44 protein-coding genes, 1 tRNA gene, 1 pseudogene and 1 riboswitch are annotated in these 52,072 nt (G+C 59.1%); of the genes and pseudogenes, 19 read left to right on the top strand and 27 right to left on the bottom strand.

The window, feature by feature from the left end; all coding sequences use genetic code 11:
- Window positions 1–233, top strand: a pseudogene (locus tag C5L12_RS24090) (hypothetical protein); the annotation flags it as partial.
- A 1,311-nt stretch (window positions 234–1,544) separates the two neighbouring features.
- Here C5L12_RS24090 and C5L12_RS24095 read toward each other — a convergent pair.
- Both C5L12_RS24095 and C5L12_RS24100 read right to left on the bottom strand, forming a co-directional pair.
- Complete coding sequence (locus tag C5L12_RS24095) at window positions 1,545–2,408, bottom strand: DUF1236 domain-containing protein (protein ID WP_105374599.1); 864 nt, start codon at window positions 2,406–2,408, stop codon at window positions 1,545–1,547.
- A 72-nt stretch (window positions 2,409–2,480) separates the two neighbouring features.
- Window positions 2,481–2,786, bottom strand: a complete 306-nt coding sequence (locus C5L12_RS24100) for a DUF1236 domain-containing protein (RefSeq protein ID WP_105374600.1) — start codon at window positions 2,784–2,786, stop codon at window positions 2,481–2,483.
- Between the two features lie 249 nt (window positions 2,787–3,035).
- Between C5L12_RS24100 and C5L12_RS24105 the strand changes: the two genes are divergently transcribed.
- Window positions 3,036–3,431 (top strand): DUF1236 domain-containing protein, encoded by a 396-nt coding sequence (locus C5L12_RS24105; RefSeq protein ID WP_105374601.1) that lies wholly within the window; start codon window positions 3,036–3,038, stop codon window positions 3,429–3,431.
- Window positions 3,432–4,407: 976 nt separating this feature from the next.
- Complete coding sequence (locus tag C5L12_RS24110) at window positions 4,408–5,097, top strand: DUF899 domain-containing protein (RefSeq protein ID WP_105374602.1); 690 nt, start codon at window positions 4,408–4,410, stop codon at window positions 5,095–5,097.
- A gap of 924 nt (window positions 5,098–6,021) precedes the next feature.
- Here C5L12_RS24110 and ribB read toward each other — a convergent pair.
- The 6 genes from ribB to C5L12_RS24145 form a co-directional block, all read right to left on the bottom strand.
- The gene (gene ribB / locus C5L12_RS24120; protein ID WP_105374604.1) at window positions 6,022–6,657 is read right to left on the bottom strand and encodes a 3,4-dihydroxy-2-butanone-4-phosphate synthase; all 636 of its coding nucleotides are present in this window, start codon (window positions 6,655–6,657) and stop codon (window positions 6,022–6,024) included.
- Window positions 6,658–6,769: 112 nt separating this feature from the next.
- A riboswitch (FMN riboswitch) is annotated at window positions 6,770–6,916 on the bottom strand.
- Between the two features lie 85 nt (window positions 6,917–7,001).
- Window positions 7,002–7,784, bottom strand: a complete 783-nt coding sequence (locus C5L12_RS24125) for a glucose 1-dehydrogenase (protein ID WP_105374605.1) — start codon at window positions 7,782–7,784, stop codon at window positions 7,002–7,004.
- A 212-nt stretch (window positions 7,785–7,996) separates the two neighbouring features.
- Window positions 7,997–8,785 (bottom strand): SDR family oxidoreductase, encoded by a 789-nt coding sequence (locus C5L12_RS24130; RefSeq protein WP_105374606.1) that lies wholly within the window; start codon window positions 8,783–8,785, stop codon window positions 7,997–7,999.
- A 22-nt stretch (window positions 8,786–8,807) separates the two neighbouring features.
- A complete protein-coding gene (locus tag C5L12_RS24135) occupies window positions 8,808–10,286 on the bottom strand; it encodes a sugar ABC transporter ATP-binding protein (protein WP_105374641.1) in 1,479 nt (492 codons plus the stop codon).
- A 29-nt stretch (window positions 10,287–10,315) separates the two neighbouring features.
- Window positions 10,316–11,245: a sugar ABC transporter substrate-binding protein gene (locus C5L12_RS24140; RefSeq protein WP_105374607.1), complete on the bottom strand. Its 930-nt coding sequence runs from the start codon at window positions 11,243–11,245 to the stop codon at window positions 10,316–10,318.
- A 119-nt stretch (window positions 11,246–11,364) separates the two neighbouring features.
- Window positions 11,365–12,345, bottom strand: coding sequence for an ABC transporter permease (locus tag C5L12_RS24145; protein ID WP_105374608.1), 981 nt, complete (start codon window positions 12,343–12,345; stop codon window positions 11,365–11,367).
- Between the two features lie 202 nt (window positions 12,346–12,547).
- Here C5L12_RS24145 and C5L12_RS24150 point away from each other — a divergent pair, with 202 nt between their 5' ends.
- From C5L12_RS24150 to C5L12_RS24165, 4 genes are all read left to right on the top strand, one after another.
- The gene (locus C5L12_RS24150; protein ID WP_105374609.1) at window positions 12,548–13,357 is read left to right on the top strand and encodes a transketolase; all 810 of its coding nucleotides are present in this window, start codon (window positions 12,548–12,550) and stop codon (window positions 13,355–13,357) included.
- Window positions 13,357–14,313 carry a transketolase family protein gene (locus C5L12_RS24155; RefSeq protein WP_105374610.1) on the top strand — a complete coding sequence of 319 codons (957 nt, stop codon included), beginning with the start codon at window positions 13,357–13,359 and terminating at the stop codon, window positions 14,311–14,313. The genes C5L12_RS24150 and C5L12_RS24155 overlap by 1 nt, the downstream gene beginning before the upstream one ends.
- Before the next feature lie 63 nt (window positions 14,314–14,376).
- A complete protein-coding gene (locus C5L12_RS24160) occupies window positions 14,377–15,843 on the top strand; it encodes an FGGY family carbohydrate kinase (protein WP_105374611.1) in 1,467 nt (488 codons plus the stop codon).
- Between the two features lie 21 nt (window positions 15,844–15,864).
- Entirely contained in the window at window positions 15,865–16,818 is a 954-nt protein-coding gene (locus C5L12_RS24165) for a sugar-binding transcriptional regulator (protein ID WP_105374612.1), read from the top strand.
- Between the two features lie 47 nt (window positions 16,819–16,865).
- On the opposite strand, the gene C5L12_RS24170 is transcribed toward C5L12_RS24165, so the two are convergent.
- Window positions 16,866–17,723 (bottom strand): sigma-70 family RNA polymerase sigma factor, encoded by an 858-nt coding sequence (locus C5L12_RS24170; RefSeq protein WP_105374642.1) that lies wholly within the window; start codon window positions 17,721–17,723, stop codon window positions 16,866–16,868.
- Window positions 17,723–18,190, bottom strand: a complete 468-nt coding sequence (locus C5L12_RS24175; protein WP_105374613.1) for a carboxymuconolactone decarboxylase family protein — start codon at window positions 18,188–18,190, stop codon at window positions 17,723–17,725. The genes C5L12_RS24170 and C5L12_RS24175 overlap by 1 nt, the downstream gene beginning before the upstream one ends.
- A gap of 213 nt (window positions 18,191–18,403) precedes the next feature.
- On the opposite strand from C5L12_RS24175, the gene C5L12_RS24180 reads away from it, so the two are divergent.
- From C5L12_RS24180 to C5L12_RS24190, 3 genes are read left to right on the top strand one after another with little or no spacing between them, the layout of a single operon-like run.
- Window positions 18,404–19,651, top strand: coding sequence for an NAD(P)/FAD-dependent oxidoreductase (locus tag C5L12_RS24180; protein ID WP_105374614.1), 1,248 nt, complete (start codon window positions 18,404–18,406; stop codon window positions 19,649–19,651).
- A gap of 33 nt (window positions 19,652–19,684) precedes the next feature.
- Entirely contained in the window at window positions 19,685–21,043 is a 1,359-nt protein-coding gene (locus C5L12_RS24185) for a glutamine synthetase family protein (RefSeq protein WP_105374615.1), read from the top strand.
- Between the two features lies 1 nt (window position 21,044).
- Window positions 21,045–22,343, top strand: a complete 1,299-nt coding sequence (locus tag C5L12_RS24190; protein ID WP_165924094.1) for an NAD(P)/FAD-dependent oxidoreductase — start codon at window positions 21,045–21,047, stop codon at window positions 22,341–22,343.
- 10 nt (window positions 22,344–22,353) lie between these two features.
- Here C5L12_RS24190 and C5L12_RS24195 read toward each other — a convergent pair whose 3' ends face one another.
- From C5L12_RS24195 to rirA, 4 genes are all read right to left on the bottom strand, one after another.
- Entirely contained in the window at window positions 22,354–23,007 is a 654-nt protein-coding gene (locus C5L12_RS24195) for a TetR/AcrR family transcriptional regulator (protein ID WP_105374617.1), read from the bottom strand.
- Window positions 23,008–23,205: 198 nt separating this feature from the next.
- Window positions 23,206–23,730, bottom strand: coding sequence for a gluconokinase (locus tag C5L12_RS24200; protein ID WP_105374618.1), 525 nt, complete (start codon window positions 23,728–23,730; stop codon window positions 23,206–23,208).
- Between the two features lie 77 nt (window positions 23,731–23,807).
- Window positions 23,808–24,839, bottom strand: a complete 1,032-nt coding sequence (locus C5L12_RS24205; RefSeq protein ID WP_105374619.1) for an AbrB family transcriptional regulator — start codon at window positions 24,837–24,839, stop codon at window positions 23,808–23,810.
- 159 nt (window positions 24,840–24,998) lie between these two features.
- Entirely contained in the window at window positions 24,999–25,466 is a 468-nt protein-coding gene (gene rirA / locus C5L12_RS24210) for an iron-responsive transcriptional regulator RirA (protein WP_105374620.1), read from the bottom strand.
- A gap of 217 nt (window positions 25,467–25,683) precedes the next feature.
- On the opposite strand from rirA, the gene C5L12_RS24215 reads away from it, so the two are divergent.
- Both C5L12_RS24215 and C5L12_RS24220 read left to right on the top strand, forming a co-directional pair.
- A complete protein-coding gene (locus tag C5L12_RS24215) occupies window positions 25,684–26,682 on the top strand; it encodes a Fe(3+) ABC transporter substrate-binding protein (protein ID WP_245423013.1) in 999 nt (332 codons plus the stop codon).
- 116 nt (window positions 26,683–26,798) lie between these two features.
- Entirely contained in the window at window positions 26,799–27,092 is a 294-nt protein-coding gene (locus C5L12_RS24220) for a hypothetical protein (protein ID WP_105374622.1), read from the top strand.
- 213 nt (window positions 27,093–27,305) lie between these two features.
- Here C5L12_RS24220 and C5L12_RS24225 read toward each other — a convergent pair whose 3' ends face one another.
- From C5L12_RS24225 to C5L12_RS24235, 3 genes are all read right to left on the bottom strand, one after another.
- Entirely contained in the window at window positions 27,306–28,370 is a 1,065-nt protein-coding gene (locus C5L12_RS24225; RefSeq protein ID WP_105374623.1) for a M48 family metallopeptidase, read from the bottom strand.
- Window positions 28,360–29,445 carry a YjgN family protein gene (locus tag C5L12_RS24230; RefSeq protein ID WP_105374624.1) on the bottom strand — a complete coding sequence of 362 codons (1,086 nt, stop codon included), beginning with the start codon at window positions 29,443–29,445 and terminating at the stop codon, window positions 28,360–28,362. Before C5L12_RS24230 ends, C5L12_RS24225 begins: the two co-directional genes overlap by 11 nt.
- Window positions 29,446–29,607: 162 nt before the next feature.
- A complete protein-coding gene (locus C5L12_RS24235; RefSeq protein WP_105374625.1) occupies window positions 29,608–31,104 on the bottom strand; it encodes a CoA-acylating methylmalonate-semialdehyde dehydrogenase in 1,497 nt (498 codons plus the stop codon).
- A gap of 123 nt (window positions 31,105–31,227) precedes the next feature.
- Here C5L12_RS24235 and C5L12_RS24240 point away from each other — a divergent pair, with 123 nt between their 5' ends.
- On the top strand, window positions 31,228–32,109 hold the full coding sequence (locus C5L12_RS24240; protein WP_105374626.1) for a LysR family transcriptional regulator: 882 nt from the start codon (window positions 31,228–31,230) through the stop codon (window positions 32,107–32,109).
- Window positions 32,110–32,177: 68 nt separating this feature from the next.
- On the opposite strand, the gene C5L12_RS24245 is transcribed toward C5L12_RS24240, so the two are convergent.
- The 3 genes from C5L12_RS24245 to C5L12_RS24255 all read right to left on the bottom strand — a co-directional run bounded on the left by C5L12_RS24245 (window position 32,178) and on the right by C5L12_RS24255 (window position 33,390).
- Window positions 32,178–32,423, bottom strand: a complete 246-nt coding sequence (locus C5L12_RS24245) for a helix-turn-helix domain-containing protein (protein ID WP_105374627.1) — start codon at window positions 32,421–32,423, stop codon at window positions 32,178–32,180.
- A gap of 316 nt (window positions 32,424–32,739) precedes the next feature.
- Window positions 32,740–32,816: transfer RNA gene (locus C5L12_RS24250), tRNA-His, on the bottom strand.
- Between the two features lie 127 nt (window positions 32,817–32,943).
- On the bottom strand, window positions 32,944–33,390 hold the full coding sequence (locus tag C5L12_RS24255) for a phasin (protein WP_105374628.1): 447 nt from the start codon (window positions 33,388–33,390) through the stop codon (window positions 32,944–32,946).
- A gap of 232 nt (window positions 33,391–33,622) precedes the next feature.
- Here C5L12_RS24255 and C5L12_RS24260 point away from each other — a divergent pair, with 232 nt between their 5' ends.
- Together C5L12_RS24260 and C5L12_RS24265 are read left to right on the top strand one after the other, a co-directional pair.
- Entirely contained in the window at window positions 33,623–37,399 is a 3,777-nt protein-coding gene (locus C5L12_RS24260) for an ATP-binding protein (protein ID WP_105374629.1), read from the top strand.
- Between the two features lie 66 nt (window positions 37,400–37,465).
- Window positions 37,466–39,115, top strand: a complete 1,650-nt coding sequence (locus C5L12_RS24265) for an ABC transporter permease (RefSeq protein WP_105374630.1) — start codon at window positions 37,466–37,468, stop codon at window positions 39,113–39,115.
- 266 nt (window positions 39,116–39,381) lie between these two features.
- Here the strand turns inward: C5L12_RS24265 and C5L12_RS24270 are convergent, their stop codons facing one another.
- Window positions 39,382–41,334, bottom strand: a complete 1,953-nt coding sequence (locus C5L12_RS24270) for an acetoacetate--CoA ligase (RefSeq protein ID WP_105374631.1) — start codon at window positions 41,332–41,334, stop codon at window positions 39,382–39,384.
- A gap of 155 nt (window positions 41,335–41,489) precedes the next feature.
- On the opposite strand from C5L12_RS24270, the gene C5L12_RS24275 reads away from it, so the two are divergent.
- Window positions 41,490–43,367: an AsmA family protein gene (locus C5L12_RS24275; RefSeq protein ID WP_157949109.1), complete on the top strand. Its 1,878-nt coding sequence runs from the start codon at window positions 41,490–41,492 to the stop codon at window positions 43,365–43,367.
- A 28-nt stretch (window positions 43,368–43,395) separates the two neighbouring features.
- Here C5L12_RS24275 and C5L12_RS24280 read toward each other — a convergent pair whose 3' ends face one another.
- From C5L12_RS24280 to C5L12_RS24300, 5 genes are all read right to left on the bottom strand, one after another.
- Window positions 43,396–44,214, bottom strand: coding sequence for an ABC transporter permease (locus C5L12_RS24280; protein WP_105374633.1), 819 nt, complete (start codon window positions 44,212–44,214; stop codon window positions 43,396–43,398).
- Between the two features lies 1 nt (window position 44,215).
- Window positions 44,216–45,133, bottom strand: coding sequence for an ABC transporter permease subunit (locus tag C5L12_RS24285; protein ID WP_105374634.1), 918 nt, complete (start codon window positions 45,131–45,133; stop codon window positions 44,216–44,218).
- A gap of 17 nt (window positions 45,134–45,150) precedes the next feature.
- On the bottom strand, window positions 45,151–46,308 hold the full coding sequence (locus tag C5L12_RS24290; protein ID WP_105374635.1) for an ABC transporter ATP-binding protein: 1,158 nt from the start codon (window positions 46,306–46,308) through the stop codon (window positions 45,151–45,153).
- A 74-nt stretch (window positions 46,309–46,382) separates the two neighbouring features.
- Window positions 46,383–47,480, bottom strand: a complete 1,098-nt coding sequence (locus tag C5L12_RS24295) for a polyamine ABC transporter substrate-binding protein (protein WP_105374636.1) — start codon at window positions 47,478–47,480, stop codon at window positions 46,383–46,385.
- Between the two features lie 121 nt (window positions 47,481–47,601).
- Complete coding sequence (locus C5L12_RS24300; protein WP_105374637.1) at window positions 47,602–49,020, bottom strand: helix-turn-helix domain-containing protein; 1,419 nt, start codon at window positions 49,018–49,020, stop codon at window positions 47,602–47,604.
- A gap of 204 nt (window positions 49,021–49,224) precedes the next feature.
- Between C5L12_RS24300 and aceA the strand changes: the two genes are divergently transcribed.
- Window positions 49,225–50,514 carry an isocitrate lyase gene (gene aceA, locus C5L12_RS24305; RefSeq protein WP_105374638.1) on the top strand — a complete coding sequence of 430 codons (1,290 nt, stop codon included), beginning with the start codon at window positions 49,225–49,227 and terminating at the stop codon, window positions 50,512–50,514.
- Window positions 50,515–50,586: 72 nt separating this feature from the next.
- Entirely contained in the window at window positions 50,587–50,838 is a 252-nt protein-coding gene (locus tag C5L12_RS24310) for an SMc00767 family acetate metabolism repressor (protein ID WP_105374639.1), read from the top strand.
- Here C5L12_RS24310 and C5L12_RS24315 read toward each other — a convergent pair whose 3' ends face one another.
- Entirely contained in the window at window positions 50,839–51,702 is an 864-nt protein-coding gene (locus C5L12_RS24315) for a LysR family transcriptional regulator (protein WP_105374640.1), read from the bottom strand.
- A 90-nt stretch (window positions 51,703–51,792) separates the two neighbouring features.
- Between C5L12_RS24315 and C5L12_RS28225 the strand changes: the two genes are divergently transcribed.
- A complete protein-coding gene (locus C5L12_RS28225) occupies window positions 51,793–51,957 on the top strand; it encodes a hypothetical protein (protein WP_157949110.1) in 165 nt (54 codons plus the stop codon).
- Window positions 51,958–52,072: the final 115 nt, after the last annotated feature.

The following is a 52,072-nucleotide window of genomic DNA, read 5'->3' on the forward strand; positions in this document are numbered from 1 at the left end:
TGCCGCTGCAAGCCATCGCAATGATCGTCTTCGGCGGTTTGGCCACCGTCGCCCTCTTCATCAGTCCTTTTGTGGGAGCGCTGCTGGTAGCGGCGGGGCTGGTCGCACATGCCGGCTGGGATGTCTATCACCACGTCAAGAACAAGGTCGTGGTACGATCGATGGCCGAGTTCTGCTTCGTGCTGGACACAGCTCTCGCGATCGTCATCGTCTTGGCTACACTGAGAGGCTGAGAGGGCACCACCCCGTCGTACGTTGACGTCGAGGTTGATCTCGACGCGCTCGCCCTGCGCCCCCCTTGGACCAGCCCGCTCTGTTGGGTCTGCTATGACGCAACCTTGTCACGATGCTGACGGCGCTATGTCCGCTTCCGGAGGACTGTAAAGAATCGGCGGAATGACCGTGATAGGGCGTAAGGCAGCCGTATGCGATATCACCTTCCAGGCCGCTTAAGGCTTGAAAGCGGCTGAAAGGTTCAGCCGCCAGCCCCTGCGCCGCTGGCAGCTCTGCCAGACCAATGTCCGCTTGTTCATTCAACGTACAGGTTCATTGACGACAATCACTCCGGCCTTCGAAAAGGTTGGTGGCATTGATGGAGTGCAAAGTGCTAGAACGTCGCTGCGCTGAGGTCTTCAGTCAATACGTCAACAGAGAGTATGGCGGCCCATCGCTTGATCTTCAGGAAGGGCTCTTGATAGCTTTCGAGCAGGGAACCGAAGTGTCCCGGCACGGAGGTGATCTTTCCCTATGTCCCTATAATGCTGTTTCGGACCCGGAGCGTTTCCTTGCCTGGGTCGAAGGCTTCCAATGCTGTTCCGTTTCGCGCACACTATGACAGGGAGTGGAAGCAATGCTCCAGAACCACCACCCATCCGCCGCGGGTATGGACGCGGACGATCTACAAATGCTTCAACGCGTATTCGACACGGTCTGCGAGCGACGCGGTATTGCCAAGAATACGGCCCCCGCAACCGATGTCGCTGCAGACCTGATAGCAATGTTCCAACATGCGGCGTGAAGACCAGTTGCTGGCGATGCTATCGGGCACTAGGGATTTCCCGTGACCTCGTCCTCCCCACTTGACGATATAGTTCGGACGATAAGTGGACTCGCCGCCGATAGGGCGTATGATGGTCTTATGGTCACCAAACGACCGTAGGCGGTGACGGCCGAGAGTTTAACGTGCTCCCGCCTGCTAAATGCCGGGAGGTGCCGCCATGCTCGCTTTCCCCAAAACATCGACTTCAATCGATCAAGATCTAGACTGCCTTCGGCAGTGGGCTGCGCGTTTAATCCCGACGAACAGGACATCAAACGGCTCGTGGATCGGCCAATCGCCGTAGCAGGCGCCAACCCGGATCTAATCGAAAATCACAAAGAGCGCGGGCTGTTTCGGATCATATAAAGGCTCGCCTTGGAGGAACGTAAGGGACCAATGGCTAGCGATTTCAAACAGTCCAGTTGGCTAGATGGCGGCGCAACAAACGAGTGCGCGCCGCTGCCCTCCCCGGACAGCGGCGCGCACTCCAATCGTGGCCGAGGGATCAAACCACGAGAATGTAGACGATCTCGTAGGTATCCGGCTCGACGATCACAATGCGATTGTCGGCAAGTACGAAATATCGGTACGAACGATAGGCTGGGAGGATCTCTACGACCCTCGGCGGCAGCGGGTGCAGTTCCACGGTCTTCGGGATCGTCACCCCGAGCGAGACGCTGAAGCTCGGCTTGATCGGCTCCACCTTGTTATCGACAATGATGTTGCGGATTTCGGTCTTCTGCTCGGTCGAGATATTGATGCTGCCGGTCACTTCGTTTGACGGACGGTCGGCGGAGGCGGAGTCAGTATCGTTCGACTGGCGCTGCTGTGTTCCGCTGGCGGTGTCTTGATTGGTGTCCTGGCTCGATCTGGTTGTGCTGGTGGCAGCGTCGGTTTCCTTGGTGCTGCCCGAAGTGCCAGAACCCTGTGCCGACTGCTTCGTCTGGTCGGTATTTGAGCCGGCCGCAGCATCCTGGTTCATCTTCTTCTTGTTCTGGTCCTCGGTCTGAGCGGCATCAGTTCCAGTCTTTCTCTGGCTATCCTGGGTGGCTGCGCTCTTCCCGTCCTTCGACGTTGCACTGCCGGCGTCACCCGGCTTGCGTAGCTGTTCAGACTGGGCCTGGTCCTGGGCCGGCTGCTTTGCGTCGGAATTGGCAGCGCCTGCCGATCGGCCGGCCGACCCTGCGTCCGGCGATGCTGTCTGGTTGCCCTGGCTGCCGGATGAAGAACCCTGGTTCGTCGTACCGGCCTTCGGAAGTAGTTTTGGATCTGCAGAGCCACCGGACGAATCCTGTGCGAGTGCAGGCAGCGACAGCGTGGATCCTGCCAGAAGCGCAATGGCGAGTGCTTTCTTGTCAAAGAGTTTCATGTTGTTTCACCAATCTTGGTTTGTTTGGAGTGAACCAATCCTGCGGCCGCGAAGCCTGCGGCCTGGACCGAGTCAGTTGATCACGTGGACGACCTTGCGGGTGTCCGGTTCGACCAGAACGGTCTTGCCGCCGACGACGGCATATCGGTATTTCACGTCGGGGACATCGACGGTATGAAGCTCAACGGTCTCAGGGAGAGTGGCTCCGATGCTGACTGTCACGTTCGGTACGTCGACCGACTTCACCTTTTGCTTCGTGACATATTCCTTGATGACGGTTTCCTGTTCAGGCGCTATTACCACCGTCTGGGCGAAAGATGCCCCAGCGCTTGCTGCCAAAACCAGGCCGGAGACGGCCGAAATTATGAATTTCCTCATCGCGTTATCCTCCTGTCGTGATTGCTTTTTCTCGTCTGGCGAGATGGTGTCGGAACACATTCGACCTGCTCATGTTCCCGCTGCGGGACTTCCGTCCTAAGGGGCTCCGACCAAAGCCTAATGCTGAGTGGGGCCCTAAGGGACGAAAGGCTGATGTTCGCCGGACTGAAGTCCCAATCAGGGAACAGCGATCAAGGGCCCACGTTGCAGGCCGCACGGCATCACGCCGCAGCAAAACGGAGAATGACAATGAAGAAGCACCTTATCCTGATCGCGGGCATCCTTTCGCTGGCCGCCGGATCAGCTTTCGGCCAGTCCTCCACGGTCAACGGAGCGGCAGGTGGCGCAGTCACCGGCGCGATCGTCGGCGGCCCTGTCGGCGCTGCGGTTGGCGGCGTTGTCGGCGCGGTTGCGGGCACGGCGATCGATCCGCCGCCGCCACCGGTTGTGACCTATGTCCGCGATTTGCCTGAACCCGAGGAACGCGTCGTGGTGAAAGAAAAGGTGGTGGTCGGTCAGCCCCTGCCCTCAAGCGTCGTCGTCAAAGCGGTACCGGACAATCCGAAATACTCCTATGCGGTGGTGAACAAACAGCGCGTCATCGTCGAGCCGTCCTCCCGTAAAGTCATTCAGGTCGTCAACTAATGTTTGTGGGTCGGGCGTGGATTTTTCATGCCAGACCCACCGGAGGGGCAAATGGCACAAAATTCGAAAGAACATTCAGCCGGGATGGCTGGTCCGATCCTTACGATATTGATGTTGATGCTCGGGATGGTCTTCGCACTCGTCGTGGTAAACGGCACATCCAAGACCGCACCTGCACGAATCTATGTACCGGAGGACTTCGCGTTTGCGTCAAGCACAGAGCTATGACAGCAGTTTGCTTGTCGCGGTGACCAGTCGGAACACGGGGCTCCTCAGGCATCGCGCACAGGAGTGACGAGAGCGCCAATATAGGACAAGCGCATGCCCGGTTCATAAATTTCGCTGTCATTACTTCCTTTCCAGAGAGGCAAGGGCGCCGGCCTCACGATGCCAGTCTGGGGCCTTAGTCGTCCCTGCCTTCTCGACCTTGGGCTCAAACCAGCCGGACCTGGAACCCATCGCACTAGCAATTCTCACCCGATGGCGCGCCTACGCTTGCGAATAGCGGAAGCTGCCATAATCGAGGAGGAGAAGATATCCGATACCTTTCCAAAAGGCAGCGTGTGACCCATATCGATCCGGTTGTCCGCCATCTGCCTCAACTTTCGGGAGCTTCGCTCCGATCAGCAGCGAATTGCTCCGTATAGCAACGCCGATGACTGGTGAATGTGGAGTTCCATAGGGCACTGCAGGTCAGGAGTGAACTGCAACGACACTGGAGACAAGTTCATGGCTCCGACGCGTGGACTATGTATTGGCTGGACTGAGCTGGCGCGCCCGACCTTCACATTCATGGCTGGACTTTTTCCCGAAGGTTCTCCGGCATGGCTCTATACTCTGCCATGTCGGCATCGTGCCGATCGACGAAATGGGATGTGCCCGATGAGGAGCTGCTTCGCCTGCCGGCGTGTTGAGGCTCTTTCTGCCGGTCCGCAGCTTTCCGACAATTCGTGACGTAAACCGAAGGAGAGTGACAATGCAGCACGCTGTTGTTTCGAGGGATGAGTGGCTTTCGGCCCGAAGGGACCTCCTCGAAGCGGAAAAGGAGCTCACCCACCTTCGCGACAAGGTCGCGCGCGAGCGGCTCGCCTTGCCATGGGTTCGCATCGACAAGGAATACGTATTCGACACGCGCGACGGCCCGCGCATGCTCGCCGATCTCTTCGAGGACCAGTCGCAGCTCCTGGTGCAGCATTTCATGTTCGCGCCGGAATGGAAGGAAGGCTGTCCGAGCTGCTCGTTTATGGCCGACCACGCTGATGGCATGAACCTGCATCTGGCGCATCACGATGTCACCCTCGTTGCTGTCTCACGTGCGCCGCTGGCTGAGATCGAGCGCTACCGAGAGCGTATGGGCTGGCAGTTCAAATGGGTGTCGTCCTTAAAAAACGACTTTAATTATGATTTCAAGGTCAGTTTCACGCATGAGGAGATTGCCGGGGGCAAGATCGACTACAATTTCGGACAATGGCAGGAGACCGGCGAAGAGTGGCCCGGCATCAGCACGTTCTTCAAGGACGCCGACAATGTGTTCCACACCTATTCCACCTACGGGCGCGGCGTCGAGGTGATGATGGGCACCTACGCCATGCTCGACCTTATGCCGAAGGGCCGCAATGAGACCGAAGGTATGGACTGGTTGCGCCGCCACGATCAATACGAATAGGAGGCGTAGGAGAATGATACGGATCATAAGTGCTTTCCGACCTCCGATCGCCAATGCGTGACAAACCGCGAACCGGCACGAACGGCGGCGCCTGCCGAGCATCCCAGAGAAGAGCCTTCATCGGATTGCAAATCGAAGATGATCAAGTCGTCTGGAACCATTCCGCGGCCGGCCCATTCCAGGGGCGGTCACGGCTTACTGCTTTACGGCCGATCACGACGGATACCCGGGAGTAATAACTAGAGGGCACGTACTTGGCCGCCACCAGCGTGATGAGCCGGAAGTTGATCCACGCCACTTCACCCTCGGTGTCGGCCGACTCTATGGTTTTAGGCGCACCTTCGCCTCCTGATCGCTGTAAACTGGTTTCATTCTGCCTTGGACGCATCATCATGAGAAGAGGTTGCAAGAACGGCGGGACCGGCTTGTTTGCCTCATATGAAACCTTTGCGTCTGCTTATAGCAAGTTTCCGCGGCTTCCTGAAAGGCAGACTGGGACGCGCAAAGCTGCCGGGCGCTTTATGGCGCAAAGCTGCCGGACGCTTCCTCGCTGCGGCACCGCAACCGAAGGTCCGAAAGCGGAAATAATTGCCGCAATACCCCTCCTGTTGACTGAGGCCCAAAGCCAGGGCACAAAGGTGGCATCCACGGTCGCTCGCGATGGGAAAACAGAGGGAATTTCAACGCTTTTCCGCCCAAGCTATTTAAATCATGCGAAAATCCGGGTCCCCCAGCCAATTCTCCCTGATCTTTCATCCCCTCAGACCCGCCGAATCCGGTATGGCGTCATCGACTGCCTGATGGCCACCGTTTCGAGGGCGGGAATCATCGCCAGTCCAGCAGAGCCGCCATCACTCATGAGGCTAACTCCCCGCCTTCCAGAGAAGAGTGCGAGGAGAAAATGGTCGAGCATCGGTGAGATCGTCAGGCGGCGTAAGCGTCGCTTACACCTGCCAGGCCTTTCACATGAGAAATCAGATCCGCGATGGTGATCAACGGCATCTCGTGCCGTGTGGCAAATTCCAGGAGATCCGGCAGCCTCGCCATGGTGCCATCTTCCTTGGCCACTTCACAAATGGCACCGGAAGGCTCCAGGCCTGCAAGGCGGCAGAGATCGACAGCGGCTTCCGTGTGCCCCGGTCGGGCAACCACTCCGTTCGGATGCGCACGAAGCGGAAAGATGTGGCCCGGGCGCGCGAAGTCGTCGGGCTGCGCCTGCGGATCGACCAGGGCTCTTACCGTGGCGGCGCGATCCGATGCCGAGATGCCGGTCGTCGTGCCAGGGATATAGTCGACGGAAACCGTAAAGGCCGTCTTGTGGGATTCGGTGTTGCGGGGAACCATCAACGGGATGTCGAGTGCGTCCAGCCGGTCACCTTCCATCGCCACGCAGATGAGACCGCGGGCGTGATTCATCATGAAGGCGATCGTTTCCGCAGTCACGGATTGCGACGCCGCGATGATGTCCCCCTCATTCTCGCGATCCTCGTCATCGACGACAACGATCATCCGACCGAGAGCAAGCGCCTCAAGCGCATCTTCAATTTTCGAGATTTTCATTCCACTGCCTTTCAAGGGTTATCCGCATTAGCGGCCAAACCGCGGCCTTGCGAGCCGCTATTTATCCCTTGGGCGAACAAGCCAAGCACGTCCCCGAACCGGGGACGTTCCAGCGTGTCCTCTTCCATCCGGACTATGACCGTCGGCTCCGGCATCTCACCGGATCTGCTGACCTTCCACTTTCGCAGAAGCGCTCGCGGGCTCCGGGATCACTCCCGATACCGCCGGTGGGGAATTACACCCCGCCCTGAGAACGACGACAAGATAGTAAAACTGCTGCAGGAAATGCAAGAGGCTCGCGATGAACACGCTGTTCAAACTTTTTCATCCGGCCTCCGCAGATCTCAGGACATGATCAGGCCGCCGTCGACGTTGATCGTCTGCCCGGTGATGTAGGCAGCGTCGTCGCTGGCGAGGAAGGTTACGAGACCTGCTACGTCCTCTCCCGACCCTGCCCGCTTCATGGGAATGCCCTGGACCCATTCCTTCATCAGTTCGCCCGGTCCGTAATTGCCGAGCAGTTTGCCCCACACCTCGTCGTTATAGGCCCACATGTCGGTCTCGATGATACCGGGGCAGAAGGCGTTGACGGTGATGTTCTCGGTGGCGACTTCCTTGGCTAGACTCTGCGTGATGCCGACAACCCCCATCTTCGAAGCGGCATAGTGGGGCGTGTAGATGAACCCCTGCCGGGCCTGGCCCGACGCGGTGTTGATGATCCGGCCGCCGCGCTTGTGCTTGCGCATACGGGCGATCGCCTCCTGGGCGCAGAGGAAAACGCCCTTGGTATTCACCGCCATCACCCGATCCCACTCGGACTCCGTCATATCCTCGATCCGGGCAATGGTGATCACCCCCGCATTCTGGACGGAGACATCGACCGAGCCGAAAGCTTTTTCGGCTGTATCGAAAAGCTCCAGGACACTGCCTTTATCCGTGACATCTCCCACGAAAGAGATGGCCTTACCGCCCCCATCATTGATGTCGCGGGCAACCGCTTCCACGGACTCCTCATTGGCCGAAACAACTACTTTCGCGCCCTCTCGAGCGAAACGCCTTGCGATCACCGCTCCGATGCCCCGGCTTGCCCCGGTGACGACGACAGTCTTCTTTTCGAAACGCTTCATTGATGTCCTCCAAACAGCAAATATGGAACCGTCGCAGAGCGTCTGCGAAGATCAAATCGCGACGCCTTTACGGCTCGTTCGATCAGCGTGAAGGACGGGCGGACGACGATATCGACGCCGACCGCCCGCTGGCGCCTTCAACGCCACGGTCTCAGCCAGGGAGGCAGCCGGACCGATCACCTTCCAATTGCCTGCGGAACCTTCTCATGGGATCACCAGCAGCAGAAACCACCGTCTACGAGCAGATCGACACCCGTCACAAAACTTGCCGCGCCCGAGAGCAGAAAAACGGCAGGTCCAACCATCTCGTCGACACTCGCCATGCGCTGCATCGGGGTCTGCTCCTCAAACAACTTTGTCTGGTGGACCATTTCGGGGCGCGTGTTCATCGGGGTCGCGGTATATCCCGGAGAAATCGTGTTCACCCGGATGCCGCGACCGACCCACTCCATAGCCAATGATTTGGACATATGGATCACGCCGGCCTTCGAGGCATTGTAATGGCATTGGCTGAGGCCGCGATTGACGATGACGCCGGACATCGAGGCAATGTTGACGATCGATCCCCTGCCATGCTTCAGCATGGCGCGCGCCTCGGCCTGGCAGGAGAGGAAGACGCCCTTCAGATTGATGTCCATCAGCGTCTGATATTGCTCTTCCTCCATCTCTTCCGCCGGATTGGCATTGGCGATCCCCGCTGCATTGACTGCCAGGGACAAAGCACCGAGCTCGGCTTCGGTCCGAGCCACGGCGTCGGCAAGTGATGCCTTGCTGGTGACATCCGCCGCAATCTCGATCGATTTTCGACCGGCCGCCCTGACATATTCAACCGTGCGTGCAAGTCCGTCGTCCGTACGGCGATCGAGAAGCGCGACGTCTGCGCCGCACTGGGCGAGCCCGACTGCAATCCGCTGACCTATGCCGCTGCCCGCTCCTGTTACGATAGCGGTTTGACCGGAGAGATCGAAAAGCTTCGGAGCGTTGAGAGTGATGTCCGCCACCGCTCTTCCTTTCTATGTTCTGCTAGATCGTTGCCAGTTCCATGACGGAAACGTCGTTCGCCTCTTCACGGGTAAGTATGCCCGCCTGTTTGCCTTGCGCGAGCACGAGAATGCGGTTCGATACGCCGAGCACCTCTTCGAGATCAGAACTCACGACGATGACGGCGACGCCTTTCCTCGCAAGGTTCACGATGATGTCGTAGATCCCGGCGCGGGCGCCCACATCGATCCCCCGCGTCGGCTCATCGAGGATCACGACCTTGGGATCACGCATCAGCCATTTGGCGATCACCACCTTCTGCTGATTGCCGCCGGAGAGATCCGATGCATATTGTTCGGCCCGCCCCTTCACGCCGAATTTGGATATCGCCTGCTCGGCGAATGTCCGCTTCATTCCGGATGTAATCCAGCGGCGCCCAAACATGTCGAGGTTGGGGTAGACGACGTTTTCGCTTATCCGATGGGTGACGACGATCCCTTGGTCCTTCCGGTCCTCCGGCACCATCACAATGCCTTTGGCGATCGCATCCGCTGGGCTGCGAAGCTTGAGCTCTTCGCCGTTGAGCTTGATCGTTCCCGCGCTGATCGGGTCCGCGCCTGAAATCGCCCGAACCAGTTCGGTTCGACCAGCCCCCACAAGCCCGGCAATGCCGAGGATTTCTCCCGACTGCACCTCGAAGGATACGTCGCGGAAGGAGCGGGCTGGCGAGGTTAGCCCCGAGACCTGCAGGACCGGTCGCCCGCTCGGCTCCGGAAGCGGCGGGAACATGCGTTCAAGGGGACGCCCCACCATGCTTTCAACGATGGTGCGCACCGGGGTCGCGCTGTCGGCGAATTCCTGAACACGCACGCCATCACGCAGCACCACGACGCGATCGGTGATCTGCTTGATCTCTTCCATACGATGGGAGATGTAGATGATGCCGACGCCTTCCGACCGCAGCTTCCTGACCTGGTTGAAAAGAGCTTCCGTCTCGGCGCCGCCCAATGCGGCAGTCGGCTCGTCGAGAATGAGCAGCTTGGCATCGAGCGCCAGTGCTTTTGCAATTTCAATGAGCTGCTGATTGGCCGTGGAGAGGCCAGCCACTTTGCGGGTGGCGGGGATATGTAGGTTCAGACGCGACAATTGTTCCTGTGCGCGGCGAACCATTTCACCGCGATCGATAACGCCGTTCTTCATCGGCCATCGGCCGATGAAGACGTTTTCCGCAATGGAGAGTTCCGGGAGAAGCTGCAGCTCCTGATGGATCAGCACCACACCCTTGTCGATTGCCTCTCTCGGAGTGGCCGGGGCATAGGGTTGCCCCAGCCAGGTCATCGTTCCTTCAGACGGTGCGCGGGATCCGGCGATGATGCCGGACAGCGTGGACTTGCCTGCGCCGTTTTCGCCAAGAAGTGCCACGACCTCCCCGGCATAAACATCCAGGCTCACGTTGTTGAGGACCTGGAGCGGCCCGTAACGCTTCGATATGCCTCTCAGTGAAAGAACTGGCTCGGTCACCACGCGCCCTCCTCAAGCCTTAAAACCTGTTACGGATGGTTGGTGATAAAACCAGCCACATTCTCCTTGGTCGTCAGCGTCGCGTCCATCAGCTGCACCGGAGGCACCTTCTCGCCGGCGACAAGCTTCACCGCGTTGGCGACTGCGTCACGACCCATCTTCTGGGTCTGCTGGGTCGCCGTCACGTTGAACACGCCCTTGCTGAGAGCCTCAAGCGCTGCGGTATCGCCGTCAAAGCCGCCGACCACGATCTTCTGGGAAGGATTGGCGACCTTGATGGCTTGCGCAGCACCAAGCGCGAGTGCATCCGCCTGGGCGAACACGATCGAAACATCCGGATTGGCCTGCAGCATGTTCTGCATGATCTGGAATCCTTCGTCCTGGCTCCAGATGTTGGAATACTGTTCGGCTACGACTTTCACATTCGGATAGGCCTTCAGAGCTTCCGCGCAACCTTTCGAGCGGTCCACCTCGGGCGTCGTGCCCTTCTGGCCGTGAATGATCACCATCTTGCCCTTTCCGCCCGCCTCCTTGAGGATATAGTCGCAGACGGCCTTGGCGGAGGTCACAGAATCCGTTGCGAGAAAGGTATCCCCCGGCGCGCCTTCCGCATTGCGGTCGACGTTGACGACAGGGATGCCTGCGCTCTTTGCGAGCTTTACCGGCACCGTTGCCGCCGCAGCGCCTGCTGGAATGTAGATCAGCGCATCAACGTTCTGCGTCAGCAAATCCTGAACCTGGTTGACCTGAGTGGGGCCGTCACCCTTGGCGTCGACGGTCACGACCTCGATGCCGCGTTTCTTGGCTTCGGCTTCGACAGCCTGCTTGATCTGATTGAAGAAATTGGCCTGCAAATTGGCTACGGCAAGGCCGAGTTTTTTGACTTCGGCGGCATGGGCGGAGCCGATCGTCAGACCCAGCATGGCAGCCGAAGTCAGGAGAATGCGCGCGAGTTTCATTTCATTTTCCTCCGTTGTTAAACTGAACCCTCGAGTATTCCTCCACCCTTGGGCCGCTGATCCGCTCCAACCGTTCGGAGAGGAATTCATGAGACGTCCGCGCTACCGCGAAGCCGATGTCAGGTTCGCCGACGGCGAATGGTTTCGGCGCCGACCGCAAGCACGATGACGATGCCGATGATGACCTGCTGCAGAAATGGCGAGACGTTGAGCAGATTGAGCCCGTTGCGCAGGACGCCGATGATCAGGACCCCAATGAGGGTGCCGCCGATACCGCCTGCCCCACCGGACAGGGATGTTCCGCCAATAACCACCGCCGCGATCGTATCGAGTTCGTAGCCGAAACCGCTCGACGGCTGAACCGAGTCAAGGCGGGCTGCCAGAACGATGCCCGCAAGACCCGCCAGCACCGCGCTGACGACATAAACGCTGATCGTCACGAGCTGAACATTGATGCCCGCCAGCCGCGCCACCTCGGGATTTCCGCCTACGGCATAGAGCATCCGGCCTTCGGCCCGAAACTTGAGGAACAACCAGGCGATCAGCACCACGATCAACATCAGGAAAACTGTCGCTGTGAGAATGCCGAAATGCCGGTCGATCGCCAGCATCATGAACCAGTCGGGAAAGCCGACGATCTGCTGACCATCCGTGATCATGTTCGCGACGCCCCGGGCAGCCGACATCATCGCGAGCGTGGCAATGAACGCGGGGACCCGGAAGATCGTCACCAGCAGACCGACGATCAATCCGCTTACGGCGGACGCGATCAACGCGAAGCCGATACCCACCCCAAGAGGCATTCCCGCGACATTGGCCGTCCAACCCATCACCATCATCGACAGCGCGAGCACCGAACCGACCGAAAGGTCGATGCCGCCGATCAGTATGACGAAGGTCATGCCGACGGCCATGATGCCAAGCACGGTGATCTGATCCAGGATGTTCAAGCCATTGCGAAGCGAAAGAAACGCGTCCGTGGAGAAGCTCAGGAAGACGCAAAGCGCGAGCAGACCGAGAAGCGGGCCAGTAGCTCCAGCCAAGCGCCTAAGCCAGACGCCAGAGGGGCGGCTTTGTTCAGTGATGTCGATCGCCACCATCGTTCCTCCCTAGATACGAAGGGTATTTCACCATAAGAATATTTATTCATCTATGTTGGAAAATTCATTAGCAAGCTGCTACGGATGTGTCAATCAAATTTGTAGCGAGACCCGTATGCCACAAAAGTCAGTTTGCACTTGACATGGATTCGCCATATGCAAAAATATGTTAGTATGAATAAATATTCAGATCGAGGAAGCAATGGAGCCCACAGAACTCGAACGTGTCGCACGCCAGATACGGCTGCGCGATCTTCAGGCGGTGTACGAAGCCGGCGCGGGCCATATCGGCGGCGAGATGTCGGTGATCGACATTCTCACGGCATTGTATTTCCGGGTACTGCGCGTATGGCCGGATCAACCGAGGCATCCGGAACGTGATCGGTTTGTTCTTTCGAAGGGCCATACGGCCTGCGCACTATACGTGGCGCTTGCCAAACGCGGCTTCATTCCGGAGGAGGAAATCTCCACGTTCCTTCAGCCTCACTCCCGGCTGAACGGCCATCCCAACAACAACAAGGTGCCGGGCGTCGAAACCAATACCGGACCTCTCGGTCACGGGCTCCCCGTCGCGGTGGGGATGGCCAAGGCCGCCAAGCTGTCCGGCGCGAAATACCACACCTATGTCGTCACCGGGGATGGCGAGATGCAGGAAGGCTCGAATTGGGAAGCCATCATGGCGGCCGCCCAGTTCGGTCTGGACAATCTTACTCTGGTCATCGACCACAACAGGTTCCAGCAGGGGGCGGCACTTGCCGATACCAATGACCTGGCCCCGCTCCGCCCCAAGCTTGAAGCTTTTGGCTGGGACGTGACCGAAATCAACGGCAACGCCATGAGCGAAATCGTGCCGGCTCTGGAGCATCGCGGCTCCCGTCCCCATTGCATCGTCGCTCATACCAACAAGGGCCACGGCATTTCCTTCATGCAGGATCGCGTCGACTGGCATCACAAGGTGCCCAGCAAGGAACAATACGATCTCGCGGTGGCAGAACTATCGGAGGCAATTTGATGAACGCGCCAGTAACAGCCACAAAGCTCCATGATTGCCGAGATGCATTTGCGGCGACGCTCGAAAAGCTTGCGGCAAATGACGATTCCATTGTTGCAGTCTGCAACGACTCGGTGGGGTCTTCGAAGCTCGGCGGATTCAAATCTAGATTTCCGGACCGCCTCGTCAATGTCGGCATCGCCGAACAGAACATGGTGGGCGTCGGCGCGGGTCTCGCGAATGGCGGGCGGCTTCCGTTCGTCTGTGGAGCTTCACCATTTCTGACAGGGCGTGCGCTGGAGCAGATCAAGGCCGACATCGCCTACTCGAATGCCAATGTGAAGCTGGTCGGCATCTCGTCCGGGATGGCATATGGCGAACTTGGCCCGACCCACCATTCGATCGAGGACTTTGCGTGGACGCGCGCGCTGCCGAATCTTCCGGTCATCGCCCCCTGCGACCGTATCGAAACGGCGGCTGCCGTCGAATGGGCTGCGGGCTACGACGGGCCATGCTTCCTCCGCCTTTCCCGCGTCGGCGTTCCCGATCTGCTTCCTGCAGATCACAAGTTCGAACTCGGCAAGGCGAACCTGCTGCGTGAGGGTTCGGATGTCACGCTTATCGCCAATGGCACTCTCACGCACCGCATGATGAAGGCCGCAGAAATCCTGGGAAGTCAGGGCATCAGCGCGCGGGTGCTCAACATGGCGACGGTAAGGCCGATCGACGAGGAAGCCATCGTTGCCGCTGCTCGCGAGACCGGGGCGATTGTAACTGCGGAAGAGCATACCATCTTCGGAGGACTCGGGTCGGCCGTGGCCGAAGTGATCGTGGAACACGCGCCTGTGCCGATGAAGCGCCTTGGCGTTCCGGGGATCTTCGCGCCGACCGGCTCGGCCGAATTCCTCCTGGATGAATTCGGTATGAGACCCGCCTCCATCGCCGAAGCTGCCCTAGCGGTTATCAAGAGGAAATAAGCGCTCGACGCAGGCGTTGGCCGGAGCCAAGTATTTGCCCGGCCGTTTCAAGGGAGGACATGAATGCGGGCTATTCTGGCCATCGACCAGGGCACGACCAATTCCAAAGCCGTCCTGGTTTCGGACAAGGGAGAACTTGTCTCCCGTGGTTCGGCACCAGTTGGCATCGCCTATCCGAAACCCGGCTGGGTAGAGCAGGACCCGCAAAGAGTCTGGAAGTCGGTCTGCGAAGCGGTTACCGCCTGCCTTCAAGCTGCGCCCGATATTGGCGTTGAAGCCGTCGCAATTTCCAATCAGCGCGAGTCCGTCACGATCTGGGATGCCGAAACGGGTGAACCACTCGGCCCGGTCGTCAGTTGGCAATGCCGCCGCACGGCCGAGGATTGCGAACGTCTTATTCATGAAGGACACCTGGATCGCGTCCAGTCGATAACGGGACTGCCTCTCGATCCGATGTTTCCCGGACCGAAATTTCGTTGGCTCCTCGATCGGGCTCCGGCGGGCCGCCACCTCTGGGTCGGCACCATCGACAGTTGGCTCGTCCACTGCCTGACGGGCGGGCAACGACATGCCTGCGACGCATCGAACGCGGCAAGAAGTCAGCTGTTCGACCTCCAAAAGCAGGCGTGGAGCGAAGAATTATGCGCGATCTTCGACGTCGACATATCGGTTTTGCCGGAGGTGCTCGACAGCGCAGCCGATTTTGGAACAACGCTTGGCCTGCCGGGTGTCCCCGATGGCACGCCTATCAGATCGGCGATCGGCGATAGTCATGCCGCCCTTTTCGGACATGGGGCCTTCAACCCGGGCGACGGCAAGGTGACGTTCGGGACAGGTTCGTCTGTGATGACGACACTGCCCGGCTTCATTGCGCCGAAGAGCGGCATCACAACCACGATTGCCTGGCGTATTTCTGGAAAACCCACATTCGCCTTCGAGGGAAACATTCTCGTGTCGGCGGCAAGCCTGCCCTGGATGACCGAGATCCTCGGACTGCCCGATGTCGCGGCCCTGATCGATCTTGCCGCGACAGCTGAACCGGACGGGCCTGGTTTCGTACCCGCCTTCGTCGGGCTCGGCGCGCCATACTGGAACTCCGAGGCGCGCGCGCTCTTCTCGCAGATCAACTTCAACACGACGCGTGCGCAGATGGCGAGGGCTGTCACCGACTCGATCGCATTCCAGGTCTATGACGTTTTTTCCGCCATGCAGAACCAGAGCGGGGGCGGCATCGGCGCGCTTTATGCGGACGGCGGCCCCAGCCAGAACAGGTTCCTGATGCAATGCGTCGCCGACGTGCTCATGCGGCCCGTGATGCAGTGCAAAGCGCCCGAAGCCTCTGCTCTTGGAGCAGCTTATCTTGCGGGACTGTCGGTGGGAATGTGGCCCGCCCTCGAAACTATCAGCCGCCTTCCGAGGCAATCGCAACTCGTCAGTCCCGAAGCCAACGATAGTGCAGAGCGGAGAAAGACATGGGGTGATGCCGTGGCCCGCTCGACGTGGAACCCCGCAATCGTTAAAGGTGAATAATAATTCACACCGGGAACGGCCATGAGTCGCTTAAACGAACTTCGCCTGATCTCACGAGTTGCTCAGATGTATCACATCGAGGGACGTCGGCAGGCGGATATCGCGCAGCATCTTCGCCTGTCGCAGGCAACCGTTTCCCGCATGCTGAAGCGGGCCGAGGCGGAGGATATCGTGCGCACGAGCGTCATCCCCCCCGTCGGAACCTATGCGGACCTTGAGAAGGCGCTTCGGGAGCGGTTCGGTGTCCCTGAAGCGGTCGTCGTGGAATGCTCGGAAGATCGCGACGGAGCGATCATGGCACGGATCGGCGAAGCGGCCGCCCATCTTCTCGAAGTGACGCTTGCGCCCGGCGAGATTATCGGCGTCTCGAGCTGGAGCCAGACCATTTTCAAGATGGTCGAGAACATCCATCCCCAGAAAAGTGCACAGGCCAAATATGTCGTTCAGACACTGGGCGGCATGGGCGATCCCTCCGTGCAGACGCATGCCACTCAGCTCACGACGCGCCTGGCACGCCTCACCGGCGCGGAACCGAAACTGCTTCCGGTGCAAGGGGTGACGTCATCGAGGGAAGCGAAACTTCTGATGATGGCCGATCCATTCGTCCGGGAAACAATCGACCTTTTCAGCAGCATTTCACTGGCAATCGTCGGCATCGGAGCGGTCGAACCCTCCGAATTGCTGGCTCGCTCCGGCAACATCTTCTCGTCCCGGGAGCTTGCCGACTTGGCTGATGCAGGAGCGGTGGGGGACATATCGCTCCGGTTCTTCGACAAGGAAGGAAAGGCGGTCAAAACGCCGCTCGACGAGCGGGTGATCGGGCTTCCGCTTGAGGAGCTTGCGAAAGTTGAACGAGTGATCGCGCTCGCGGGCGGCATGAAGAAAACGGTAGCCATCGCCGGAGCGCTCCGAACCGGCGTCATCGACATGCTTGTGACGGACAAGTTCACCGCTCAGCGGCTGATCGAACTTTAGCGTCGCGCCATACCAAGGCAGCCGAAGCCGCCCGCCGCCTGGGATCGCTAATGCAGATGCCTCAGCTTGTCGGGGTTCCGCACCACATAGATGGCCGTGATTTTTCCGTCTTCGATGTCGAGTGCAGTCGTCTGAAGTTCGCCATCCGCTTCGAGTGTGACGAAACCAGGCAATCCGTTGACGAAACCGGCACGGACGAACTGCGAGCCGTTTTTCTGAAATTCGCCTGCAAGATAGACGTGCACTTTCATGACCGCTTCGAGGCCGAAGATCGGCTCCATGGCCGCAGGACGTTTTCCGCCTCCATCCGCATGGATACTGACATCGGCCGCCAGCATCGCACCAAGCGCCTTCATATCGCCGCTGCGCGATGCCGCGTAGAAGGCTTCAGCGAGCTCTACGCCGCGCTGCTTGTCCACCTGAAAGCGGGTTCTCGCCTCGCGAACGTGGGTGCGCGCCCGGGCAGCGAGCTGACGGCAGGCGGCTGAGTCGCGTTCGATGGTCGCGGCGACTTCCTCAAATCCCAGTCCAAAGACGTCGTGCAGCAGGAAAGCCGCCCGCTCGAGGGGCGACAAGCGTTCCAGCGCGAGCATCAGCGGCAAGGTGACGTCCTCCTGTTCTTCCTCTTCCACCACGGGGTCGGGAAGCCAGGGACCGACATAGGTCTCGCGCTGGCGCCGCGCCGACTTCAACTGATCGAGGCAGAGCCGTGTCACTGTGCGGCGCAGGAACGCTTCCGGCTCCAGCACCGTTTTGCGGTCGGCCTTCATCCAGCGGATAAAGGCCTCCTGCACCATATCTTCTGCGTCGGTTACCGATCCGAGCATGCGATAGGCGACGCGCATGAGCTTCGGACGCAGCGGATCGAAACTCGCCGCTGCGTCTTCCTGGTGGAAGCCGGTCATCATGCCGCCGCCTGGGCAGCGTTCGCGGCTACCGGACCGGCCCAGAGGCCGAAGCCGACGGCGAGACGATTCCAGCCGTTGATGACATTGATCATCAGTGTAAGCTTCACCTGTTCCTCCTCCGTGAACTGGGCCTTGAGGGCTTCTCGCGCGCTTTCATGCGTGTGGCCTTCCGACAATCGGGTCAAGGCTTCGGTCCAACCTAGCGCGGCGCGCTCGCGATCGGAATAGCAAGGAGCTTCGCGCCAGGCGGACAGCAGATAGATGCGCTGCTCGGTTTCGCCCTTAGCCCGCGCTTCCGCCGTGTGCATGTTGATGCAGTTGGCGCAGCCGTTGATCTGCGATGCGCGGATCTTCACGAGTTCGATGACGTTCCACTCAAGGCTCGAGTCGACGTCGACAGAAAGGCCCATCCACTTCTTCATCAGCGAGGGAGCGGCGGCGAAAGGATCAAGTTTGGCACTCATGGTTCGTTTCCTTCTGTTGGTTACAGCACCATGACGAGACAGGATTTGCCGATGTGACATTGCTTGAAATTTATTTGATTAGGCTCCTCTCACTTCACTGCATGCCGCGACAAAAATCCCTGCGCACAGCTTCATTTTTCATTTGCGCCGCAGCATCCTGGGCGGCATGTTCGAAACTTCGAACTATAAAGAAATGGGAATGGAAATCAGATCATGACAGCGGATGCGATCGTGCTCGGAGCCGGCATCATCGGCGTTTCGACAGCGCTGCAACTGGCCCGGCGGGGCAAATCGGTAGTACTCGTCGACCGGAAAGAACCGGGCATGGAAACCTCCTATGGCAATGCCGGTCTGATCCAGCGCGAGGGCGTGGTGCCTTACGGCTTTCCGCAGCAATTCGGCCTGATCCTGCGCTATGCACTGAACAATCGCATCGACGCTCATTATCACTGGCGGGCAATTCCTTCGGTCACCTCATTCCTGGCGAAATACTGGTGGCATTCCAACCTGACCCGTCATCAGCTCATTGCGCGCGCCTATGCGCCGCTGATCGAACATTCGATCTCGACCCACAACGAACTGATCGAGGAAGCCGGCGCCGAGGCCCTGATTGCCAAAGACGGCTGGACCGAGGTTTTCCGCAGCAATGCCAAACAGGACGGAGAGTTCAGGGAAGCCGAACGCCTGGCCGGCGAATACGGCGTCTCTTTCAAGAGATTGACGCCTGCCGACCTCGCCGCACAGGAACCACATCTCTCCAATGATTTCGTCGGCGGCCTGAAATGGGAGGATCCGTGGTCGGTCAGGGATCCATTGGCCCTTACACGCGCCTATATCGCTCTCTTCGAAAAGCTGGGCGGCCGTGTTTTGAAAGGCGATGCAAAGAGCCTGTCGCAGACCAGGACGGGCTGGCAGGTGGTCGCCGGTGACGGGATCGTAGAGGCCAAGGACGTGGTTGTTGCCCTGGGGCCCTGGTCGGATACGGTAACAAAACCGCTCGGCTACAATTTCCTGGTCGGCGTCAAGCGCGGCTACCATATGCATTATGGGACGACGGGGAACGCGAAGCTCAACGGCTGGACCATGGACGCTGAGCGCGGTTATTTCCTCGCCCCTATGAACCAGGGCATCCGGCTGACCACCGGCGCGGAATTTGCCCGCCGGGACGCACCGAAGACTCCGGTGCAATTGGAGCGGGCGGAAGCCGTCGCCCGGACGATCTTCCCCCTCAGCGAGCGGCTCGACAAGGAGCCGTGGATGGGCGCACGTCCGTGCACGCCGGACATGATGCCGGTGATCGGCAAGGCGCCGCGCCATGATGGCCTTTGGTTCGCCTTCGGGCACGCGCATCATGGCCTGACGCTTGGACCGGTAACGGGCCAAGTGATCGCCGAAGCCATTACCGGGCAGAAGACGCTCATCGATATCTCCGCCTACGGCCCCGAACGCTTCAACGCCTAGCTCAAATGGAGAGACTGGGCTATCTGGTGTTCCATGGATGATATCAGTTCCGCGCAGATCTTCTTCGAGGGCAATCCCGATATCGAGGTTCTCGAAGCCTTCGTCATCGATGTAAACGGCGTGCCGCGGGGAAAGTGGATCCCGAGGGAGCGCGCATTGGACGTGCTTGCCAAGGGCATGGCCATGCCACGCTCTGTCTATGCCCTCGACGTCTGGGGCCGCGACGTCAACGCCGCAGGCCTTGCGGAAGGCACCGGCGATCCGGATGGCATCTGCCTCCCCATTCCCGGAACCCTGTCCCGGGTCACCTGGCTTAATCGTCCGACTGCGCAGGTATTGCTTGGTATGCGAGACACCGATGGCGCCGGATTTTATGCCGATCCGCGCCAGGTGCTTGCCAATGTCGTCGCAGGATTTTCAAAGCTTGGCCTGACGCCGGTCGTGGCGACGGAGCTTGAATTCTACCTGATCGACCCGGTGCGCTCGGCGCTCGACCCCGTCCGCCCACCGAATTCGCGCGAGGGGCGATGGCACACGGGCCAGACACAGGTGCTGTCGATCTCCGAACTGCAGGATTTCGAAGATGTCTTTCACGGGATCGCCAGCGCGGCGCGCGCACAGGGTATTCCCGCCGACACCACGCTGCGCGAAAACGGGCCGGGTCAGTACGAGATCAATCTCAACCACGTGCCGGACGCCCTGAAGGCCGCCGACTATGCCGTACTCCTGAAGCGTATCGTGAAGGGTGTCGCACGCGCCAACGACCTTGACGCGACCTTCATGGCCAAACCCTATGGCAGCCAGGCCGGCAGCGGCATGCATGTGCACTTTTCGCTGGTCGACGAAGCCGGACGCAATGTGTATGCCGGCGAAGACGGGCCCTCGGAAATGCTTTTCCACTCCGTCGGCGGGCTTCTTGAGAATATGGGCGAGAGCATGGGGGTCTTTGCGCCGCATGCCAATTCCTATCGCCGCCTTCGGCCGAGCGAACATGCTCCTACCTATGCCTCATGGGGTTTCGACAACCGCTCGGCGGCGGTGCGCGTCATCACCACTTCAAAGCCCGCCACCCGCATCGAACACCGCGTCGCAGGCGCCGACAGCAATCCATATCTGGTGCTGGCGATGATCCTTAACGCAGCGCTCTCGGGCATCAAGGAGAAGCGTAACCCGGGCGGAGCAATCACCGGTGACGACCACGCCGTCAGCCATGAGCCGCTTCCAACCAACTGGGACTATGCGCTGCAACAATTCGCCCGGTCTACATTTGCCTATGCGACGCTCGGGCCGAAATACCGCGCGCTCTACACGGCCTGCAAACAGCAGGAACTTGCGGAGTTTGCCACGCGGGTGACCGACGTCGAATACGATGCCTACATCCGGACGGTGTGAGATGGTTTTAAGAGCAAGCGACAACCCACGCCACGTTAATTCCTGGTACGCCGCGTCCGCCAAGGATAAAAAGGTCCGCCCTGCCCTCGATGGCGAAACCTCGGCGGATGTTTGCGTGATCGGCGCGGGCTTCACGGGTATTTCTGCGGCACTGGAGCTTGCCGAACGCGGCTACTCTGTCGTCGTGCTGGAAGCCGAGCGCATCGGCTTCGGAGCATCCGGACGAAATGGCGGCCAGATCGTCAATGGCTACAGCCGCGATCTTGAAACGATTGCCGGGCGATATGGCCGGGAGAAAGCCGTAGAACTTGGAAAGATGTCGCTCGAAGGAGGCGAGATCATCCGGGCGCGCGTCGCCAGATATGCGATCGATTGCGATCTCGTCCATGGCGGTTTTTTTGCCGCCTTTACGGATAAACAGATCCGCGAGATGGAGGCTCAGAAGAACCATTGGGAAAGGCACGGGCACACCGGGCTGGAGATGGTCGCCAAACGGGATATAGGGAAATACGTGAAGACGGACCGCTATGCCGGCGGCATGATCGACATGCTTGGAGGCCATATACATCCGCTCAATCTCGTACTCGGAGAGGCTGCCGCCGTGGAAAACCTCGGAGGGCGCATCTTCGAAGGTTCGCGTGTCGTCGGCCTGGAGCTTGGCGAAAGGCCCGTGGTCCGTACGGCCAAAGGCTCCGTAAAGGCGTCCTACGTCCTCGTCTGCGGTAATGCTTATCTTGCGCCACTGCTGCCTGAAATTCACGGCCGGATGATGCCGGTCTCCAGCCAGGTCATGACGACGGAGCCCCTCGATCAGGCGCTCATCGAGAGCCTGCTGCCGTCCAATTATTGCGTCGAGGATGCCAATTATATCCTCGACTATTATCGCCGTACCTCCGACAACCGGTTGCTCTATGGCGGCGGCATCGGCTATGGCGGACACGATCCGAAGGATCTGACGGGAATAATCCGCCCGAACATGCTGAAGACATTCCCACAGTTGAAAGACGTCCACATCGATTATGCATGGAGCGGCAATTTCGCGCTGACGTTAACGCGCATTCCGCATATGGGCCGGCTTTCCGACAAGGTCTACTTTTCCCATGGTGACAGCGGCCATGGCGTGACGACCACGCATCTGCTCGGAAAGATTCTCGGTGAGGCCGTCGCGGGGCATGCCGAACGCTTCGATGTCTGGGCTTCGTTGCCGAACCTGCCATTCCCCGGTGGCAAGACTTTTCGGGTGCCGCTGACCGTTCTTGGTGCATGGTGGTACGGGTTGAGGGACAGGCTCGGATTGTAAGGCCGCGATCTCAGAAACTCGGATAGTTTCCTTTCATGAACTGCCCGAGCTGGATTTTTGCCGAAGCCTTGAAATTCTCGATTATGCCTTCCGCCTCCTGCTCTGGAACCAGCAGTGCCAGGCGCACGGCGCTGGCAGCAAGGTGAAACATCATAAACACCAGGCGGACATACCGCTCCCGCAGGTTGTCCGGGACGAACGCTCCTGTCGCATCCGCAAAAATCCGACTATGCACGCGCGACTCTGCGATATCCATATCCGCAAGCGCCTTGTCGGCCTGGATCGCGTTGATCAGATCCTGGACCGGCGGGTTGTTTCTGACGTTCGCGTAATAGAGGTCGATCAGCTTGTCGATAGCGCCGAATGCATCCTGTTCGGTCTGCAGGTCCGCAACGCATTCGTTGACGAAACCGAGAACCTCTTCCGCATACTTCTCATAAAGCATCGCGATGATTGCGGACTTATTCGGGAAGTACTGATAAACCGAGGCGATCGGACCACCGGAGAGCGCCGCAATCTCTTTCATGGTTACCGCATCGATGCCTTTCCGGCCGATCAGTTCCATGGATACCTTCAAGATTTCGTCGATACGCTCGCGGCTTCTTTCCTGTTTCGGTATCCGGCGAAGGGTGCCCCGCCCTGGCCCTTGCGTCGAATCTGGCATTCGCGAACCGTCTCCCCTCGCGGTGCATCTGGCGGCGCTGGTTTCGACGCGCCCGAATGCACCTACATAAATCTTGTCGTTTTATACGATGGGTGGAGATATCCGGATCAAGCTAATTAGATTTTTTTACAATACTTTACCGAAACTTCGCCGAAAAACGCAAGATGGCCATCAGATAACGAGCTCTTGGGCATTTGCTTACCGCCACTGCTCAACGAGCGCCGTCACAGCTCCGTCCACGATCGTTTCCAGGCTGGCATCGATATCCACGGTGACGACACCTTCCTCGTTCACCGGACTCTCCAAGGTCGCAAGCTGGCTGTGCAACAAGGAAACCGGCATGAAGTGTCCCTTTCTCTCGCCCATTCGCTTTTCCAGCACGTCCACCGCGCCGGCAAGGAAAACGAAATTGAGCGATCCGCCGCTCGCCTCACGCAAACGTTCGCGATAGACCTTTTTCAGTGCCGAGCAGGTCACCACGACGCTTTCGCCGCGCGCCCGAGCCGCAGCCAGTTCGCCTCCGACGAGATCCAGCCATGGCCAACGGTCCTCGTCGGTCAGCGGAATGCCTTTCGCCATCTTCTCTACATTCGCGTCAGGATGCAGGCGGTCCCCCTCGACAAAGGCGCAGCCGAGCCGTTGGGCAAGCAGTTGTGCGACCGAGGTCTTGCCCGCCCCGCTGACCCCCATGACGATGATTGCTCGAGGAGACTGTTGATGCATGTCAATGCTCACGTCGATGTTTCCTTTCCCGATTGTCTATCGCAATATCTGTTCAAACATGGGTTTCACAAGCTTGCTCAGCGCCGGCGTGCATCTTTGCCGAGGACCAATGGCATCAGTACGGAAAGAACCATCAGCCGCAACACATGATGAGCACCGACATAGGTTGGATCGGCGTGCAGCATGACAGCCATTGCCGCCATGGTCTCGAGGCCGCCGGGCGCAAAAGCTATCAACGCCGCCGCAAGCGGGATTCCGGTCACATGGGAGACACCAAAAGCAATCGCCGCGGCCAATGCCATCACCAAGACCGTCACCACGGCCCCTGCGATAAACGCCGTGCGGATCGCACCGAGCGACACGCCACTAAAACGGGTGCCAATCATCGATCCGAGAATGACATAGGTCGGAATGAGTAACCAATTGGGGACGCCGCCTGCAACCAAGCCGGTTACATGCGTGCCAATCGAGACCGCAACACCGCCGAGAAGGAGCGCGGCGGGAAACTGCCAGCGCAGGAAAAGCAGGCCAACGACGATCGACACCCCGAGCGTCGCGAGGAGGACCGGCATGCTCATCGCCACTACCGGCACTGCCGGCTCCGTCGCTGCCAAGCCGAAAACCTCGACGATAAGCGGAGTGGTGATGGTAAGCGCCAATACCCGCACGCTTTGGGCAATACTGACGGTGCGCAGATCGCCTCGCGTTTCCGCGGCAAGGCTGAGAACGTAACTCAGATGGCCGGGGGACGAGGCCAAAAGCGCGGTGGTCCGGTCATAGCGAAATATCCGCTGCAGCATCCAGCAGCTGGCATAAAGCAAAAGGACAACTGAAATTGGAACCATGCCGAAGCTAAGCGGCCAGGTGCGCGCCGCCACGACCACATCCGGCGTCACGCTTGTTCCCATCGAAACGCCCACGACGACGAAGCAAATATTGCGAAGCTGGATCGGTACGCGGAGCGTCAATCCAAACAGTCCGGCAACGGTGATAACAACGGCGGGGCCGATCAGGTAAGGGGCGGGAAGTCCGACGACGATGGCTGCTGCGGCGCCGGCGGTTCCGAGCAGCGCAGTCAGCGCGTAAGCGCGCAGTTCCAGAAAAGGCATGGCTTGGTCCTGAAGGCGCCACAGGAAGAATGGCTCCAAAGCCGAAAACGCCTATCGTCCTTCTATTGCAAATGCAGGGAAGGTCAACCATCAGACATGACAAAAATCAAAAGGCGCCGTCGCTGCGGACGGCGCCCCTGAAAGCGTAGGCAATCGGATTCAGGCAGCCGGCGCTACGATTTTCGGCATATGCGTGTCGATACCGAGCAGGAAGTTGATCTGCGGGCGAGCCTTCACCAGATCGTCGATCGTGTAATCGGCAAGCACATCGAAGAAAGCATTGAGTGCCTTGCGAAGCGCCGAATTCAGACCGCAGCTATCGACGAGCGGGCATTCGGCGACGCCGTCTTCAAAACACTCAGCCATCGCGAAACTGTCTTCCGTTACCTTGACGACATCAAAGAGCGTGATGCGGTCAGCGCTGCGGCCAAGCCTCACACCGCCGTTACGGCCGCGCACTGTTTCGACCAAACCAGCCTTGTTGAGCGGCTGCAGGATCTTGAACAGGAAAAGTTCGGAAACTCCGTAAGCCCGAGCGATTTCGGGGATGCGGCTCAAACGGCCCTCATTGGCAGCGCAATACATCAGCATTCGTACTGCGTAGTTCGTCTGTTTGGTCAAACGCATGCTGGTCTCCCAAGACTCGTACATACTTATATAGAGGCTTCGCTAGTTTTGAACAATTCCAAAATAAGAAAATTGTGATCAAGTTTTCTGTCCGACCTTAAACTCCGCCATTGACGCGGGATTGAGAACATGAATGTTGGCGTCAACAAACAACCCAGGAGGACTTTTCATGCCTATCCGCAGCCCGCTTCGGCTCATTGCACTTCTAGGTGCCTCTATGCTTACGACGGCCTCGACGGCATGGGCCGATGGTGAGGTGAACATATACTCATATCGTCAGCCGGAATTGATCAAGCCGCTGCTCGACGAGTTCACCAAGGAAACCGGCATCAAGACCAATGTACTCTTCCTCGACAAAGGGCTTGTCGAGCGCATCCGTGCCGAAGGCGCCAACTCGCCGGCGGACGTGATCATGACGGTCGATATCGCCCGCTTGATGGAGGCCAAGGAAGGCGGCGTGACCCAGCCCGTTGGGGACAACCCAACCATCAGCAAGGATATTCCCGCCAATCTTCGCGATCCCGCCGGAGAATGGTTCGGGCTAACGACGCGCGGCCGCGTGGTCTATGCTTCGAAGGAGCGCGTCACCGATACGGCAATCACCTATGAGGGACTGGCCGATCCGAAATGGAAAGGCAAGATCTGCATTCGAGACGGCCAGCACTCCTACAATATCGGCCTGTTCGCCTCGATGGTCGCAGTTCATGGCGAAGCCTATACGGAAACATGGCTAAAAGCGTTGAAGAACAACCTCGCTCACAAGCCCAGCGGCGGCGACCGCGACCAGGCAAAGGCAATTCTCGCCGGTGAATGCGATATCGCGCTTGGCAATACCTACTATGTCGGCCTCATGCAGACGAACGAGAAGGAGCCGGAGCAGAAGAAGTGGGCGGAGGCGATCAAGATCATCTTCCCGAACGCTGCCGATCGCGGCACGCATGTCAACATTTCCGGCATGGCGCTTGCCAAGAACGCCCCGAACAAGGCCAACGCCGTGAAGCTGATGGAATTCCTGGCTTCCAGTGACGCCCAGAAGATCTATGCCGAGCAGGTGTTCGAATATCCGGTCATGCCGGGCGCCGAACCTTCCGACATCGTCAAAGCATTCGGGCCGATCAAGCCGGACACGCTCTCGCTTGCCGACATCGCCGCCAACCGCAAGAAGGCTTCCGAACTGGTCGACAAGGTCGCCTTCAACGAAGGTCCCGAGAGCTGAGTTAAACCGGATCTCGCCCTGGTGGCCCACAACAAAACAAAAGCCGGCTGCGACGCCGGCTTTTGGCATTATGGAGATAATGCGCCCGGAGACCCGCTGGTCAGGCTTCGCGTTCCGTGACAGAATATTCCATGCTGTCGCGCGACCTGCACATTGTCCTGATGATTCTCTATGAAGCGGGCGCTTCGCGCGTGCCGGCCTCGCAGGTTGCCTGGACGAGCGACATGGCACCCGCTTTAAATCGGGCGCTGAACATGCAGTATATCGTCCATCGCGAGGGCAGATCCGAACGGCTCTTTTCGCTGACGGAATCCGGCTATATCGCGATCGGGCGGCAGCCTCCGGCTTACATGTCGATCTCCCGCACGATGAGGGCGTTTTTCCGCATCGGCGGCGGTTCGACGGAATGAGCGATCCTGGAATTTAGCTTGCCATCGAAACGGCGAACCAAGCAGGTACTGCCAGTGCCGCCAGGATCACAAGCAAACTGATGCCCATCTTGGCCAAATATGCGCGGCGCGCGCGCCTTGCATCCCACTCGTATACCATGAACTCCCACTCCTACTCCGCGAGCTAAATTAGATCAGTCTTCACAGACGTCAACAGTCAGCCATGAAACACGGCTACCTTGCGCCAGACCGACTTTTTAGCTCTTGCGAATATTTGCGGATGTCCTGCTGGCGCTGCGGTGTGCCAGGATGGCTCGACAACATGCTCGTGTCGCCGTGATCGCCGAGTTTTTCCTCCAGAAGCGCAAAGAAGCGGGCGAGCGCCGCCGGATCGTAACCGGCAACATTCATGAGTTCTACCGATCGGCGGTCGGCTTCGGCTTCGGCCGAGCGTGAATAGGACAGCGCAACCAGGGCGCCTCCCTGGGTGAGGATGTCCTCGACGCCGGATCCGACGTCCCCGGCGATCAGCATGACAAGCGCCGCAACACCGGCAACGCGATAAAGCTGGCGAAGACTATGCTCTCCTTCCACATGGGCAATCTCGTGACCAAGGACGCCAAGGATCATCTCGCGATCGTCCCCGACCAGTTTCACCAGATCGTCGGTGAGAATGAGATTGCCGTCGGGAAGGGCGAAGGCGTTGGGACCGATCACCCCGCCATCGCGGAAATTCAGCGTATAGGCCTTTTTGCCGCCTTCCGAATGCGCGGCAAGTTTTCCGAACCCTTCGGAGATCGCCTGCCGCTCCGCTTCCGGCAATTGCGAGGGCTTGAGGACAGTTCGGTCGAGGGAGGCGAGCGTACCCGAACCGATCATCTCCGGCACGAAAGGCGGGGTTACGAGGATCGCGACTTCCACAAGTGCCGGCAAAGCGAACCGATAGATGGAGGCAGCCAGGACCACGACTGCGATGGTGATGGCGATCAGGCGCGGGTGAAACTCCTCCAGCCGATGAACAAACCCGCTGCGCGCACCCCGTTGAGAACGAAGATAGGCGTCGATGGCATCGTTTTCACGCGTTTCCAGCACCGAGCCGTCCGGAAAGGTCAAGCGCCGCGGAATCGTTCCCACTCTCGGGCTGATCTCCACTCGCTCCGGAACCGCCACGGCAAGAACCGCCCCCTCCCCTTCGGCAACCAGTCGACCATTCTCCACCCGCAGGACGGAGGGGGTCGCGTGGCTCGAATTGGCGGGATGCCATTCGCCTTTGGCTATGACGGCGGGATCAGAAGCCAAAATCAAACCCCTCCATGTCCATGTACTCGGCGCTGATCGCCGCACCTGTCGCCTCGATCGAAGACATGATCTGGCCTGGGTCTCCGTGGATGCGGATGGCTGTATGCTCGTTGACATACCTCGCCATACGCACCGCAGCCCAGGGCCTCATCAGTCCGAGCGTAAAGATCGTGACGACAACGTTGGAAATTGCAATCCATGCAAAACGCCACCGGGAAAGATCGCTCAGCAGTTCGTGACGGTCATCCAGTTTCGCTGCCGACCAAGCCACATTGCGCACGCCTGCGCGATAAAAGAGGCCGGCAAGGCCGTAAAGAAGAAAGGCAAGGACAACGACCGGGAACGCCGCAAAGGCAAGCATGCCGACAGTCTCCTCGCTCGATACGCCGTCCCCACCGGTGAGCGTCCCCGAAGCGACCGCGATGGATATGATTATGGCCGTAGACACAAACGCTCCAAAGAGGAACATCAGCGCCGGCAGGATCCAGACGCGATAGAGCGACCCCAGCGAGGGATCCGTCGAAAACGGCCGATCGCCATAGCGGAAATTGTTGAAGACATAGCGCCAGACCCAGCGGCTTGCCAACGGAGCCAGAATGCCAAGGGAAACGAAGGCCACGATGCTGCCGAGGATAACCGCCACGAAGGCACCACCTGCCGAACCCGCGAAATCAAAACGCACGTTGCGATAGCTCGTCACGCGGGCATTGAAGCGCAAGCCGCGCATGATCAGCCAAGGCAAGGCGAGGAGGATCAGAACGGTCGTGACAATAGAGAAAAGCGGGTTGATGGCGGAAAGCAGGTTGACCACGATCAGGAAGGCAAAGACGATCAGGCGTCCGATAAAAATCTGCTTGCCGGTCGCGTGATATTCGAAGGCCCGGCCAAGAATAACCGTATTGCCGTTGAAATAGCGCTTACGTCGGACTTTGGCCCAGGCGGAATAGATGCCCAAGGTAATGATTGTCAGCAGGATGTTGACGATCCAGATGCCGAAATATTCGCTGGCATTGCCGGTGAAGGAAGCGCGCTCAAATTTTCCCGCCTCGACCGGAGGTTTTGCCTGAAATTCCATGAAACAATGTCCCCCATTGAACCCTTCAGATTCGGTTGACCGAATCCGGGAGCATCTTAAGGTCAAAGGTTGTCATTTCAACTACAGGTAAGGGCACCAATTCCCATCAACGGAAACGGGCCTCCGAAGAGGCCTGTTCTATGTTTGAAGCTGACTTTTCGGCTATTTCATCGTCGGCATGACAAATTCGGCGCCGTCCTTGATGCCGGAGGGCCAGCGCGCGGTGATCGTCTTGGTCTTGGTCCAGAATTTGATCGAGTCCGTCCCGTGCTGATTGAGGTCTCCGAAGCTCGACGCCTTCCAGCCGCCGAAAGAGTGGTAGGCGAGCGGAACCGGAATGGGAACATTGATGCCGATCATGCCGATATTCACGCGGCTGGCAAAATCGCGGGCAGCATCGCCATCGCGGGTGTAGATGGCGACGCCGTTGCCATATTCGTGCTTCATCGGAAGGGAAAGCGCGTCCTCGTAGTTCTTGGCGCGAACGACCGACAGAACCGGCCCGAATATCTCCGTCTTGTAGATATCCATCTCCGGCGTCACATGGTCGAACAACGTGCCGCCCACGAAATAGCCGTTCTCATAGCCCTGCAGCTTGAAGCCGCGGCCATCCACGACGAGCTTGGCACCTTCTTCGACTCCGCGGTCAATCAGACCATTGATGCGGGCATGCGCCTCCTTGGTGACGACCGGACCCATGTCCGCCTTGTCGTCGGTATAAGGGCCGATACGCAGCGACTCGATCTTGGGCGCCAGTTTCTCGACCAGAAGGTTGGCCGTTTCCTCGCCAACTGGCACGGCAACGGAAATCGCCATGCAGCGCTCGCCGGCCGAACCATAACCCGCACCCATCAGCGCATTGACCGCCTGGTCCATGTCGGCGTCCGGCATGATGATCATGTGATTCTTGGCGCCGCCGAAGCACTGGGCGCGCTTGCCGTTCATCGCCGCCGTTCCATAGACGTAACGCGCGATTGGCGTAGAGCCCACAAAGGTAACGGCGCCGATATCCGGGTCAGTCAGGATTGCGTCGACGGCCGCCTTGTCACCGTTGACGACGTTGAGGATGCCGGCAGGCAGGCCTGCCTCGATCATCAGTTCGGCAAGCCGCAGCGGCACCGAGGGGTCGCGTTCGGACGGTTTCAGAATGAAAGCATTGCCGCAGGCAATCGCCGGGGCGAACATCCACATCGGGATCATGGCCGGAAAGTTGAACGGCGTGATGCCGGCGCCGATACCGACGGGCTGGCGCATCGAGTACATGTCGATCGCGGGGCCGGCGCCTTCGGTGAATTCCCCCTTCTGCAGATGCGGAATGCCGCAGACGAATTCGCAGACTTCAAGACCGCGCACGATATCGCCCTTGGAGTCTTCAACCGTCTTGCCATGTTCCTGGGAGAGCAGTTCGGCAAGCTCGTCCATGTGCTTGTTCAGCAGCTCCACGAATTTGAAGAAGACGCGGGCGCGACGCTGTGGATTGGTCGCCGCCCATTTCGGCTGCGCTGCCTTCGCATTCTCGACGGCTGCGCGAATTTCCGAAACGCTGGCGAGAGAAACCTTCGCCTGGACCTCGCCGGTCGCCGGGTTGAAAACGCCCGCAGTCCGGCCACTGGTGCCAGCGACGTGCTCTCCGCCTATGAAATGCCCGATCTCACGCATGGGATGCTCCTCCTACCGTTTCTGAACGACTTATCTGTATAGGCGGAGGATACGCGCAGAATTGCACAAGGCAACGCCGTAGTTTACGCATCTGTTGTGCAAAAATCGACATCGGAGCGCTGGATGAATTGGGATGATGTGCGCCTTTTCCTAGCCGTGGCGCGGACTGGGCAAATCCTTGCTGCCTCCCGGCGGCTCGGCATCAACCATGCCACACTGGGGCGGCGGGTGACCGCGCTGGAAGAGGGCCTGCGGACCCGGCTGCTGATCCGCCGCACCAATGGTTGCGAGTTGACCGTAGAAGGCGAGATCTTTTTCCACGCCGCCGAACGCATGGAAACGGAAATGCTTGCAGCGCAGGCGAGTACGGGACGGATAGACACCGCGGTTGCGGGAACGGTGCGGATCGGTGCGCCCGACGGTTTCGGGGTCTCGTTTCTGGCATCGCGGCTCGGGCGGTTGACCCGCCGACATCCGGACCTGAAACTGCAACTCGTACCGGTGCCGCGCTCCTTTTCATTATCCCAGCGGGAGGCCGATATCGCCATTACGATCGAGCGACCGGAACAGGGCCGGCTCGTCTCGTCAAAACTTACCGACTACACGTTGGGGCTTTATGCCTCTAAAAGTTATCTCGACCAGGCCGGAACTCCAGAAACCGTCGAGGCATTGAGAGCACATCCCCGCATCGGTTATGTCGAAGACCTGATCTTTTCCCCCTCGCTCAATTTCACGGGCGAAGTGATGCGCGATTGGGATGCAAGTTTCGAGATATCGAGCGCGATCGGGCAGACGGAAGCGGTTCGTTCGGGCGCCGGCATCGGCATCCTGCATGATTACGTAGCGCGCCAATCCTGCGAACTGAAGCGCGTGCTACCGGAAATCGTCATCCGGCGCTCCTATTGGACCACCTATCATGAAACCACGCGCGACCTGATACGTCTGCGCACCGTCGTCGACTTTCTGAGGGAACTGATCGATGAGGAGCGACACATCTTCGTGTAGGCAGGAAATCGACCCTATACGGATGGAAGAAGGAGGACCGGCCGCCGAAGCGGCCGGACGCCTGAACATCAGGTAAGCAAGAAGGTCGAAATCGGAACCTGCAGGGCTGCGGCAATGCGTTTCAACTTTGCCGGATCTGCGTCCATGCCACTTTCAACACGGAGAATCTCGTCACTGACGAGGCCGGTCGTGACGGCAAGTTCGTCAATACTATAGCCCATCGCCCGTCGGGCTTCGGCAACTGCAGAGGCGATGTGCTGCGGAGAAAGCGTAGTTCCGTTCGCAGATGCGAAATTATTGATGGAAATTGTCATCCTCATGACTCCTTCTAAAAAGGCCTGCCGCGCAGGGCGAACAGGTGAAGGGGGCCAAAGCCCAAGACGCAAGTGTCCAAAATTTTGGGCACTCGCTGCCGCAAACATAGGCATGTCAGCGATTGTGACAAGGCCTGATAATGCAGTGCACAAGATTGTGTTCGTTTCCGGGCCAGACAAGGGCCGAGGTATCCGGAAACCGTCGAATGTCCGAAGAACGTGTCGGTTTGGCGTTTACAGGCCAGCAGAAATAAGACTTAGAGAGACTGTTCCAGGCGGAGACAAGCCCCGTCGATCAGTTTGCCTTGAATGAAAGTGGTACGGTTGGTGGGAATCGAACCTACGACCTCAGGTGCCACAAACCTGCGCTCTAACCAACTGAGCTACAACCGCACAAAAACCGCTCAAAGCGGCATTTCGGGTCACATACGGCGATCAGACTTGTTTTGCAAGTCCCTTCTTCAAATAGAAGAGGGCCGAAACCTGCTCCGGCCCTCTTCTTGAAATCGGCGCGTAGAAATCAGGCGGCCTTAAAGGTCGCCATGACCTTTTCAGCTGCAACCTTGCCCGGCTGCGAGACATTTTCGGCAAGCTTGCGGGCTGCGTCCTGCATGGACTTCGCCTGTTCAACCGTGATTTCGGCCTGCTTGCGGATGAAGGCGGTCTGCAGCTCGAAAAGCTCCGATACGGACTTCACGCCGAGCAGCGCTTCCATGTGGGAAAGGGACATGTCGGCATTCGTACGCAGCGCGTCGATAGCCTTCAGGCCGAGCTCTACAGACCCTGCCTGAGCCGACTGCAAAGTGGTCTCCACCGTCTTGGTGGCTTCCTCAGCGGCGGTTTTCATCTTAGCATAAGCGTCACGCGACTGAGTGGCGCCCTTTTCGGCAAATTCGCGGAAGCTCTCGGTCAGCTTGGCCGGGTCGAAAGCGGTGAAGGAAAAGATGTCGTCGGTCTTGTATGCCATCGTTTCTGGTCCTCGTTGGCGTTTTCTTCGGCAGAACCGAAGATGTGATGCCTCTTATATAACCCATCTTATTGTGCATTGCAATATATTGTGCACCGCACAATAAAAATTTCGGAATTAACCCTGTTAGCGGTTTGAGGGCAACCGCTCTCGACCCGCAGGCGGGGGGGAGATATTAATAATCCGTTAAATCCCGTAGAAATGCGGTTAAACGACTCTGCAGGTTTCGCCTATGTCCGCAGTCCAATATCCGTTCATCGACATTGCCGTACACGAGCATGTGCGCGACCGTTTTGCGGCGGGTGAAGCGATCATCCTGTTTTCTCAGGACACAATGGATCCGTTGTGGTGCAATGGCCGCGGCGCCGATCTTTTTGGTTTTGAGTCCATCTATGACTTTCTCGACCAGGGGCCGAACCGCAATGACATCGTCTTCCGCCAAATAGAAGCGGCGGCGCGCCAGCTCGGTGCGGCGGGCGACGTTCGCCATCTCATGATCCGCATAGCCTCCGGATTCCAGCGTGTGCCTATCCAGGCTGCGTGCGAGCTCATTCGGATCCAAGGGAAAGCGGCAGTATTGTTCAGCGCACCCGTTGAAAAATCTCGCCTTTCCCTTTCAGCCCGTGCCGCGCGAATGATCGAAGGTTTCGACGATCCGGATACGCACATGGCGGTGCTTGACGAGAACGGCGAGGTGCTTGCCGCTTCCGCCAAATTTGCGGACCTCGGAATTTCCAATCAGACAGCAAAAATGCTGTCTGTCACGGCCGGCAATGACCCCAGTCGGCTGGTCAAGCGGCCGATCCCGACGGCCAAGGGCTATCTGCCGGCGGCCATCGGCCGGCTTTCCGAGGAGCCTGCACTCAATCTTCTGTTTACCGTCGAAACCGTGCAAGACCGGACTGCCGCTGACGATGGTCTAAAGTCCGCCAGCCAGATGGCAACGGTCCATGCGACGGAAGCAGATGCGGACGGGGCATTTGGTTCCGACGTCCGCGAAGAGGATGAGGATTTCACCGTCGAGGCCGTGCCTGGCGCCGGTTTCGAAGATGTGATCACCGCCGTCTCCGAAATCGAGGATGCCGAGGAACTGGAGGAAGAAATCTCGCTTGAGGCGCAAGTCTCTGATGGTTTTGGCCAAGACGAGGACGTGCCTGCCGAAGAGACAAACGACGTTTCCACGGACGAGGCGGCTGGGTCGGATGCTCAGTCGATAGCGGGCGGCGGGTCCGAGCCTGTTGCAACGGCCGGCGAAGCTTCAACCCAAGACCCCACCGGCTTCGTGTTCCGCCGCGACGGGCGCGCGATCCGCTTCGTATGGAAGATCGACGCCACCGGCCGGTTCAGCGAAGTTTCCAGTGAATTCGCCGATGCGGTTGGCCCGAATGCCGCTAACATCAACGGCATGGGCTTTGGCGATTTGGCCGCTCTCTTCGGTCTCGATCCGGATGGAAAGATTGCCGAGCTCCTCAATAAGCGCGACACCTGGTCGGGCAAAACGATCTGGTGGCCGGTCGAGGGCACGTCGCTCGTTGTGCCTGTCGATCTCGCGGCTCTGCCCACCTATACCCGAACCCGGGAATTCGACGGCTTTCGAGGGTTCGGCATCGTCCGCATCGGCGACGCGGCGGAAGATCCCAATGCCATCGGCCTGACGCTCACGCCTACCCTAGCGGAGGATGTGGCCGGCGCGACAAATACGACATCCCTACCAGCCGACTCGCCGTTCATCGCATTCGAGTTGGAAGACGATGAGCCGTCAGCCCATCCGGAAGGGAGCGTAGCGAACGCTTCAGGCGCGGATGAGGAAGATACCGTCGATGAAATGACGCAGACGAAGGCGACTGAGGAACCTGCCGAGACCGAAGCCATCGCCGCCGAGGACGATCAGCCGGCCGGTGAACCAAAGCCGTTATCGCTGACCGGCAGACAGGTCCCCTCACTGCTCGACTGGCCCGAAGGCGAAAAGCCGGCGCTGCGTATCGTTGAAAATGCAGGCCGCCGCTATTCCGACAAGGTGATCCAGCTTGAGGAACACCGGTCGAGCGGGCGCGAACGTCTGACCCCCGTGGAGCAGGCCGCCTTTCGGGAGATCGCACGGCAGCTCGACAGCTTCATCGACCGCCACGCCGAGCAAAAGAACGCGGAACCAGACGCCCCCTCGCCTGTTTCCGAGGCAAACGAAACTGCGCCCATCGCCATCGATCCCGTTCAGGATGGGGCGTTTTCAGAGAAGGAACAACGGGATCTTGTCCAGGAAGGCGGCATCCGTGCCTCGGCGGAAAGTCTGACCGAGACTCCGGACAGAGTTGAAGAGCAACCTGCTGAAGCGGCTGAGGACGCTTCCGACAAGGTGGCCACGATCACCGGTGAAACGGGCAACATTGTTGCCGAGGAAGAAGTACCGGTCGACGCCGACGGAACGGAAGAGGCGATTGGTCCCGGACTGGAGCTTTCCGACCGTGAGCTTCTCAATCGGATGATGCCGGTGCGAGAGCGGATCGGACTTTCGGCGGAAATCGTCGATCAGATGCCCGTTGCGCTGCTTATTCACAACGGCGACCACTTGATCCACGGCAACCCGGAATTCCTGAGGCTGACCGGCTATGCCGCGCTCGATGAACTGGTTGAAGTCGGCGGCCTGGATGCGCTTCTGCAGCGCCAGGATCTCGAAGGCAAGACGACGGAAGCTGGCGGTATGGTCGTCGTGCGCTCGGACGACGTTGTGGTTCCGGTGACAGCGCGGCTGCAATCGGTCCGCTGGGGCGATTCGACCGCCCTGATGCTGGCGCTCATGCCGGTCGTCGCGGAAAGCTCGGCATCCGACGGCACCGAGGCGGCCGAGGTCATTCCCTTACATCCCCGTCGTCCGGCCGATCAGCTCGCAAAGCTGCAGGTCGAGGTGGAGGAGCTGCGCGCCATTCTGGAGACGGCAACCGACGGCGTGGTGATCATTGGCGCCGAAGGCGATATCCGTTCCCTGAACCGGGCCGCGAGCGGGCTTTTCAACTACGACAACGAAGAGATCAACGGCAAACCCTTCGTGACGCTCTTCGCCCATGAAAGCCAGCGCGCTATTCTCGACTACCTCGGCGGTCTCTCCGGCCACGGCGTCGCCAGCGTCCTGAACGATGGTCGCGAAGTGATCGGGCGGGAAGCCTCCGGAGGGTTCCTGCCGCTCTTCATGACGATCGGCAAGCTCACCTCGTCCAATGGCTATTGCGCAGTCATACGCGACATCACCCAATGGAAACGCACAGAGGAAGAGCTGCGCACGGCCAAACGCGCCGCCGAGACGGCGAACGCCCACAAGAGCGAGTTCCTTGCACATGTGAGCCATGAGATCCGCACACCGCTGAACGCCATCATCGGATTTGCGGACATGATGGCGACAGAGCGTTTCGGGCCGATCGGACATCCGCGCTATATCGAATATGCCAACGATATCGGTCGCTCCGGACGACATGTGCTCGATATCGTCAACGATCTGCTCGATATTTCGAAGATCGAGGCGGGCGAGATGGAACTCGATTTCGTCGCTGTAGGCCTTAACGAAACAGTATCCGAGGCTGTGTCCCTGGTGCAGCCGCAGGCAAACAGCCAACGCGTCATCATTCGCACGGCGCTTTCGCATGCCGTGCCGCAGGTCGTCGCCGATCTTCGCTCCGTGAAGCAGATCGTCCTCAACATTCTGTCGAATGCCATCCGCTTCACGCCGTCGGGCGGGCAGATCGTCGTGTCGACGGCCTATGAAGCCAATGGCAACGTGGTGCTTCGCATTCGCGATACGGGCATCGGCATGACGCGCCCGGAACTCGAACTCGCCATGAAGCCGTTCCGTCAGGTAGCAGGCGGCACACGTAAACGAGGCGACGGCACCGGTCTTGGCCTGCCGCTTACCAAAGCGATGGTAGACGCAAACCGCGCAGCCTTCTCGATCACATCGGCTCCGAACGAAGGTACATTGGTGGAAATTACCTTCCCTTCGCCGCGAGTGCTTGCGAACTGACTTTTCAATGATTAGCACTCCTCTTTGAAAGAGGAGTAGAATTTGCAGGTTTCGACGACACCCGCCATGCCGACGCAGAAAGCACGGCAGCCGCGCCGACCGCTTTCCTGGACCGCGGTGGGCGTCGCCACCGTGATCGCCTGGCCGATCCTCGCTATATTATGGATTGCGATATCCGGCGACGATGGCACCTGGCAACATATCATCGTCAATGTCGTACCGCGCGCCACCGGGCGCACGCTGCGGCTTCTCTTTCTAACCGGACTGGTGACCGCGTTTTTTGGCGTGCTCACCGCTTGGCTCGTCGCAAGTTTCGACTTCCCTTTCCGCCGGCTTCTCTCGGCCGCGCTGGTGCTGCCGCTTGCTATTCCCTCCTATCTTGCCGCGTACGCCTTCGGAGAGTTCCTCGATTTTACCGGTCCGCTGCAGACCTGGTACCGGCAGATCTTCGGCTACCAAACTGCCCGTGAATACTGGTTTCCAGACATTCGTTCGCTCGGCGGGGCGGTGCTGGTGCTCTCTGCTGTCCTCTATCCGTATGTTTATCTGGCCTGCCGTTCGATGTTCATGATGCAGGGCCGCGCGGCTGCCGATGTTGCCCGCACACTCGGCGCCGGCCCTCTTCGAGTGTTCTTTCAGGTGCAGATTCCCATGGCGCGGCCAGCAATCATGATCGGGCTGACCCTCGTCATGATGGAGACGCTGAACGATATCGGAGCGGTGGAATTTCTCGGCGTCAATACTCTCACCTTCTCGATCTACGACACCTGGCTGAACCGCGGCAGTCTTTCCGGCGCCGCGCAGATCGCCGCCGTGATGCTGCTGGTCGTCTCGATCCTGATTCTTGTCGAACGGGCAGCCCGCCGGCAGCAGCGGTTTTCCGGCAACAGGACGACGACGCTCGCCGATGCGGCAATGCGGCCGCGACTGAGCGGAGTAAAAGGCTTGCTTGCGGCTGCCTTCTGCGTCCTGCCTGTTGCTTTTGGCTTCGGCCTCCCATTCCTGGTGCAGGGCCGCTTTGCGCTGGCACGGATCGAGGATTTTGCCGATCCTCGCCTCCTTGACGCGCTGTGGAACAGCATTACCGTCTCCACGGCGACCGCTCTCTGCTCTGTTGCTCTCGGCTTTGTCCTTTCCTACGCGGCACGCAGCGAACGCTCGGGGCTCGTCGCATTCTCCAACCGGCTCGCGTCGCTCGGTTACGCGGTACCTGGCACGGTCCTTGCGATGGGCGTGCTTGTTCCGCTTGCCGCCTTCGACAACGCGTTGGACGGCATCCTGCGGGAGAGCGCTGGGATTTCGACGGGCCTGCTGCTTTCCGGTACCGGCTTTGCTATCGTTTATGCCTGCACTGTTCGTTTCATGGCCATGGCTGAAGGCAATCTGGATGCCGGCTTTCAAAAACTCTCGCCGCATCTCGACATGGCCGCGCGTGCTCTTGGCCGAAATCGCCGGCAGACCCTCTGGTCCGTGCTGCTCCCCAACATGCATCCCGCGCTTCTGACAGCCGCCCTCTTTGTCTTCATTGAGACAATGAAGGAACTATCGGCCACCATCCTGCTTCGGCCATTCAATTTCAACACCTTGGCAACGCTCGTCTACGAGGACGCCTCGCGAGCCCGGATAGAGGATTCCTCCGTCGCCGCAATCATCATCATTCTTGCCGGGCTGGTGCCTGTCGCGCTGGTGTCGCGCTCGCTCAACAGATTGCACTGAGGATGATTGCAATTCTGAGATGCATTGAAGGCTAAAAGAAAGGCAGCCAAAGCTGCCTTTAAATTTAAATGCTGTCCAACGAAAGTTGGCGGAGACATCATGTCTATGAAAGCTCGCGGCTACCCGTCTTCATACACCGGATGAATCCCTATTGCTCCACTCTTGAGCATTTCCACTTAACAGCCGGTAAACTGCGCCTCGTTTTGGGAAGCGTCATTTCTGATGGGTTGTCATGATACACATCAGGACCTTCCGATGGTATGTCTTCAGTTCTCAAGTTCGGTCAACCCGGCAAAAAGATCGAGCGCTTCCGGATTGGCGAGGGCTTCCTTGTTCTTGACCGGCCGGCCATGGACCACGTCGCGTACCGCCAGTTCAACAATCTTGCCAGATTTTGTGCGCGGAATATCGGCAACCTGGACGACCTTTGCCGGCACGTGACGCGGCGAGGCACCGGTGCGAATTCGGCTCCTGATCGCCTTGACGAGATCTTCATCGAGCTGTCGGCCTTCCGACAGGCGCACGAAGAGGACGACGCGCACATCGTCTTCCCAATCCTGGCCGATGCAGATCGCTTCCGCGACCTCCTCCATCTGCTCGACCTGATTGTAGATTTCCGCCGTGCCAATACGCACGCCGCCCGGATTGAGAGTGGCATCGGAACGGCCATGAATGATGATGCCGCCGTGTTCCGTCCATTCGGCGAAATCGCCATGGCACCAGATGTTCTCGAACCGCTCGAAATACGCTGCCCGGTATTTCCTGCCGTCGGGATCGTTCCAGAACATGATCGGCATGGATGGGAAGGCCTTGGTGCAGACGAGCTCCCCCTTTTCCCCACGTACCGGTTTCCCGTCGTCATTCCATACATCCACCGCAAGACCCAGTCCGGGTCCCTGGATTTCCCCCCGCCAAACGGGCTTTAGCGGATTGCCAAGTACAAAACAGGACACGATATCCGTGCCGCCGGAAATGGATGCAAGATGCACCTCACTCTTGATGCCCTCGTAAACGAATGAAAAGCCTTCCGGCGAAAGCGGTGAGCCGGTCGAGGTGATCAATCGCAAGCTCTGGAGATCGTGGGTCTGCTTAGGGAGGATGCCGCCTTTGCGGACTGCATCGATGTATTTTGCCGAGGTCCCGAATACGGCAAATTTCTCCTCCTGAGCATAGTCGAAGAGAACGTTTCCGTCCGGCGCGAAGGGCGAGCCGTCGAAGAGGCAGAGCGTTGCGCCGACGGCAAGGCCGGAGACCAGCCAGTTCCACATCATCCACCCGCAGGTGGTGAAATAAAATAACTTCTCACCGGGCTCCAAGCTGCAGTGAAGGCGGTGCTCCTTCAAGTGCTGCAGAAGCGTGCCGCCTGCCGAATGAACGATGCATTTCGGCACACCAGTCGTTCCGGAGGAGAAAAGGATATAGAGCGGATGCGCGAAGGGCAGCTGCTCGAACTCAACCGGCTTTGCCTGAAAAGGCGCAATAAAGTCCGCGAGCATGCGTCCGTCGGAAAGCGAGGCGGCCAGCGCCGGAGCATCTCCCGCATAGGGAACGACCAAGACCGGTGTCTTCAACGCTTGGGAAACCGCCTTCACCTTGGCAGCGACATCCTGACGTTTGCCGTTATACCAATAACCGTCGCAGGTAATGAAGAGCTTGGGTTCGATCTGGCCGAAGCGGTCGAGGACGCCCTGGTCCCCGAAATCGGGAGAACAGGAAGACCAGATCGCGCCGATAGAGGCTGCCGCCAGCATGCAAGCTACGGTCTCCGGCATGTTGGGCATCATGGCCGCAATCCGGTCGCCTTTTTCGATACCGAGAGCCCTAAACGCCTGCTGCAGGCGGGAAACTTCAGCACGCAGCCTATCCCAGGACCAGCAGTCGCTCGCCTTGTCCTCTCCGCGAAAGACAAGAGCATCGGCCGCACCGGTGCCGGTCAGGAGATTTTCGGCAAAATTCAGCGTCGCGTCGGGAAAAAAGCGGGCTGCGAGCATATCGTCGCCATCCTCAAGCGAGCGCTCCCCACGCTTGCCCTTAACGCCGCAATAGTCCCATATCGCGGACCAGAACGCCTCCCGCTCGGCAATCGACCAGGCGTAAAAGGCGTCATAATCCGCGAAGCTCTTCCCGTGGCGCTCAGCGCACCAGCCGATAAAGTGAAAAAGCGGTGTCTTCTGCCGGGCTTCCTGCGAAGGACTCCACAGCGGCTGTTGGTTGGCCATTCCCATTCCTCCATCCCAGAGAGCCGTCTGACCAAACGAGCTCTTTCCATGGCCGCTCAGGCTTGAACTCAAGCTGAATGGCCCTGGCCTGTATAGCATGCTGCACTGCATGATAAAGAGGATTGCCGGCCAAGAAAGTGCGGATTTGCGCGATCTTGGTATTTCCTATATTCGCGTTGGACATGCTGACCGTGGGGATCAAAAATCTGCCAAGACACCTGAAGCGCCCGCTCAGCTGGCGGATCCGCGGTCTGCTGATCGGGGTCCTCGCAGGTTTGGGGCTCTTTGCCCTTTTCCAAATCATCGCCCCCTTCCTGATCTCCTCGACCCTGGTGCGGGCAGGCATGGAGGAGGCCGTTGCCGAATGGACGGGCCACGACGTTACGATCGAAGGATCTCCGGACATCCGGTTCTGGCCTGAGCCGAGGATTACGCTCCGCGACATCACCATCCGCAAGCCGGTGGACGGCGGCGAACGGGTGCTCGGCCGCGTCTCGCGCCTTTCCGCCTCGTTCGACCTCCTTCAAACCCTGATCGGGCAGCCGGAATTCAAGGATTTCCGCCTGACCGATCCGCAAATCTACGTTCTGCGAGAGCCGGACGGCCGGCTTGATTGGGCAAATGACGGGCTGTTGAGCCGGGCGGTAAGGGAAGCAAAGCCCAATGCCAGCGGCCAGCAGCTCGCCGCATACGCCGACGCTCCGATGGGAGAGGTCCGCATCACCAATGGAATTCTCGAAATATCCGAGGTTTCGAGCGGTCGCACCCTACGATTTACAGCCATCGATGGCGATCTCAATTGGCCCTGGCTTTCCCGCGGCATGGAGATCAAAGCCAGGGGCGAGATCAACGGCCGCAAGATTTCAGTGGACTTCAATTCGACGCAACCTCTCCTTCTCCTCGCTGGCAGAAGCGGAAACGCATCGGGGGCTATCGTATCCGAGCTGTTTCAGGGGCGTTTCCAAGGCGTCGCCAACCTTGCGACACATGCTTTCCTATCCGGCGATGCCGAATTGACTATTCCGGACCTGCCAACCGTCATGGCATGGTCGGGGGTAAATTTTGCAGGCGCCGAGCGCATTAAACGCCTCTCGTTGAATGCGCGTCTCGTCACTAACGACAACACGCTGCGCTTCGAGAACCTGTCGCTCGGCCTCAACGACGATAAGGCAACAGGCATCCTGGATCTGATGGTTCCCGAAGATCGGTTACCGCGGCTTACCGGGACGCTCGCGTTTGATCGCCTGGATTTGTCCGGAATCCTAGATGCACTGACACCGGCAGCCGATGAAGCAAGTAAAAACAACAACCTGCAAACAGGAATAGAATTCGACCTGCGGCTTTCGGCGGAGCAGGCAGTGCTGGGGCCTCTCCATCTTTCCGAGGCGGCCATAAGCGTGCTGGACACGCCGCACCAGTCACGGGTGGACATCGTCGACAGCGATTTCGAAACCGGCCGGCTGACCGGGCGCCTTGCTACCGCAGGCATCGACCGGCAGGACGAGATGGCCCTCCATATTGCCGTGCAGGGCGCCGATTTCGGCAATATCATCAAGAATCTGGGCCTTGGCGGCCCGTTGCCCATGACCCACGGCTCCCTGGATTTGTCGCTCAACATCCGCCGGCCGATAAACCCGCAGGCGTGGCGCGAGGCAGAGGGGAATTTCCGCTTGCGCGGAGGAGAGGGTTTTCTTCCCGGCGTCAACATCGCAAGTGTCAGGCAGCTCGCAACTCACAAGCAGTATTTCTCTCTGAGTGAGGTCGGCAGCGGCAATCTGCAGTTCGACAGCATCGACCTGGCTGCGCGCATCGCGCATGGCTCGGCCGAGATCCACGATGGAAAGATCACCGGCAGCGACGGTACGTTGGCGATTTCCGGGGTGATACCGTATGCCAGCAATGGCCTTGCTCTTTCCGCGACCATTCGCCCGGCAGCCGATGAACCAGCACAGCTGACCGTTTTCATTGGAGGATCCTGGCCCAATCCGGTGATCTGGCCAGTTTCGGAGACCGCGCCAAAACCGGCGGAGTAAGCCCGCCAACAGAGCTCCCTGCTCCCGATCAGGTCGTACCCCGCAGGGCGACATGCTCATCGCGGATACGCCGCAGTTCGGTTCGCTTGGTGCTGATCGAGGCGAGAATCACGCCGATGGTCACAAAACCGATCAGGATGGTGCAGATCGCATTGATCTCCGGTGTTACACCCAGACGCACCTGCGAATAGATCTTGATCGGCAGCGTCGTCGCGCCCGGGCCGGTGTTGAAGCTCGCGATCACCAGATCGTCGAGCGACAGCGTGAAGGCGAGCATCCAGCCGGCGATAACAGCGGGCAGGATCAGCGGCAGGGTGATCTTGAAAAAGGTCCTGACGGGCGGGCAGCCGAGATCGAGTGCTGCCTCTTCCAAACTGCGATCAAAGGTCATAAGGCGCGACTGAACGACAATCGCGACATAACACATCGTGAAGGTCGTATGAGCGATGGTGACCGTCCAGAAGCCGCGGTCGATATTCAGCGCCACGAAGAGGAGCAACATGGACAGACCGGTGATCACTTCCGGCATGACGAGCGGCGCGTAGATCATGCCGGAAAATAGCATCCTGCCGGGGAACTTCTGGAAACGGACAAGGGACAGGGCAGCGAGCGTTCCAAGCACAGTGCCCAGGGTCGCACTAAGGACGCCGACACGCGCTGTTACCCAGGCTGCATCCATCAGCCCCTCGTTGGACCACATGGTGCGATACCACTGCAGCGAAAACCCGCCCCAGACCGTCACCAGCTTGGATGCGTTGAACGAATAAACGACCAGAATGATAATCGGGATATAGAGAAAGGCGAAGCAGAGCGTCAGGACGGTGGCGTCGAAACGGGACGATTTCATCTCACACGACCTTCTTCTGCTGGTTCTGGAAAATCATGATCGGCACGACCAGCATGATCAGCAGGACCACGGCCACGGCCGAGGCGAGCGGCCAGTCGCGATTGCCGAAGAATTCCGTCCAGAGCGTCTTGCCGATCATCAGCGTGTCGGCACCTCCCAAGAGATCGGGGATGACGAATTCACCCGTAATTGGAATAAAGCAGATCATCGACCCGGCAATGACGCCCGGCAGCGACAGCGGAAAGGTGATCTTCCAGAATGCCTTCCACGGCGGGCAACCAAGATCGCTCGCGGCTTCCAGTAGCGTATTGTCCATCTTCTCCAGCGCCGAATAAAGCGGCAGGACCATGAACGGCAGATAGGAATAGACGATACCGATAAAGACGGCGATGTCGGTCCTGAAAATCAGGACCTGCTCGTTCGGTCCCATGAGGCCGATCGTCTGCAAGAGCAGGGTCAGCAAGCCATCCGGCTTCAGGATGCCGATCCAGGCATAAACACGGATCAGGAACGAGGTCCAGAACGGCAGGATGACCAGCATGACGAGGGTCGGCCGGAGCGTGATCGGCGCCCGCGCCATGGCGAGCGCCATGGGATAGCCGATCAGGAGCAGCAGGAAGGTGGAGATCACCGCGATCCTCAGTGAGGACAGATAGGATTTGATGTAGAGGGGATCCTCCGTAAGGAAGAGATAATTTTCAAAATCCAGCTTCGAAATGTAGCCGCTGATCGCGCCAAAGCCGGGAAAGACCGGTGTATAGGGCGGCATGGCAATAGCCGTGTCCGACAGCGAGATCTTGAAGATGATGAGGAACGGCGCCGTGAAAAACAGCAGCAGCCAAAGATAGGGCACGACGACAACGAACCAGCGCGCCGGGTTGGGCGTATTGGCGGCTTGTGTCTCCGAAACGCTCGCCATCTCCCCCTCCTCCTTGGTCAGCGCGTCAACACAAGGCCGGCATCGAGCGGCCAAGTGAGCCAGACCATGTCGCCAAACGTAATCGGCCGATCGACCAGGCGCGATACGTTTGCCTGCGCTGCACGAACGATGCGGCCGTCAGCCATCTTGACGAGGAAGACCGAAAAGTCGCCGAGATAGCCGATATCCCAGACTTCGCCATAGACGGCATTGAAGGACGTATCCGTCGGTTGATCCGGGGATATCCGTACCTTTTCGGGGCGGATCGCGAAGGCAACTCTGTCGCCTTTCACGGCCTGGCATTCCTGCTCGACGGCAACGGAAACGCCATCGCAATCGATCCGCACTGCCCCCGGCGCCCCGAGCGCGCTTTCGGTAGTGGAAACCGTGCCCTCGAGAATATTGATATCGCCGATGAAGTCCGCGACATAGCGGCTGTTCGGGGCTTCGTAGATCTCAGCCGGCGTCGCCACCTGCATGATCACACCCTTGTCCATGACGGCGATCCGATCCGATACGGTCATCGCCTCCTCCTGATCGTGGGTGACGATCAGGAAGGTGAGCCCGAGATTGGTCTGGATGTCCATCAACTCGAACTGCGTTTCCTCGCGCAGCTTCTTGTCCAGGGCGCCGAGCGGCTCGTCGAGAAGCAGCACTTTAGGACGCTTGGCGAGCGAGCGAGCCAAAGCAACGCGCTGGCGTTGGCCGCCGGAAAGCTGGTTCGGCTTGCGTCTGGCGAAGGGCTCGAGTTTTACGAGCTTCAGCATTTCTTCGACCCGAGCCGCAATCTCGCCTTTCGGCAGATTGTCCTGCTCCAGCCCGAAGGCGATGTTCTTTTCAACCGTCATGTGCGGGAAGAGCGCGTAGCTCTGGAACATCATGTTGGTGGGCCGGCGATAGGGCGGGACACCGGAAATATCCTTGCCCTGAAGCAGGATGCGACCCTCCGTCGGCTCCTCGAAACCGGCCAGCATACGCATCAGCGTGGTTTTGCCGCAGCCCGAAGGACCTAGGAGGGAAAAGAATTCGCGCTCGTAGATATCCAGCGTCAGATTGTCTACGGCGGTAAAATCACCAAAGCGCTTGGTGATGTTTTCGAAGCGGATGAAAGGAACGGCCGAAGGATCGGTCCAGGGAGAGAATTTGCGTTTTACCGGCCCAAGAGACTTCGCCATGCCTTACCCCGTTTCGCCCACCACAGCCCGATAGCATTCGAGGCAGACGCTTCCGCCTGCCCCGCTCTCTTGTCTCAGCTGCCGGTCTTGATCTGCGTCCAGACCCGGTTCAGCACGCGCTGTTCTTTGGCGCCATAGGGCGAAATCGTGAAGAGCTTTTTGACGACATCCTCAGGCGGATAGACGGAAGGGTTTTCGAGAACCTCCTTGTCGAGGAACTTCTGAGACGCAAGATTACCGTTTGCATACTGAACGTAGTTCGATGCCTTGGCGATGATTTCGGGCTTCATTAGGTAGTTGATGAACGCATGGGCTTCTTCGACATTCTTGGCGTCTGCGGGAATGGCCAGGTTGTCAAACCACATATAGGTCCCTTCCTTCGGAATCACGAACTCGACCTTCACGCCGTTGTTCGCTTCCTCGGCCCGATCCTTGGCCTGCAGCACATCGCCCGACCAACCGATCGAAATGCAGGTGTCTCCGTTCGCGAGTTCATCGATATAGGCCGACGAATTGAAGGTCTTCACATAGGGGCGGACCTTCGTATAGACGTCGCCGCCCGCTTCCAGGTCGGCCGTCTCCTTGCTGTCCGGATCCTTGCCGATGTAGTTCATCGCAATCGCAAAGGTCTCGTCGGACGCGTCGAGGATGTTGATCCCGCAAGACTTCAATTTTGCTGCGTTTTCAGGCTTGAAAAGTACGTCCCAGCTGTCGACCGGCACGTCTCCCAGCGCAGCCTTTACCTTCTCGACGTTATAGCCGATGCCGGTGGTGCCCCACATATAGTTGACGGCATATTGGTTGCCGGGGTCGTATTTGGCGAGGCGCTCCATCACCTGCGGCCACATATTGGGGAGGTTCGGCAGCTTCGATTTGTCGAGCTTCTGGAATACTCCGGCCTGAATCTGGCGAGCCAGGAATGGGCCGGTCGGAACAACTACATCATAACCCGAGCCGCCGGCGAGAAGTTTGGTCTCGACCATCTCGTTGCTGTCGAAGACGTCATAGACGACCTTGATGCCGGTTTCCTTGGTAAAGTCTTCCAGGATCGACTCGTCGATATAGTCGGACCAGTTATAGACATGAACCACGCGCTCCTGCGCCATGGCTGCGGTCGCGGCAAATGCCGTCGCAGCAACGGCGGCGGCTAAGCTGAGCAAATGGCTTTTCATGATCTCTCCTGTTCCAGTTTTTTCTGCGCGAATGCGAAAGGCGCTTAATTCCCTTATCTTTTTCGGGAGAGTAGAAAGGAATTTTTCCCACCACAAGGGGAAATGTGCACCGCCACAAAGGTCACTGGAAATCGAAGGCGCTCAAGCCGGTGACCATTTCGTCCAGACCGAGCGGGCGGGTGATCGGTGGCTCGGCACGGGAGAGGCAACCCTGCCGCTCGCAAAGGCGGCAGGCCGTGCCGGCGAGCACCGTTCCCATCGGCCCTGGCAATGCGCCGTCGTAGACAACATCACCTGCATTGGACAAGTCGCAACCCAGCAGAACGGCCGTGCGCCGGACACGCTCGCCGAAGCCGGCCTGGGGGCCATCAAGCGTTCGCGAAATCGTGACAAACGCAGCGCTATCAGGCATTTCGACCCGGTCGACCAGGATCTGTCCAGGCTGGGCAAACGCGGCGTGAATGCCGAGCTTCGGACAGTGCCCGCCGAAACGTGCCAAGGGAAAACCCTGCGCCCCGGCGCGGCGGATCACATTCCCCGCATGATCAACCTCCATCAGGAAGAACGGGATGCCGGCAGCACCCGCACGCGCAAGCGATGTCAAGCGGCTGGCCGCCTGCTCGAAGGAAACTTCAAAACGGGACCGCAGCACATCGAGGTCGTAGCGGGCGCGTTGTGCCGCCGACAGGAATGCGCCATAGGGCATCATCAGCGCATGGGCGGCATAACGGGCGAGTTCGAATCTTCCAATCCGGCGCGCTTCGTTGGTCGAGAAGGCCAGTTCATCGAGTTCGGCTGCAATTTCCTGCCCGAGCGCCAGCAAGGCCACTTCCATTGCGAGCTCACGGGTGCGTTCGAAAGGCGAGAGGCGCTCGGACAGGAACAGACGCATCGAGTGGCGGTCATAACGGCGGCTCAGGTTCGGCATGGCATGAACGGGAAGCGCGCGCACCACGATGCCATGCTCACTCTTCAGCCAGGCCTTCAACGCGCCCGGCAGTTCGTCGCCGATGCCCAGCTTTGCTGCAAAGGCCTCAGCCGCGTTCTCGATCCGCATGAAGAAGTTGGGCCGTCGCTCCAGAACCTCGCGTACCTCATCGATCGGAAGACGTGCACCCGCGATCGAGGTTTCATGCCCCTCGCGGGCAAGAAGGTCGGCGAGATCGGAAAGCCGCGCCGCCTGCTCGCGATAGGCCCGGTAGAGTTTCATCAGGCCCAACGCTGCATTGGGGGCTGCTTCGACAACCTCGATGATTTCCTGATCGCCGGGAATTTCACCAACCAACAGCGGATCGGCGAAAACTTCGCGGAGTTGGCTCGCCAATCCGCCTGCCTCCCCCTGCAAGGCGTCAAGATCGACTTTGTAGACGGAAGCAAGCTTCAAGAGGAGCTGGACCGTCAACGGCCGTTGGTTTCGCTCGATCAGATTGAGATAGGAGGGCGAAATGCCCAGAGCGTCCGCCATCGCCGTCTGGGTCAGTCCGAGCCCCAGCCGCACCCGCCGGACCCGGGGACCTGCGAATATCTTCCGTTCTGCCAATTTGGCCTCTTTTACAAAATCAAGACAACTGCCGCTTTTACTGTTTTGACATCTTCACAGAGCCGTTTGTGAAAAGCAACACATCCTAACCCTTTTTCAGGCGCCAATTTTGCTTCTTTTCTGGCGGTGCAGCATTCCTTTCTGTAAATCTAGTCACACAGAACGCGGTTGAGCGCAGTGGTTACTTTGTTGAGGAGAATGACAATGACAGATTTTTACACACTCGTTCCAGGAGCACCGAAGGACCGCTTCGAGGGTATTCAGCGCCCCTATTCGGCTGACGACGTAAAACGGCTGCGCGGCTCGGCCGATATCCGTTATTCGCTGGCGGAATTGGGCGCCAACCGTCTCTGGTCGTTGCTCCACAACGAGGACTTCGTCAACGCGCTCGGCGCCATGACCGGCAACCAGGCCATGCAGCAGGTTCGTGCTGGACTGAAGGCAATCTATCTCTCCGGCTGGCAGGTCGCGGCCGACGCCAATACGGCATCCGCCATGTATCCGGACCAATCGCTTTATCCGGCCAATGCTGCACCGGAGCTGGCCCGTCGTATCAACCGCACGCTGCAGCGTGCCGACCAGATCGAAACTGCCGAAGGTAAGGGCCTTTCGGTCGAAACGTGGTTTGCTCCGATCGTTGCGGATGCGGAGGCCGGCTTCGGCGGCCCGCTCAATGCCTTCGAGATTATGAAGGCCTTCATCGAGGCTGGCGCTGCCGGCGTTCATTATGAAGACCAGCTGGCTTCGGAAAAGAAATGCGGCCATCTCGGCGGCAAAGTTCTGATCCCGACCGCCGCCCATATCCGCAACCTGACTGCAGCACGTCTTGCAGCCGACGTCATGGGCACGCCGACACTGGTCATTGCCCGCACGGATGCCGAAGCAGCAAAGCTTTTGACCTCTGACATCGACGAGCGCGACCAACCCTTCGTGGACTACGACGCCGGCCGCACCGTCGAAGGCTTCTATCAGGTCCGCAACGGGCTTGAGCCCTGCATCGCTCGCGCGGTGGCCTATGCACCCTATTGCGACCTCATCTGGTGCGAAACTTCGAAGCCGGATCTCGAGCAGGCGCGCAAATTTGCTGAAGGCGTCCACAAGGCGCATCCCGGCAAGATGCTCGCCTACAATTGCTCGCCTTCGTTCAACTGGAAAAAGAACCTGGACGACGCGACGATCGCCAAATTCCAGCGTGAGCTCGGCGCGATGGGCTACAAGTTCCAGTTCATCACGCTCGCCGGCTTCCACCAGCTGAACTACGGCATGTTCGAACTCGCCCGCGGCTACAAGGACCGGCAGATGGCGGCCTATTCGGAGTTGCAGGAGGCGGAATTCGCGGCGGAGGTCAACGGCTACACCGCGACCAAGCACCAGCGCGAGGTCGGCACCGGCTATTTCGATGCCGTCTCCGTGGCGATCACCGGCGGCCTCTCGTCCACCACCGCAATGAAGGAATCCACCGAGCACGACCAGTTCCGCCCCGCGGCTGAATGATGGCCAAACTCCCTGCCCTTCTCGGAGGGCAGGGCCTTTCAAAAACCCCGATCAAAAAAGAGGAGAAATGCCATGACGATCCAAGCCCCAGTCAAGACTCATGTCAAGGAACGCGCCGAGGAACAGTCCTCCGCCATGACACCAGAACAGCAGGCGGCGATCCGTACACTCGCCAACGATCTGCATCGCCTGAACCATTCCATCATGAAGGCGGTCGAGGCGGGCGTTTCTGTCGAGCTCGTCCGGTCTGCCCGGCACCACGGCGGAGACGGCCATTGGGGAGACCTGATGATCCCCGTCATCGTGACGAACCGCATCCAGTAACTAAGGACGTTTACCGGCAAAGAGGTCTGAATTGCCTTTGACGAACCTCACCATGCGATCGACCACCGCCCGGATTTCCCGGCGGTGGCGATCGTCGTTGTTCATGACCACCCACTGAGTGTGGCGAAGGCTGGCGATCTCGTCTCCCACCCGCTCCAGGCGCATATCCTGATCGCCCACGAAACAGGGAAGAACCGCAGTGCCGGCACCGGCAAGCGCGAGGTCGCGCAGGGAGCGCGGCCGGTTCACGGTAACCACGATCTGATCGGCCCGCTCTTCATGCGGCCAGCGCAGATAAGCGGAAATGGCGTCCTCCTCCGAAACTGCAAGCCATCGGTCCGCCATGGAGGGGTGCGCGCTTCGGGCACGATAGGCGGCATAGGCAACATCGCCGAGCTTCGTTGCTGCCAGGTTCGGCTCCTGCGGTTCAAAGGCGCGAATGCCGATATCGCTTTCCCGGTGCGCGAGGCTCGCCCGCCGCTCCGCCACATAAAAGTCGAGGCGAAAATTGTCCTCATCCGTACGGATGAGAGACAGGTTGCGGGTAAAGATCCAGGCAAGCCAGGTGCCGCATGCCACACGGACGAGAGGAGCAGTCACGCCTTTGTGCTTCCAGCTCTCGATCCGCCGGATCGTGCCCTCCATTTCCATGATTTGCGAAAACAGGGTCGAACCATCGGATGTCAGACGGTAACCCGTGCGACTGCGGACGAAGAGAGATCGCCCCACCGCTTCCTCCAGATCGAGCATGCGACGGCCAAGGGTTGCGGGGCTGAGGCCGCTGACGGCGGAAGCTCCCGACAGTCCTCCGTGGCGGGCCACCTGCATAAAAAGCTCGTAAGCGTCCCAAGTTATGTTTTTCATCAGTGAAAAACATAATGCGGTTTTTTCTCTATAAGAAGCACTTTTTTATGTTTAGAGGAGGAGACGGCTTTTCTAGAGGAGAAATTCCCGATGTATGAGAATGTCGTCGCCCTCATTCTTTCCCGCCCAATCTATCCCGCTGCGAAAGGTGACAGCCGGCAGGCTGAGGACGCTTATTACGAGCAGTTCGGTTCACTCGCCCCCAGCTGGATCTCCGGGGTGGCCGACCTGGTCGCTAGACTGAAATCGGGATAGGGGGGAGCCTATTGGCTCCGCCCCTCCCACACCACCCGGCATGCGGGTCCGCACCGGGCGGTTGGAGCAGTTGAGGTCGTCAGGCCCGTAGTTCTCCCGGCCTGGCGCCTGGGTT

This window comes from Neorhizobium huautlense, from assembly GCF_002968575.1.
In the GTDB taxonomy this organism is placed as follows: domain Bacteria; phylum Pseudomonadota; class Alphaproteobacteria; order Rhizobiales; family Rhizobiaceae; genus Neorhizobium; species Neorhizobium huautlense.

Excerpts from the sequence above, each read along its gene's own strand:
- C5L12_RS24095 (WP_105374599.1), bottom strand. The coding sequence starts at position 2,408 with ATGAAACTCTTTGACAAGAAAGCACTCGCCATTGCGCTTCTGGCAGGA.
- C5L12_RS24100 (WP_105374600.1), bottom strand. The coding sequence starts at position 2,786 with ATGAGGAAATTCATAATTTCGGCCGTCTCCGGCCTGGTTTTGGCAGCA.
- C5L12_RS24105 (WP_105374601.1), top strand. The coding sequence starts at position 3,036 with ATGAAGAAGCACCTTATCCTGATCGCGGGCATCCTTTCGCTGGCCGCC.
- C5L12_RS24110 (WP_105374602.1), top strand. The coding sequence starts at position 4,408 with ATGCAGCACGCTGTTGTTTCGAGGGATGAGTGGCTTTCGGCCCGAAGG.
- ribB (WP_105374604.1), bottom strand. The coding sequence starts at position 6,657 with ATGAAAATCTCGAAAATTGAAGATGCGCTTGAGGCGCTTGCTCTCGGT.
- C5L12_RS24125 (WP_105374605.1), bottom strand. The coding sequence starts at position 7,784 with ATGAAGCGTTTCGAAAAGAAGACTGTCGTCGTCACCGGGGCAAGCCGG.
- C5L12_RS24140 (WP_105374607.1), bottom strand. The coding sequence starts at position 11,245 with ATGAAACTCGCGCGCATTCTCCTGACTTCGGCTGCCATGCTGGGTCTG.
- C5L12_RS24145 (WP_105374608.1), bottom strand. The coding sequence starts at position 12,345 with ATGGTGGCGATCGACATCACTGAACAAAGCCGCCCCTCTGGCGTCTGG.
- C5L12_RS24150 (WP_105374609.1), top strand. The coding sequence starts at position 12,548 with ATGGAGCCCACAGAACTCGAACGTGTCGCACGCCAGATACGGCTGCGC.
- C5L12_RS24155 (WP_105374610.1), top strand. The coding sequence starts at position 13,357 with ATGAACGCGCCAGTAACAGCCACAAAGCTCCATGATTGCCGAGATGCA.
- C5L12_RS24160 (WP_105374611.1), top strand. The coding sequence starts at position 14,377 with ATGCGGGCTATTCTGGCCATCGACCAGGGCACGACCAATTCCAAAGCC.
- C5L12_RS24165 (WP_105374612.1), top strand. The coding sequence starts at position 15,865 with ATGAGTCGCTTAAACGAACTTCGCCTGATCTCACGAGTTGCTCAGATG.
- C5L12_RS24170 (WP_105374642.1), bottom strand. The coding sequence starts at position 17,723 with ATGACCGGCTTCCACCAGGAAGACGCAGCGGCGAGTTTCGATCCGCTG.
- C5L12_RS24175 (WP_105374613.1), bottom strand. The coding sequence starts at position 18,190 with ATGAGTGCCAAACTTGATCCTTTCGCCGCCGCTCCCTCGCTGATGAAG.
- C5L12_RS24180 (WP_105374614.1), top strand. The coding sequence starts at position 18,404 with ATGACAGCGGATGCGATCGTGCTCGGAGCCGGCATCATCGGCGTTTCG.
- C5L12_RS24185 (WP_105374615.1), top strand. The coding sequence starts at position 19,685 with ATGGATGATATCAGTTCCGCGCAGATCTTCTTCGAGGGCAATCCCGAT.
- C5L12_RS24190 (WP_165924094.1), top strand. The coding sequence starts at position 21,045 with ATGGTTTTAAGAGCAAGCGACAACCCACGCCACGTTAATTCCTGGTAC.
- C5L12_RS24195 (WP_105374617.1), bottom strand. The coding sequence starts at position 23,007 with ATGCCAGATTCGACGCAAGGGCCAGGGCGGGGCACCCTTCGCCGGATA.
- C5L12_RS24200 (WP_105374618.1), bottom strand. The coding sequence starts at position 23,730 with ATGCATCAACAGTCTCCTCGAGCAATCATCGTCATGGGGGTCAGCGGG.
- C5L12_RS24205 (WP_105374619.1), bottom strand. The coding sequence starts at position 24,839 with ATGCCTTTTCTGGAACTGCGCGCTTACGCGCTGACTGCGCTGCTCGGA.
- rirA (WP_105374620.1), bottom strand. The coding sequence starts at position 25,466 with ATGCGTTTGACCAAACAGACGAACTACGCAGTACGAATGCTGATGTAT.
- C5L12_RS24215 (WP_245423013.1), top strand. The coding sequence starts at position 25,684 with ATGCTTACGACGGCCTCGACGGCATGGGCCGATGGTGAGGTGAACATA.
- C5L12_RS24230 (WP_105374624.1), bottom strand. The coding sequence starts at position 29,445 with ATGGAATTTCAGGCAAAACCTCCGGTCGAGGCGGGAAAATTTGAGCGC.
- C5L12_RS24235 (WP_105374625.1), bottom strand. The coding sequence starts at position 31,104 with ATGCGTGAGATCGGGCATTTCATAGGCGGAGAGCACGTCGCTGGCACC.
- C5L12_RS24240 (WP_105374626.1), top strand. The coding sequence starts at position 31,228 with ATGAATTGGGATGATGTGCGCCTTTTCCTAGCCGTGGCGCGGACTGGG.
- C5L12_RS24245 (WP_105374627.1), bottom strand. The coding sequence starts at position 32,423 with ATGACAATTTCCATCAATAATTTCGCATCTGCGAACGGAACTACGCTT.
- C5L12_RS24255 (WP_105374628.1), bottom strand. The coding sequence starts at position 33,390 with ATGGCATACAAGACCGACGACATCTTTTCCTTCACCGCTTTCGACCCG.
- C5L12_RS24260 (WP_105374629.1), top strand. The coding sequence starts at position 33,623 with ATGTCCGCAGTCCAATATCCGTTCATCGACATTGCCGTACACGAGCAT.
- C5L12_RS24265 (WP_105374630.1), top strand. The coding sequence starts at position 37,466 with ATGCCGACGCAGAAAGCACGGCAGCCGCGCCGACCGCTTTCCTGGACC.
- C5L12_RS24270 (WP_105374631.1), bottom strand. The coding sequence starts at position 41,334 with ATGGCCAACCAACAGCCGCTGTGGAGTCCTTCGCAGGAAGCCCGGCAG.
- C5L12_RS24280 (WP_105374633.1), bottom strand. The coding sequence starts at position 44,214 with ATGAAATCGTCCCGTTTCGACGCCACCGTCCTGACGCTCTGCTTCGCC.
- C5L12_RS24285 (WP_105374634.1), bottom strand. The coding sequence starts at position 45,133 with ATGGCGAGCGTTTCGGAGACACAAGCCGCCAATACGCCCAACCCGGCG.
- C5L12_RS24290 (WP_105374635.1), bottom strand. The coding sequence starts at position 46,308 with ATGGCGAAGTCTCTTGGGCCGGTAAAACGCAAATTCTCTCCCTGGACC.
- C5L12_RS24295 (WP_105374636.1), bottom strand. The coding sequence starts at position 47,480 with ATGAAAAGCCATTTGCTCAGCTTAGCCGCCGCCGTTGCTGCGACGGCA.
- aceA (WP_105374638.1), top strand. The coding sequence starts at position 49,225 with ATGACAGATTTTTACACACTCGTTCCAGGAGCACCGAAGGACCGCTTC.
- C5L12_RS24310 (WP_105374639.1), top strand. The coding sequence starts at position 50,587 with ATGACGATCCAAGCCCCAGTCAAGACTCATGTCAAGGAACGCGCCGAG.
- C5L12_RS24315 (WP_105374640.1), bottom strand. The coding sequence starts at position 51,702 with ATGAAAAACATAACTTGGGACGCTTACGAGCTTTTTATGCAGGTGGCC.
- C5L12_RS28225 (WP_157949110.1), top strand. The coding sequence starts at position 51,793 with ATGTATGAGAATGTCGTCGCCCTCATTCTTTCCCGCCCAATCTATCCC.